This is a genomic window from Nocardiopsis listeri NBRC 13360 (genome assembly GCF_001570765.1).
Taxonomy (GTDB): domain Bacteria; phylum Actinomycetota; class Actinomycetes; order Streptosporangiales; family Streptosporangiaceae; genus Nocardiopsis; species Nocardiopsis listeri.
The window spans coordinates 1-57,329 of sequence record NZ_BCSH01000044.1 but is presented as its reverse complement, the minus strand read 5'-3'; the positions used below and the strand labels follow the sequence as shown (position 1 = coordinate 57,329).

Genomic DNA, 57,329 nt, shown 5'->3' with positions numbered 1-57,329 from the left:
TCAAGGACACCCCGCGCGCGGAACTGGCCGACTCGATTCGTTCGGCGGCCCGGGGCGAGACGGTGCTCAGTGGGCGTCTGGCCGGGAAGTTGCTCTCCCGCGTGCGACGCGATCCCGAACCGGAGAAACCGGCGGCGCTGTCGCCACGCGAGGTGGAGGTGCTCCGTCTGGCGGCGGAAGGACACACCAACGCGGCGATCGGTCGGGCCTTGCGGATCAGCACCACCACCGTCAAGACCCACTTGATGCGCGCGTACGAGAAACTGGGGGTGGGCGACCGGACCGCGGCGGTCTCCCAGGCGTTGCGTCGCGGGTTGCTCCCCGACACGTGAGATCTCAGGGCCTTCTCAGGGGCTTTCCCGGAGGCCGGATCCGCGGACCCTCGGAACAATAGAACTATGGTGGACACGATGAGCGAACTCACCCCCCACGAGGACCACAACGCACGGATGCGGGCGTCGGACGCCGACCGTGACGCCGTCGCACACCGTCTCCGGGACGCCCTGGCCGAGGGCCGCCTGGACCCCGACGAGCACGGGGAGCGTCTGGACGCGGTCTATCGCGCCAAGACCCTCGGCGAGCTCGTCCCCCTGACCCGAGACCTGCCGGACACCGGAGCCGCTCCCATGCCGGCCCCCACCGACTTCCGTTCACCCCGTCCCGTCTACGGTGCGGGCCGGATCGTGGACATGCCGCCCAGCAGCCGGACCTCCCTGGTACTCATGGGCGGCGCCGACCGTTCCGGGAACTGGGTCCTCCCGGGCACGTTCACCGCGGTGGCGGTGATGGGCGGTATCGAACTCGACCTGCGCGAGGCCAGGTTCACCCAGCGCGAGACGACCATCTGGATCGGCACGGCGATGGGCGGTATCGGGATCATCGTCCCCGACGACGTCCAGGTGCGCGTGCACGGCCTGCCGATCATGGGCGGCTTCGGGATCGAGGGGAACACCCCCAGCGTGGTGGACCCGGGCGCCCCGATCGTGCACATCCGCGGGATCGCGGTGATGGGCGGTGTGGGCGTCGAGTACCGGGCGCGCAAGCACCAGAACGAGAACGAGAGGTAGCCGCACGCCCCTGCTCCATCCCCGTGGTCGAGACGTTCCGGTCGATTTCGGCCGTCCATCCAACCACAGTGCCCACCCGTGTGTAAGGTCTGTGGCTGATTGTGGCAATGTGGTGCGCCCACCCTTGCCGCCGCCACCGAGCGGTGCGAGGCTTCAGCGGTACCTCGCCCACCCCACGAGTCCATCCCCCATTCCACGGTTCGATGGACCCCCGCATACGGGAGGAAGCATCGTGCGTCCGAACCATCCCGGGCAGCCGCCCGCGGCCCCCTCATCCCGACGGCGCAGAGCCATCACCACGGGTCTGGCCGCCCTGTGCCTCACCGCGGGCACCCTGGCGAGCGGCCCGGCCCACGCCGACGAGCTGCCGTTGTCGGAGGCCGTGACCGCCGAGGCGATCCAGGCCCACCTGACCAACCTCGACACCATCGCCGAGTACAACGGCGGCAACCGGGCCAGCGGCACCCCCGGCTACGACGTCGCGGCCCTGTACATCGAGGATCAACTCGAACGCGCCGGGTACGAGCCCTACCGTCACGAGTACGACTACGAGTCCTGGCGGGAGAACACCCCCGCGGTGCTCGCCCGGACCGCCCCGGACGAGCGCGCCTACGAGCTCGACGAGGACTACGTCACCATGAGCTACTCCAGCGCCGGTGACGTGACCGCCCCCGCCGTCGCGGTCAACGCCGAAAGCGAGGAGAGCGGTTGCTCCCCCGACGACTTCGCCGACTTCCCCGAGGGCGCGATCGCCATCACCCTCCGTGGCACCTGCCCGTTCGGTGACAAGGTGCAGAACTCCGCCGACGCCGGTGCCTCGGCCGCCGTGGTCGTCAACAACGAGGACGAGGTCTTCCTCGGCACCGTCGGCACGACCTCCGGCATCCCGGCCATCGGTGTCTCCGGCCTGGCCGGCGCGGACCTGCTCGACACCTCGGGCCTGGAACTCCAGGTCACCGTGGACTCGGAGGTCGCCCAGGAGAGCTCCTACAGCATCCTGGCCCAGACCCCCGGCGGCAAGGACGACAACGTGGTGGTCGTCGGCGGCCACCTGGACAGCGTCGAAGAGGGCCCCGGCATCAACGACAACGGCAGCGGCGCCGCCTTCGTCCTGGAGACCGCCCTGCGCATGGCCGAGAAGGAGGACCCGAACAACAAGGTCCGTTTCGCCTTCTGGGGCACCGAGGAGTCCGGCCTGGTCGGCTCCAACGAGTACGTGGCGGACCTGTCCGAGCAGGAGGTCGACGACATCGCCCTCTACCTGAACTTCGACATGATCGGATCGCACAACTACGGCCGGTTCGTCCTGGACGGCCGCATGGACCTGCCCGAGTCCGGTGGCGCCCCCGCCGGCTCCGGCGCGATCGCCAAGGTCTTCGAGGACTACTTCGAAGGTCAGGGCCAGGTCAGTGAGCCCGGCGTGCTGAGCGGGCGCAGCGACTACTCGGCCTTCATGCAGGCGGGGATCCCGTCCGGTGGCCTGTTCTCCGGTGCCGACGGCGTCAAGACCGAGGAGCAGGCCGAGTGGTACGGCGGTGAAGAGGGCGCGATGTTCGACCCCTACTACCACACGCCGGACGACACGATGGAGCACGTCAACTGGGACTCGGTGGCCGAACTGTCGGCCGCGGGCGCGCACGGCGTGGAGTTCCTCGCCGAGACCACCCTGCCGGTGAACGGTGTGGTGCCCTTCAACGCCCCGACCCCGGTGGACCTGCCGCGTCTGGGCGACGCCTGGGTGCGCTAGCAGTGTTCTTTCGTTCGGCTCCACCGGCCGGCTCTGACAGGTGAAAGGGCGGGTGGCGTGAACCCCCCGGTTCCACGCCACCCGCCCTCAGCGGTGTCTCCCCCCGCGCCATCCGCCCGGACGGTCCCCCTCTGGCCCATCCGGGGGCATCATGCGCGAACACCACCGGAAACTACTTTCCGTAGCTCCCTGATTCCACAAGGTATCAGCGAAACGCGCCACCATCACCCTCCGATATCGAACAGTTATCCTCCGTGACGTCCCGTGCTCACGAGGCCGCCGAAGATTCAGTGACGGGCGCTCCCCTAGGCTGAGACCCATGACCAAACGGGACACGGACAAGCCGGTCGTACTGTCGAAGATCTACACCCGGACCGGAGACGCCGGAAGCACGGCGCTCGGCGACATGAGCAGGACCTCCAAGAACGACACCCGACTCGTCGGGTACGCCGACGCCGAGGAGGCCAACGCCGCCATCGGGGTCGCGCTGGCCATGGGCGAGCTGCCCGAAGACGTACGGACGCTGCTGGTACGGGTGCAGAACGAGCTCTTCGACCTGGGCGCGGACCTGTCCACACCCATCGTCGACGACCCCGAGTACCCGCCCCTGCGCGTCCTTCCCGAGTACGTGGAGCGTCTGGAGGAGGCCTGCGACACCTACAACGCGGACCTGCCCACGCTGCGCAGCTTCATCCTGCCCGGCGGCTCCCCCACGGTGGCGTTGGTGCACACCGCGCGCATCGTGGTGCGACGGGCGGAACGTTCGGTGTGGGCCGCGATCGAGGAACACGGCGACAGCGTCAACCCGCTCACCGCCCAGTACCTCAACCGGCTCTCGGACCTGCTGTTCATCCTCGGCCGGTACGTGGCCGAGGAGGGCGACGAGGTCCTCTGGAAGCCCGGCGGAGAGCGCTAGGAGGAAGCGTCCAACTCGCGCTCGACGGCGTCGACCTTACTGCGCAGGCCGTCGGTGACACCTTCCCGGACGTCGACCTTGAGCGTCGCGCTCACCCGGGACGAACCCTCACCGGCGGCCGCCACCGCGCGTTTGACCACGTCCATGACTTCGTCCCACTCACCCTCGACGGTGGTGAACATAGCGGAGGTCTCGTTGGGCAGCCCACTCTCGCGTACGACCCTGACCGCGCGCGCCACCGCGGGCGCGACGGACTCACCGGTACCGAGCGGGGAAACCGAAAAAGCAACGATGGTACTCATGCGGCCATGGAAACACAGAGGCCCCGCCGGTGTGAACCATGCGGGGCCGCGCGTGGCGGGAGGGCTCAGGCCTCCCAGTGGGTGCCCGGGGGCATCGACTCGGTCCACGACAGGAAACCGGTGAGCTGACGCTCCCCCATGGCCACCTCGTAGACCGCCTTCTCCGGGTCGGCGCCGTCCTCGGCGATCCAGCCGATCTCCAGGACCGTCACGTCGGCCGGCAACGACGCGTCCACCCGCTCCGCGCCGGCGACCTCGCCCCCCGCCATGCGGGGACGACGCCCTACAACGACGAGACCGCGGCGCGACAGTCGAACTGTCGGCCGCGGTCGGAGCGAGAGGACGGGGTACCAGCCGAAGCCACCCGTGCCGTACCGGCCGAAACCGACACGCCAGGTGCCCCGGCGCCCCTTGCCCCCGCACACGCGCAGATAACACTCGATGGCGCCCCCACTACGAACCAGGACGAAACGTCTCAGCGCACCGGCGAGGAACACCACCACGATGAGGGCGACGAGGACGAGGAGCACCCACCACAGGGACTCCGACCACGGTGTTCCCGGCAGCTGCTCCACCACTCGTCACGCCTCTTTCGCTTCGCTAGGCGACTTCCTCGCCGGCGGCGCGCAGACGGCTGCGGGCACGCCCGGCGGCGACGCTGTCGCCCTCCTCGGTCGCGCTCGTCAGAGCCTGACGCGCACGGTCCACATCGATGTCCTCGGCGAGCTCGGCGCTCTCGGCGAGGATGGAAACCCGACCCTCACCCGACACCGAGACGTACCCGCCGTGGGCGGCGGCCTTGACCTCACCGGTCTCTCGGGCCCCCAGCACGCGAACGACCGCGTCATGGGCGAGCAGCGACAGCACCGGCACGTGGCCGGGCATGACACCGATCTCGCCCTCGACGGTCTTCGCGATGACCATGTCGCCCTCGCCTGCCCAAACCTCACGGTCGGGAGAGACGATCTCGACGAAAAGCTTCTTCGACACTGTCACAAACTCCTCGGCTAGCGGGTGGGTTCGGCGGGGCCGAGTACGAATCGATACTCGACCCCGCCTGGCTGGCCCCGCCCGTCGCCCCCGGGCTCACGACCGGGGGCACTGACGCGCAGTCCTAGCCTTCCTGAAGCTTCTTGGCCTTCTCCACGACCATGTCGATGTTGCCGACGTCGAGGAAGGCCTGCTCGGGAAGGTGGTCGTACTCGCCGTCGCACAGACCCTTGAAGGAGGCGATGGTCTCCTCCAGGGGCACGAACACGCCCGGGGTACCGGTGAACTTCTCCGCCACGAACATGTTCTGGGAGAGGAAGCGCTCCAGGCGACGAGCCCGGTTGACGATGATCTTGTCCTCTTCGGACAGCTCGTCCATACCGAGGATGGCGATCTGGTCCTGCAGGTCGTTGTTGCGCTGCAGGATCTCCTTGACCCGCTGGGCGACGTCGTAGTGCTCCTGACCCACGTACTGCGGGTCCAGGATGCGCGAGGACGAGGCCAGCGGGTCCACCGCCGGGTAGATGCCCTTCTGCGAGATCGGCCGGGAGAGCTCGGTCGTCGCGTCCAGGTGGGCGAAGGTCGTCGCCGGAGCCGGGTCGGTGTAGTCGTCCGCGGGAACGTAGATCGCCTGCATCGAGGTGATCGAGTGACCACGCGTCGAGGTGATCCGCTCCTGGAGCTGACCCATCTCGTCCGCCAGGTTGGGCTGGTAACCCACGGCCGAGGGCATACGGCCCAGCAGCGTGGAGACCTCCATACCCGCCTGGGTGAAACGGAAGATGTTGTCGATGAAGAGCAGAACGTCCTGGCCCTGGACGTCACGGAAGTACTCCGCCATCGTCAGAGCCGAGAGCGCCACGCGCAGACGGGTGCCCGGGGGCTCGTCCATCTGACCGAAGACGAGCGCGGTGTCCGGCAGGACTCCCATCTCGTCCATCTCCAGGAAGAGGTCCGTACCCTCACGGGTGCGCTCACCGACACCGGCGAACACGGACACACCACCGAAGTTACGGGCGATACGGGTGATCATCTCCTGGATGAGCACCGTCTTGCCCACACCCGCGCCACCGAAGAGGCCGATCTTCCCACCACGAACGTACGGGGTGAGGAGGTCGATCACCTTGATGCCCGTGACCATCATCTCGGTCTTGGACTCGAGTTGGTCGAAGGAGGGGGCCTTGCGGTGGATCGGCCAGCGCTCGGTCACGCCGAGCTCGGCCGTGGGCACGTCCATGGACTCGCCCAGGGTGTTGAACACGTGACCCTTGACGATGTCGCCGACGGGCACGCTGATGGGCGCGCCGGTGTCGCGCACCTCGGCGCCACGGACCATGCCGTCCTGCGGGGCGAGGGAGATCGCCCGGACGAGGTTGTCACCGAGGTGCTGAGCGACCTCCAGGGTGATGACCTTGTCGGTGCCGCCGATGCTCACGTCGGTGTGCAGGGCGTTGTAGATGGCAGGCAGGGAGCCGACGGGGAACTCCACGTCGACGACCGGGCCGGTGACCCGGGCGATCCGACCGGTGGCGGTGCCGGCGCCGGTCGTCTCTTCAACTGTCGTTGACACTTCTCTTACTCACTTCCCGCGCTGGACCCAGAGAGTGCATCGGCACCGCCGACAATCTCACTGATCTCATTGGTGATCTCGGCCTGACGCGCCTGGTTGGCCAGGCTGGTCAGGTTCTTGACGAGTTCTTCCGCGTTGTCGGTCGCGGCCTTCATGGCCGCACGACGGGACGCCTGCTGGGAGGCGGCCGATTCGAGGAGGGAAGCGTAGATCCGGTTGACCACGTACTGCGGCAGCAGCTGGTCCAGGACCTCCTCCGCCGAGGGCTCGAACTCGTAGAGCGGCAGCGCCTCGCCACCGTGGCTCTCCTCGAGTTCCTCCGCCTCGACCTCTTCCACCTCCAGCGGAAGAGCGCGAACCGCCCCGGCCCGCTGGGTCAGCATCGACACGAACTCCGTGGAGACCACGTGGATCTCGTCGACACCACCCTCAGCGGTGTCCAGGGAGAACCTCTCCATGAGAGCGGAGCCGATCTCCTGGGCGTGCGCGTAGGTCGGACGCTCGGTGATGCCTTCCCAGGCCCGCTCGACCTCACGGTCGCGGAACTTGTAGAAGGCCGCACCCTTGCGACCCACCATGTAGGTGAGGACCTCCTTGCCCTGCTCCCGAAGGAGCTGGGTGAGGGACTCGGCCTCCTTGATGACGTTGGTCGAGAAGGCGCCGGCCAGACCCTTGTCGCTGGTGATGACCAGGACGGCGGCACGGGTGGGGTTCTCGGCCTCGGTCAGCAGCGGGTGATCGGTCACCCGGCTGGCGAGGGCGGACACCGCCCGCGTGATCTCCCGTGCGTAGGGGCCTGCAGCCTCGGCCGCGCGCTGCGCCTTGGTGATGCGCGTGGCGGCGATCAGCTCCATCGCACGGGTGATCTTCGCCGTCGCCTTCGTCGCACGGATCCTCCGGCGATAGACGCGAAGCTGTGCACCCATGGGTTACTTCCCGCCCTTGGCGACCTTGATGGTCTCCTGGCCGACCTTCTCCTCGGAGAGCGCCTCGGCGTCGGCCTCGGTGCCCAGGAGGCTGCCCGCAGAGGTCTGGAAGCCCTGCTTGAACTTCTCGATGGCGGCCTGAAGGGTCTTCTGGCTGTCGTCCTCGAACTTGCCGGTGTCCCGGATGGTGTCGAGAACGCCCTTGTGCTCGCGGTCCAGGTAGGACAGGAAGTCCTCCTCGAAACGGCGGACGTCCTCGACCGGGACCTCGTCGATCAGGCCGGTGTTGCCCATCCAGATCGAGACGACCGTCTTCTCCATGGAGAAGGGCGAGTACTGACCCTGCTTGAGGAGCTCCATCATTCGGGCACCGCGCTCCAGCTGCTGCTTGGAGACGGCGTCCAGGTCCGAACCGAAGGCGGAGAACGCCTCCAGCTCGCGGTACTGGGCCAGGCTCAGCCGCAGGGTACCGGAGACCTTCTTGGTCGCCTTGGTCTGCGCGGCGCCACCGACACGGGAGACGGAGACACCGACGTCGATCGCCGGACGCTGGCCCTGGTTGAACAGGTCCGAGTTCAGGAAGACCTGACCGTCGGTGATCGAGATGACGTTGGTGGGGATGTACGCCGAGACGTCGCCCGCCTTGGTCTCGATGATCGGCAGGGCCGTCATCGAACCGGCGCCCAGCTCGTCGGAGAGCTTCGCGCAGCGCTCCAGCAGCCGGGAGTGGAGGTAGAAGACGTCACCCGGGTAGGCCTCACGGCCCGGCGGGCGGCGCAGCAGGAGGGAGACCGCACGGTAGGCCTCGGCCTGCTTGGTCAGGTCGTCGAAGACGATGAGGACGTGCTTGCCCTCGTACATCCAGTGCTGGCCCAGGGCCGAGCCGGTGTACGGGGAGAGGTACTTGAAGCCGGCCGGGTCGGACGCCGGGGAGGCGACGATGGTGGTGTACTCCATCGCGCCGGCCTCTTCGAGGGCGCCACGCACACTGGCGATGGTCGAGCCCTTCTGGCCGACCGCGACGTAGATGCAGCGCACCTGCTTGGAGGGGTCGCCGGTCTCCCAGTTCGCCTTCTGGTTGATGATCGCGTCGATACCGATCGCGGTCTTACCGGTCTGTCGGTCACCGATGACCAGCTGGCGCTGGCCACGGCCGACCGGGGTCATGGTGTCGATCGACTTGATACCGGTCTGGAGCGGCTCGCCGACCGGCTGGCGCTCCATCACGGTCGCGGCCTGAAGCTCGAGCTCGCGAGTCTGGGTCGTCTCGATCTCGCCCTTGCCGTCGATGGGGGCGCCCAGGGGGTCCACCACGCGGCCGAGGAAGTTGTCGCCCACCGGGACCGAGAGGAGCTTGCCGGTGCGACGCACCTTCTGCCCCTCTTCGATACCGGTGAAGTCGCCCAGCACGACGACACCGATCTCACCGATCTCGAGGTTCTGGGCCATGCCCAGGGTGCCGTCCTCGAATTCCAGCAGCTCGTTCGCCATCGCCGAGGGAAGGCCACCGACGCGGGCGATGCCGTCACCGGAGTAGGTGACGGTTCCGACCTCTTCCGCGCGGGTGGTGTCAGGCTCGTACGACTGGACGAAGCGCTGTAGCGCGTCCCGGATCTCATCCGGCCGGATCGTCAGCTCCGCCATCTCTACGTTGTCCTTGCTCTCAAATGGCGCCGGGCCGGCGCCGTGCGTGCTTGCCTTGCGTTTATTCGCGTGTGTCAGCCGGCCAGACGGCGCTGAACCTCAGCGATGCGCCCGGCGATGGTGCCGTCGATGACCTCGTCGCCGACCTGGATGGAAAGCCCACCCACGATCTCGGGGGCGACCTCGGTGTTCAGATGGATCTCACGGCCGTACCTGCGCCGCAGAAGCGTCCGGAGACGGTCCTGGTGAGCCTCGCTCAGCGGAACGGCGCTGCGCACCACCGCGATGTAGCGCTGGGCGCGCTCGGCGACCAGCTGCCCGAAGTAGTCGAGCGCCTGTTCCAGGGTACGTGCCCGAGGACGGGTGACCGCTTCGTCGACCAGAGCCAGCGTCGCGGAGTTCACCTTGCCCGAGAGCAGGTTCTCGATCAGGGTGTGCAGGTGCGAGACGTCCACGCCCTCACGGGTGAGGGCCGCACGCAGCTCCGGCTCGGCGACGACGATCCGCTCGAACCGGAACAGCTCGTCCTCGAGCTCGTCCAGGCGGGTGCCCTCCACGGAGGCGACGGTCGCGTAGACCGCCAGGCGCTCCAGAGCGTCCACCATGTCGCGGGGGCCGGCCCACGGCTGGGACACGACGTCGTTGACCACGATGACCGTGGACGGCGACACCTTGCCCTCGAGGATCTGACCGATCAGGCCGGTCTTCTTCTCCACCGGGTTGGCCTGGTCCGCGAGCCAGCGGCGTAGGGAGTGCTCGTTGCCGAGCAGGGCGACGACCTCGAAGAGCTCGCCACCGAGGGAGACCGCGTGCTGGGCGGCGTCCGCCGACGCCAGGACGTTCTCGTCCAGGCGTCGGGTCGCCTCAGCCAGGGAGTTACGGCTGATACCACGCATCAGCGCACCCCGGCTTGCTTCGTGCTCTCGTCCTGCTGCTCCAGGTCCGCGAGGAACCGGTCCACCACGCGGGTCTGCGCCGCGCCATCGCTGAGCGACTCCCCGACGATGCGGGTGGCGAGCTCAGTGGACAGGGCGCCGATCTCGCCGCGGAGCTGGGCCATGGCCTGCTGCCGGTCGGCCTCGATCTGGGCCTTGGCGGCCTCGATGATCCGCTGGGCCTCGACCTGGGCCTCTTCGCGAGCCTCGGCGATGATCGCCGTGCGCTGTTCCTTGGCCTTCTCGAGTTCCTGCGCGTACTCGCGGTGCGACTCTTCGAGCTTCTCGCGGTACTGCTGGCGGATCTCCTCGGCCTCGGCCTCGGCGCGCTTGGCCCGCTCGATGCCGCCCTCGATGGCGTCGTGACGCTCGTCGAGGACCTTCATGACCTTGGGGACCGCCTTGCGGGCCACAAAGAAGTAGACCACGGCGAGCGCGATCGCACCGAAGGTGAACTTCACCCAGTCGATCCGCAGAATGTTGTACTCGGCTGCCAACTCCACCAACATGGTCAGCCCTCCTTCGCGTCAGTTGCCATCAGAAAACGGTTGGCAAAACGCCCTAGGCGCCGGTGGGGGCGGCGAAGGCGAGGACGAAGCCCAGGATGGCGAGGGCCTCGACCAGCGCGAAGCCGAGGTAGATGTTGGTCTGCAGCGGGCCGCGGGCCTCGGGCTGGCGGGCGATGGCCTGCATGCCGAGACCGAACACGATACCGACACCGATACCGGCGCCGATGACGCTGATGCCGTAACCGATGGTGTTGATGTTGCCGGTGATCGCAGCGATGTCCATTGTGTTTCCCTTTACTCGACGTCCGGCGTTGCGGTACGCAATAGGTCAGTTCGCCGGTTTGGACGGGTCTTAAGCACTCCTCGTCCCTGTTCCGATCGGGGGACCGGGGGAACTAGGAGGGGGTCTTAGTGAGCCGCTTCGAGCGACTGGTTGAGGTACAGGCTCGCGAGCAGAGTGAACACGAAGGCCTGGATCAGCATGATCGCGATCTCGAAGACGAAGAAGGCGATGTAACCGAGCAGCGCGGCGCCGGAGTAGACCACGGAGACCGCGGCGAGGACCGGCTCGGCCGAAAGGTTCAGCATGTACCAGCCGCCGTAGGCGAACACGGCCAGCAGCAGACTGCCCGCGAACATGGTCGCGAACAGACGCAGGGCGTGCGTGACCGGGCGGATGAGGAAGACCGAGAGGATCTCGATCGGGGTGACCAGGACGTAGATCCACTTCGGCATCCCGGGCGGGAAGATCTGGTTACGGAAGTAACCCCAGCCGCCCTGGTGTTTGATACCGATCACGATGGTCATCACGTAGATGACCAGAGCGAACATCGCGGTGAAGGCGAGGTTGCTGTTGACCGGCAGCATGCCGGGGATCAACCCGGTGAAGTTCATGGCCAGGATGAGGGTGAAGATGCCCGTCATGAACGGAATGAAGTTGTCGCCCTTGGCACCCATGGTGGGACGGGTGATGTTGTCCCTGATGAACAGGACCAGCATCTCCCCGACGCTCTGCCTGCGGCCGGGGACGAGGCTCAGCTTCTTGCTGAACCACGACCACAGAAGCAGGACGGCACCGACCGCGACGAGCAACAGAACCAGGTACAGGTCGATGCCCGTGCTGCCGGGGATATTGGCGAACCACGGTTCGGGGAAGAACATCCCGATGGTGGGGGCCTCGAACCCGCACCCGTTGTCACCGAAGAGGTGGCAACCCGGTTCGGCCGCGAGAATGCGCACGTCAGCACTCACGGCGAATCCTTTCGTCGTGACGCAAGAAAGCCTCGTTGATGGTTGTTACTGCTAGCGTCGTCGCGGAACGGGCGACGCGGGACTGCGGGGTGCTCAGATGTGACGCGTCTTGGCGACGATCAGATAGATCGCACCGGCCATACCGAGAACCGCCCCGATGGGCAGGAAGAGAGCCTGGAAACCCAGGAGCCTGTCCGCACCCCAGCCGATCGCGCTCCACATGAGAACACCCGAAAGCAGAGTCGAGAAGAGCGCCCAACCATCGGCCTCGCGTGGCGCGGGTAGCGCTTCGGGACCCTTCTTCTCGGCTGGCTCGCTGCTCATCTCGCTCCGGAATATAGCATGTGGGGCGCGGCTGGAAGGTGGCCTTCCGCCTGCCGTGGAACAGGTTATAACGCCCGCTCCCACGGAACGCGGCGGGGCACCCCATCACGAGCTCTCCGAACTCTCACTGGGGTCCACGTGGAGGATCTTCGCCCGGGAGGTGGCCCAGGTCTGCCCGCCAAGCCATGCCAGCACCACGACCAGCGCGCTGTAGACGAAGGCGTTGGTGCTGAGGTCGGCGATGAGGGGGCTTCCTCCGAGGGTCACCAGCAGGATGCCCAGCAGCGCCATCTTGACCACGAAGCCGATGAGGTTCGCGGCAAGGAACAGGTCCTTGTTGCGCCGGGTGACCAGGATGACCGCCCACTGCCCCAGCCCGAAACAGGCGATGACGATGACCACCGCCAGGGCCGAACCGAGAGCTCCCGCGGTGCCTGCGAGCAGGGCCGAGATCGCAATGGCCAGGGCTCCGCACGCGGCGCTCGGAAGCGCGGCGCCGCGGAGGATCCGGGCGTCGTGTCCCTGCATGACGAAGCTCCGTGGGGTTCAGTGGATACCTGCTCGTGAAAGCTATCACAAGGTTTTCGGTACGAAATCCAGGGGCGCCTTAACGCACCCTTAACGCCCCACGAAAGGCCCGTTCTAGGGAGTCTTCGGACCTTGTGTCACCTTGAACACACTCGACTCGACCTTCACGAGCACGCACATTCGGACCACCCGAGGGGACCTCCGTCCCGAACGTGATCGGCCTTTTATCCATCGGTTGACGAATGGTGATCTGTTCGCGATCGGGAGGCCTTCCCTTGGCTCCCGGGCAACAACCCGCGACGGTGCAGACGCGGAAGGGCGATGAGACCGACGGCACAGGCGGCCACCAGCACGGTGACCGACAGGACGATGACCGCGGAGTCGAAGATCGACAGCGACACCGCGGCGAACGCGACGATGCCCGCCCACAGGTACATCAACAGCACCGCGCGGGTATGGGTGTGCCCCATGTCCAGCAGGCGGTGGTGCAGATGCCCCCTGTCCGGGGCGAAGGGGGACTTGCCCGCGAGTGTGCGCCGCACGATAGCCAACACCATGTCGGCGAGGGGCAGCGCGATCACCAACAACGGCAGCAGGATGGGCAGGAAGACGACCAGACCGGAGGAGTTGAACTCCTCCCTGGCGGTGTTGGCGTCGAACTGACCCGTCACCGTGATGGTGATCGAGGTGAGCAACAGACCCAACAGCATCGAACCGGTGTCGCCCATGAACACCCTGGCCGGGTGGAAGTTGTGGCAGAGGAATCCCAGGCAGGTGCCCGCCAGGATGATCGCGATCATCGCCGGATAGGACTGGCGCTCGAACCCTTGGTCCACCGCGACCACGTAGTAGTAGGCGAAGAACGCCAGCGAGGAGATCGCGACGATGCCGGCGGCCAGGCCGTCCAGTCCGTCCGCGAAGTTGATCGCGTTGATGGTCGCCACGATGAGCAGGATCGAGACCATCGCCCCCAGCCACGGGCCCAGGGACAGCTGGGTGCCGGGTAGCGGCAGCCACAGCAACTGCACGCCCTGCCAGACCAAGATGCCCGCGGCGGCGGTCTGGCCCGCCAGCTTGCTCAGCGCGTCCATCCCCCACCGGTCGTCGATGACGCCGATGACGGTGATGAGCCCGCCGGCCAACAGCAGGCCGATCCAGGTCTTGGCCACGAAGACGTTCTGCAGATGCGGTAGCTGCGCCGAGATGAGCAGCGCCGCGGCGAACCCGCCGTAGATGGCGAGTCCGCCCAGCCGTGGAATGGGTTCGGTGTGCACGTCACGGTCGCGCACGGGGGGTGCCGCGCCGAAGGCGATCGCCAACCGACGTACCAACGGCACGAGCAGGTAGGTCACCGCGACGGCGATGACGAAGGTGAGCGCGTACTCCCGCACGGCCGGCCCCTCTAGTTCTTGTCGATACCGGACGTGTCGGACTCGGAGCCGGTGGACGGCGAATCGGCGGTGTCCTCGGTCTTGCCGGGACCGTCTGTCCCGCCGTCGTTGTCGGCGTCGTCGAGGGCCTCGGCGGCGGCGGTCTCCGCGTCGATCTCGGCGGTGTCGTCCTTCTTGGGCTTGGCTCGACCCTTGCGCAGCTCACCGATGACGGTGCCGCACACGGCCCGCAGCTCCTCGATGGAGATGGCGCCCGACCGCAGCACACGCGGTACCGCGTAGGTCAGGTCGACGATGGTGGAGGCCACCGGGTTGTCGCTCTCACCACCGTCCAGGTAGACGGCCACGTCCTCGTCGCCGAGCTGCTCGATGGCCTCACCGGCGTTGGCGGCGGCCCGCTGCCCCGACTTGTTGGCGCTGCTGACCGCCATGGGGCCGGTCTCCTTGAGCAGCTCCAGGGCCACCGGGTCCATCGGCATGCGCACGGCCACGGTCCCCTTGGTGTCGCCCAGGTCCCAGGACAGGCTGGGGGTGGCGGTGCACACGAGGGTGAGCGGACCGGGCCAGAACTCCTCCATGAGGTCCCGGCCGTGGTTGCCCAGGTCGTCGATCAGGGCACTGGCGGCCCGGATGGAACCGACCAGCACGGGCGGCGGCATGTCCCTGCCGCGCCCCTTGGTCTCCAGCAGGCGCGCGACCGCCTTCGGACTGAAGGCGTCGGTACCGATGCCGTACACGGTGTCGGTGGGCAGTACCACCAGGTCGCCTCGGCGTACCGCGGACGCGGCGTCGGCGATGCCGTCCTTGCGGGCGGTCTCGTCCGCGCAGTCATAGATGCGGCTCACCCTGGGTTCACCTCGATCTCGAACGGGTCGACCGGACAGATGTCGGTTCGACGGTGGGGTTGGGGGGTGAGGGCGAAGGGCGGCTAAGCTGCGCTCCTTTGCGCCTCCGCTTCGCTTTGGCTTGTTCGGGCGCCTGGGAGTCAGGAATGGGTTGAAGGAAACACAGCGGTACCTACGGTGTGATGGCTCGTTCCTCGCAATCCCACCTACGGCACCTCCCCGGGTTTTCGAAGAACAGGGCCTGACGGCGCCCGAACGGCAACCCTCCGTGGTTCACGGAACAGATCCTAATCGTCCTCGTCGGCTCGGCGCATGACCACGAAGCGGTCGCGCCTTGCCATGTCCTTATGGTTGAGGACGTCACGCCAGCCCTTGTCCTCTGGGAACAGCCGGGGAATGTCGATGCCCTGACCGTCATGGTGTTCGATGGCCATGGCCCCGCCCGGACGCAACAGCCTACGGCCGACCGCCTCCAGGTCGCGGATCATGTCCAGACCGTCCTCGCCCGACCACAACGCCGGGGCCGGGTCGTAGTCGCGTACCTCCGGCGGGATGACGTGCGCCTCCCGGGTCGGGACGTAGGGCGGGTTGCTGATGAGCAGGTCCACCCCGCCGTCGAGCTCGGGCAGGGCGGTACGCATGTCACCCTCGTGGGCTCTCACCCGATCGGCGTGCCCGCTGGACTCCACGTTGCGGCGGGTCCAGCGCAGCGCCTCGGGATCGATCTCGACCGTGTGCACCCGTGAACGCGGTACCTCCTGGGCGATGGAGATGGCGATGGCCCCGGAACCGGAGCCCAGGTCCACGACCAGTGGGTCGGCCACGTCCATGGACCGCAGCGTCTCGATCGCCCAGTCCACCATGATCTCGGTCTCGGGGCGGGGCACGAAGACACCGGGCCCGACCTGGAGTTCGAGGTAGCGGAAGTAGGCGCGTCCGGTGATGTGCTGGAGGGGTTCGCGGGCCTCTCTACGGGAGACGCACTCCCAGTAACGGGCGTCGAAGTCGGCGTCGGCGACCGAGTGCAGTTCCCCTCGACGGACACCATGCACGAACGCCGCGAGTTCCTCGGCGTCGGTGCGGGGTGAGGCCACGCCCGCCTCGGCCAGCCGGAGCGTGGCGCGGGCGACCTCATCGAGTAGGAAGTTCATGATGATTGGGCGGCTTCGAGCCTCTCCTTGGTGTCCGCGTCCACCAGGGCCTTGATGACCCCGCCCAGTTCCCCGTCGAGGACCTGGTCGAGGTTGTAGGCCTTGTAACCGACCCGGTGGTCGGAGATGCGGTTCTCCGGGAAATTGTAGGTGCGCACGCGCTCGGAGCGGTCGACGGTACGGACCTGGCTCTTGCGTTCGGCGCTGGCCTCGGCGTCCGCGCTGGCCTGGGCCTCGGCGTAGATGCGGGCGCGCAGGATACGCAGGGCCTGCTCCTTGTTCTGGAGCTGGCTCTTCTCGTTCTGGCAGGAGGCGACGATGCCGGTCGGCAGGTGGGTGATGCGCACCGCGGAGTCGGTGGTGTTGACGCTCTGCCCGCCGGGGCCGGAGGAACGGTAGACGTCGACGCGAAGATCCTTCTCGTGGATCTCGATCTCGATCTCCTCGGCCTCGGGCACGACCAGGACACCGGCGGCGGAGGTGTGGATACGCCCCTGGGACTCGGTGACGGGCACGCGCTGCACCCGGTGGACACCGCCCTCGAACTTGAGCATGGGCCACACGCCCGAGCCGGGCTCGGGGTTGCCCTTGTTCTTGAAGGCGATGGTGATGTCCTTGTAACCGCCCAGGTCCGAGTGGGTGGCGTCGATGACCTCGGTCTTGAATCCCTGCCGTTCGGCGTAGCGCAGGTACATACGGACCAGGTCGCCGGCGAACAGGGCGGACTCGTCGCCGCCCTCACCGGCCTTGACCTCCATGATGAGGTTCTTGTCGTCGGCGGGGTCACGCGGGATGAGGAGGAAGCTCAGGCGCTCGGTGAGCTGCTCGGCCTCCTCGGTCAGCCGGTCGGCCTCCTCGGCGAAGGAGGAGTCCTCGGCGGCCAGCTCGCGGGCGGCCTCGATGTCGTTCTCGACCGCCTTGAGCTGCCGGTAGGCCTCGATGATCGGGGTGAGCTGGGAGTAGCGCTTGCCCAGCCTGCGCGCCTCGGCCGGGTTCGCGTGCACCTCGGGGTCGGCGAGCCGCTGTTCCAGCTCGTAGTACTCCCCGAGTAGGTCGTCCAGCTTCACTATCCCATTCCCGTCTTCTCGTCCGCCCTGGCTGTTCCCCCGGATGAGGGGGCTGCGACCGGTCCGGTGGCGCGCCCCGCGAACAGGGCGGTGCCACCGGGCCGAAGGGCAGCGCTACTTGCGCTTGCCGAAGCGCTTCTCGAAGCGGGCGACCCGACCACCGGTGTCCAGGATCTTCTGCTTGCCGGTGTAGAAGGGGTGGCACTCGGAGCACACGTCGGCGCGCAGCTTGCCCTCGGGCAGGGTGCTACGGGTGACGAAGTGGGCGCCGCAGGTGCAGGTCACCTCGGTGGCCACGTACTCCGGGTGGATGTCGGCCTGCATGTGTTCTCCTTGCTAGTGCGCGACCGCCGGACGCATGACCACGGCACCCACCTCACAGGTGGGGGCCGTGTCGAAACCATGCGCGAACCGGTGCCGCGGCGATCCAGGTGGTCGGGTGGCGTGCTCTCCCGGTGACAGGAGGACGAACCTACCCTCACTACCAGTTTGCCAGATCGACAACCATGCCGGGACCAGTACCTATTCCCGGTCCCCCTTCGAGGACTCGGCGTCGCGCATCGTGCCGGACGGTGGTTTGCTCGCGTCGGCCCGTCGCAGTAGCAGGACCAGGACGGCCAGGAGCAGGGCCAGCACGATCGTGCCCGCGTTCACTCCGAGACCGTGGATGAACACATGGCTCACCGATCCGGCCAGGACCACGTAGTAGGTCAGCGGGATGATCGTCTGGCGGATGAGGTCTCCCTCACGACCGACCAGGCCGACCACCGCGGAGGCGGCCACGATGTTGTGCACCGTGATCATGTTCCCGGCCGCGCCTCCGACGGCCTGGGTGGCCACGACGGTCTCCGGCGGGACCCCGATCTGTTCGGCGGTGGAGAACTGGAAGAGGGAGAACATCAGGTTGGAGACGGTGTTGGAGCCGGCGACGAAGGCGCCGAGTGCGCCGATCCACGGGGCGTAGAGGGGCCAGGCGGTGCCGCCTGGCTCCGCGGCGCCGGCCGCCAGGGTCAACGGCATGCTTTCCAGGGTGGTGCCCCCGAAGTCCGCTCCGGTGTTGATGAAGACCCGGACCAGCGGCACGGCGAACAGCAGGGCGACGGCCGCCCCCGCGAGCTGGGAACCCGCCATCTTCCAGGAGGCGATGATCTCCGCGCCCTTCATGCGGTGCAGTCCGTAGGTGATGAGGCAGACCAGGATGAAGGTCGCCCCGGGTGAGTAGAGGGGTTCGACGGCCTGGGCGATGGAGGTGTCGAGGATGTCGTCGGAGCCGATGGTGACGCCGGACAACCATTCCTGGACGGGAGCGATCGTGCGGCTGCCCACCAGGATGGCGGCGACCATCAGGTAGGGGGCCCAGGCCTGGAGCAGACCCATGCGGCGACCGACGACCTCGTCCCCGCTGCCGGACTCGATCCGGCCGGTCCAGCGGGCGAGCCAGTCCTGCCGCGGTGGGAAGTCCCAGATCCTCTTCGGCATCAGGAAGCCCTTACGGGCGGTGAGGACGACGATGACCAGACCGGTGAGGCCACCCAGGAGACTGGTGAACTCGACCCCGAGGAAGTAGTTGTACAGGATCGACGGGATCGTCATGGCGAAGGCGCTGAACAGGGCGAACCTCCACACGCCGAAGCCGTCGGAGAAACGCCGGTTCTCCCCGTAGAAGCCGCAGAGCATGCAACAGATGAAGAGGGGGACGAGGGTTCCGGCCACGGCGTGCAGGAGCACGGTCTGAAGGCCGATCTCGCTGACGAACTCGGGCAGGGTGAGGCCGAGGACGGAGGCGCGTTCGGCCACCTGCTCCGAGCCGTCCAGGCCACCGGCGACCCCGACGAGGATCGGGGTGCCGACCGCGCCGAAGCTGACCGGCGTGCTCTGGATCACCAGCCCCACCATGACGGCGGCCATGGCGGGGAAGCCGAGGGCGAGCATGAGGGGCGCGACCACGGCGGCGGGGGTGCCGAACCCGGAGGCGCCCTCGATGAAGCTGCCGAACAGCCACCCGATGATCACCGCTTGGATACGTCGGTCGGGGCTGATGTCGGTGAAGGTGGCCCGGATGGTGGCCACGGCGCCGCTCTTGGTGAGAGTGGAGAGCAGGAGAAGCGCGCCGAAGATGATGTAGAGCAGGCCTGCGGCGAGGATCAGGCCTTGGATGGTGGAGGCCGCGACGGCCATCCAGTCGGTCCGCCAGAACAGGACCGCGATGCCGACCACGACCACGTACCCGGCGGGCATCGCGTACATGGCGGGGAGGCGGAACCCGACGAGCAGGACGCCGACCACGAGGATCGGGGTGAGCGCGAGGAGGCTGAGCAGGGCGAGGTTGTCCATTCCAGACGGCTCCCTGATACGGGGTGTGCACTCGGCTGGCGCGACACTAGATCCGCCGGTGCGCTCCCACCATCCCCCTTGTATGATCTGAGACACAGTAGTGATATTCGGGTTCCGGATTTCGAAAGAACCCGATCGACCGCCTCCGGACACACGAAAGGCCCCCTCCCCGAACCCGGGGAAGGGGCCTGCCGTTCGGTTACGAGCGCTCGGGCCCCACCGTGGTCTTTTGGATCTGCATGAGGAACTCGGCGTTGCTCTTGGACTCCTTCATCTTGTCCAGGAGCAGCTCGATCGCCTGTTGCGTGTCCAGGGCGTGCAGCACCCGGCGGAGCTTCCACACGACGTTCAGCTCCTCGGGCGACATCAGGATCTCCTCCTTACGGGTGCTGGAGGCGTCCACGTCCACGGCCGGGAAGATCCGCTTGTCCGCCAGGGACCGGTTGAGCTTGAGCTCCATGTTGCCGGTGCCCTTGAACTCCTCGAAGATCACCTCGTCGGCGCGCGAACCCGTCTCGACCAACGCGGTGGCCAGGATGGTCAGCGAACCGCCGCCCTCGATGTTGCGGGCCGCACCGAAGAACCTCTTCGGCGGGTACAGGGCGGTGGAGTCCACACCACCGGACATGATGCGTCCGCTGGCGGGAGCGGCCAGGTTGTAGGCGCGGCCCAGGCGGGTGATGGAGTCGAGCAGGACGACCACGTCCATGCCCATCTCCACGAGGCGCTTGGCGCGCTCGATCGCCAGGTCCGCGACGACCGTGTGATCCTCGGCCGGACGGTCGAAGGTCGAGTGGATGACCTCGCCCTTGACCGTGCGCTGCATGTCGGTGACCTCCTCGGGACGTTCGTCCACGAGGATCACCATCAGGTAGCACTCCGGGTTGTTCTCGGTGATGGCGTTGGCGATCGCCTGCATCACCATCGTCTTACCGGCCTTGGGCGGAGAGACGATCAGGCCGCGCTGACCCTTGCCGATCGGGGCGACCAGGTCGATGATCCGCGTGGTCAGCACGTTCGGCTCGGTCTCCAACCGCAGACGCTCCTGCGGGTAGAGCGGGACGAGCTTGGAGAACTCCTGGCGCCCCTTGGCCTGGTCCGAGGACATGTTGTTGACCGAGTCCAGCCGCACCAGGGCGTTGAACTTCTCGCGTCGCTCACCGTCTCGGGGCTGACGGACCGCACCGATGATGTGGTCGCCCTTGCGCAGGCCGTACTTGCGGACCTGGGCCAGGGACACGTACACGTCGCTCTGACCGGGCAGGTAGCCGGTGGTACGAACGAAGGCGTAGTTGTCCAGGATGTCCAGGATGCCCGCGACCGGCAGCAGGACGTCGTCCTCACCGATGACCGGTTCGGTCTCCGGACCGCTGCTGCGCCCCCGACGATCCCGCCGGTCCCGACGCCGACCGCGCCGGCGCCCGCCACCGAAGTCGTCGTCGTTGCCGCTGTTGCTATTGCTGTTGCTGTTACCGCTGCTACTGCGACCCTGGTTCTGGCCGTCGCCGCCGCCCTGCTGACGGTCGGTGTTGTTGGTGTTCTGGTCGTCACCGCCACGGTTGCGGTTGCGACGGTTGCGCTGGCGTTCGCGACCCTGCCCGGACCTGGTGTCACGGTCCTCGGAGTCGGGGCCGTTCTTCTGGGGGGTGCTGGATGTCTTGGTCACGCTGCTCGCGGAGGTTGAGGAGTCGGTGCCGTCCACCGAACGGGGCTGGTCACCGGATTCGTCACCGCGTTTGCGGGACGAGCGGCGGTTGCGGGAGGGCTTGTCACCCCTCCCACCCTGGGACTCGGTCACGGCCTGGTCCGATGACCGATCGCCCGAACCCTTGTTCCCCACCTCGTCGGAACCCGACGAGGTGGACGAGGCGGGTTCGGTCCGGTCGTCGGTCCCTTCGACCTTACCGGCCTCAGGGGCGGCGTCGGACTTCTTTACCGACTTCGTTTTGACCGGGGCCACGGGGCCGCCCTGCTTGGCTTCGATCGCAGCGATCACGTCGCTTTTGCGCATGCGCCCCGTACCGGTGATGCCCATGCTCGACGCGAGCTTTTGGAGCTCGGGGAGCTTCTGGGCGGCGAGACCGGTGCCGCGCGAGGCCGCACGCGACCTCGACGCGCCCGTTGGCGCGGCTTCGCCGGCCTCCGTGGAGGCGTCGGCGCCGTTCTTGCTGTCGACCGCCGCGTCCGTTCGGAGTTCGGTGGTGTCGCTCACTAAGGGTCCTTCCCAAGGAGCGGGCTTCGGCCGTCAGCGTTGTGCTTGATCGGCCGGCCCGATGGTGCGAACCGGCAGGGGCCGGGTAGGGCGTGCCCCACGTGGATGTCGGAAACCGGCGTTGTCGGTCCCCTACCCGATCGCGGCGGGCTCTGGGTACAGCCAGACGTCAGGGCGGGTGGCTCGGAGGTGATGCCCGTCAACCGTCGTGGCACGCTCATCCGAGGAGGAGCGGACTTCGAAGACGTGGGCACAGTCGCGGGGAGACCGCTGACTCGACACGTTGGCCGCCGCTTCCGACTGATCGTGAGATCGGACCGCCGGAGTATGGGATGCGGAAGCCGCTGTGGCGGATGAGCACACGCCCCGTGACGGGGCATCTGGTGCTTCACCAAGCCTAACATCACCTGAGGCCACGGCTATTCCTCGACACAGATGCTACGGATGGGGAGATGGGGTCCGCACCCCCGCCGGCTCAACGTGCAGGGGGCGTATGTCCCAATCATTACCCGCCCACCGGGCGATCGAATCAATCTGTCGGGCGATTTCCGGCGAATTCACCTCGGCGCGCCCCTCGGCGGCCGTGCACAGCACCAGAGCCGTGGGGCCCGCACCGGAGACGACCGCGGCGAGTTTCTCGTGTTCTCGCAGGTCTTCGATGAGGGAGAGGGTGCGCGGCATGGCGGGTGAGCGGTAGGACTCGTGCAGCCGGTCCCGGGTGGCCGAGAACAAGGATTCCGGTTGGCCACATACGGCCGCGGTCATCAACGCGGCGCGTCCTGCGTTGAAGGCGGCGTCGGCGTGGGGCACCGTCTCCGGCAACAGTCCGCGGGCGCGTTCGGTGGACAGCTTCCATCCCGGCACGCACAGCACCGGAAGGATCCGTTCGTCCGGGGTGAGCCGGGCGACGCCCCAGGTGTCGTCGTCGCGATAGGCCACCGTGTAGCCCCCGAAGACGCAGGGGGCCACGTTGTCGGGGTGACCCTCCATGTCCGCGGCGATCTGGTAGATCCAGTCGCGGTCCGGGCCGCCGTCGGGCCCGGTCCGGCCGAGCAGCGCCGCCGCCGCCGCGACCCCGCCGACGATCGCCGAGGAGGACGAACCGAGTCCGCGCGCGTGCGGAATGTCGTTCTCGCAGCGAAGGTCCAGACCGGGGAGTTTCTCCCCGACCCGGTCGAAGGCCTCGGCCATGGCCCTGAAGACGAGGTGACGCCGGTCGAGCGGCACCTCTCGACAGCCCTCCCCCGCGGCGAAGACGTGGAGCTCGTCGTCCTCCCGCAGGGAGACGTCGAAGCGGTTGTACAACCGGACGGCCAACCCGAGACTGTCGAACCCGGGCCCGAGGTTGGCGCTGGTGGCCGGGGCGTCCACGGACACCCGGCGCGGACGTGGTGAGGTCACTTATTCTCCCTGCGGGTTCTCCGAGGCCTGGCCATGGGGGTTGTGGTTCGGGCGCCGTCAGGCCCTGTTGTCGGGAAACCCGGGGGGCACCGCAGGTGCGATGGCACGCTTTTCGCTATCACACCGAAGGTGCCGCTGTGTTTCCTTGAACCCATTCCTGACTTGGTGGGCGCCCGAAAGAAGGAGGACCGTCGGCCGTCAGGCCGTCCGTTGAGGGTGGTGGCGGGCGACGGGTGGGCCGAAGTTCTGGCGGAGGCACGAATCAAACAAGATCCAGGGCCTGGGCGGCGGCCTGGGCGTCGACGGGGACGGTGATGGCGGAGGAGGCTCCGGCCAGGGCCCAGTCGGGGTCCTTGAGGCCGTTGCCGGTGACGGTGCACACCACGCGGCTGCCCTTGGGGACCTCTCCGGCCTCGACGGCCTGCATGAGACCGGCGACGCTCGCGGCCGAGGCGAGCTCGACGAAGACGCCCTCTTGGGATGCGAGGAGCTTGTAGGCGGCCATGATCTGACGGTCGGTGACCTTGTCGATGGCGCCACCGGACTCGTCGCGCGCCTGTTCGGCGAGCTTCCAAGAGGCCGGGTTGCCGATGCGGATGGCGGTGGCGATGGTGCTGGGGTTGGTCACGGGCGCACCGTCGACGATGGGTGCGGAGCCGCTGGCCTGGAAGCCGAGCATGCGGGGGGACCTGGTGGACACCCCGTCCTTGGCGTACTCGGTGTAGCCCATCCAGTAGGCGGTGATGTTGCCGGCGTTGCCGACGGGGATGCAGTGGACGTCGGGGGCATCACCGAGGGCGTCGACGATCTCGAAGGCGGCGGTCTTCTGCCCCTGGAGACGGTAGGGGTTGACCGAGTTCACCAGGGCGACCGGGTAGTCGACGCTGAGCTTGCGGGCGAGTTCCAGGCAGTCGTCGAAGTTGCCGTCGACCTGGAGCAGACGGGCACCGTGTACGAGGGCTTGAGCGAGCTTGCCCATGGCGATCTTGCCCTGGGGCACCAGGACGGCGCAGGCCATGCCGGCGCGGATGGCGTAGGCGGCGGCGCTGGCGCTGGTGTTGCCGGTGGAAGCACAGATGACGGCCTTGGCGCCGTCCTCGGCCGCCTTGGAGATCGCCATGGTCATGCCACGGTCCTTGAAGGAGCCGGTGGGGTTGAGACCCTCGACCTTGAGGAAGACCTCACAGCCCGTGAGCTCGGACACGTGCGTGGCGGGCAACAGCGGAGTGTTGCCCTCCTGGAGGGTGACGACCGGGGTGTTCTCGTTGACGGGGAGGCGGTCGCGGTATTCCTCGACGAGGCCTCGCCAGGCCCGTGCCATGCTCACGACGGTGTCCCTTTCGGGTGGTTGCTGTTCGCTTGACGCGCGTCCTCGGCGGACGCGCGGGAAAGTCGTCTCCGTAGAGAAGACGGAGGCGGAGGTGTCGCCGCGGCGGAACGTCCCCCCTGGTGACGAGTGTACGACCCGGCCTGCGAGGTCTTGCATCGCGGCACTGTGATCTCAGTATCCGGACACCGGGGGTCGCTTTCCGCCGAGCGACCCCCGGCCCTCGATCAGTCCTGGAAGTTCTCCACGCGCATCACGCTGGCCACCTCACGGACCATCGGGTGCGAGCTGAGCCGTTCGACCGTGTTGCTGAGCGCGGAGTCGGGCGCGGGGTGGCTGACCAGCACGAGCTGGGCGTCGTCCCCGCTGCCCTCCTGTCGCACGTTCCGGATGGAGACACCGTGGTCGGCGAAGACCTCGGCGACCTGGGAGAGCACGCCCGGCCGGTCGGCCACGTCCAGCGCCACGTGGTAGCTGGTGATGGTGCGGCCCATGTCGTGCACCGGCAGGCCGGTGTCGTGCCCGCCCTCGGCCACGGACGTGCGGGCCATCCGGTTGCGGGTCACGCCCACGATGTCGCCCAGGACCGCGCCGGCGGTGGGGGTTCCTCCCGCCCCGGCGCCGTAGAACATCAGCCGACCGGCCGACTCGGCCTCCACGAACACCGCGTTGTAGGCCTCCTTGACGCTCGCCAGCGGGTGCTCCAGCGGCAGCATGACCGGGTGGACGCGTACGCCCACGGACTCGCCGTCCTCGGAGCGCTGGCAGATCGCCAGGAGCTTGACCACGCACCCCATGTCCCGGGCACTGGCGATGTCGCCGGCGGAGACCCCCGTGATGCCCTCGCGGTGTACGTCGGCGGCGGTGACGCGCTGGGTGTGGAAGGCCAGTCGGGCCAGGATGGCGGCCTTGGCGGCGGCGTCGAAGCCCTCCACGTCGGCGGTCGGGTCGGCCTCGGCGTAGCCCAGGCTCTGTGCTTCCGCCAAGGCCTCGGTGAAGGACGACCCGGCCGAGTCCATGCGATCCAGCACGTAGTTGGTCGTGCCGTTGACGATCCCCAGGACCCGGTCGACCTTGTCACCGGCCAGGGAGTCGCGCAGCGGACGCAGCAGCGGGATGGCACCGGCCACGGACGCCTCGTAGTACAGGTCGACCCCGGCCTCGCGGGCCGCGGCGTGCAGGGTCTGCCCGTCCTCGGCCAGCAGCGCCTTGTTCGCGGTCACCACGGACTTGCCGGACTTGATCGCCGAGAGGATCAGTGAACGGGCCGGCTCGATCCCGCCGATCACCTCCACCACGACGTCGATGTCCGGGCGGGTGACCAGCGCCGTGGCGTCGGTGGTCAGCAGCGCCGGATCGACCCCGCGGTCGCGGTCGAGCCTGCGTACCGCGATCCCGCCGATCTCGATCGGCGTGCCGATCCGCGCGGCCAGTTCCTCGGACTGTTCGTTGATCAGGCGGACGACTTCCGAACCCACAACGCCGCATCCGAGCAGCGCCACCTTCATCGCCATTTGGGCGTGACTCCCACTTCTCTCGTGTCCGACCCCTTCGGACGTCGGTCGACGCCCGTGTGACGAACGTTTCAGCCTACGTCGAGGCGGAGGAGGTCCTCCTCGCTCTCCCTTCGCACGATGACCCGTGCGTTCGCGTCCCGCACCGCCACCATGGCGGGGCGGGGCAGGTGGTTGTAGTTGCTCGCCATGGAGTAGCAGTAAGCGCCGGTGGCGGCGACCGCCACCAGGTCGCCCGGCCGCAGGTCGGCCGGCAGGTACAGGTCGTGCACGATGATGTCACCGCTCTCGCAGTGCTTGCCGACCAGACGGGAGAGCATGGCCTCGGCGTCGCTCTCGCGAGAGACCAACCGGCCGGTGTACTCCGACCCGTACAGGGCGGTGCGGATGTTGTCACTCATCCCACCGTCCACGCTCACGTAGGTACGGATGCCCTCCACGTCCTTGATGGTGCCGACCTCGTAGAGGGTGACGCCGGCGGGACCCGCGATGGCACGGCCGGGCTCGACAGCGATACGCGGCATGGGCAGGTCCGCCTCGGCGCACTCGCGGCGCACGATCGCGGTGAGGCTCTCGGCGATGGTCTTGGGGTCGAGGGGGTCGTCGTCGGAGGTGTAGGCGATGCCCAGTCCGCCACCGAGGTCGAGTTCGGCGAGGGTGACGTCGAGTTCCTCGTGGATCCGGGTGAGGAACCGGGTGACGCGTCGGGCCGCGACCTCGAACCCGGAGGTGTCGAAGATCTGCGAACCGATGTGCGAGTGCAGCCCGACCAGTTCCAGGTGGTCGGCGGCCAGGACCCGACGGACCGCCTCGGCGGCGGCGCCGGTGCTGAGCGCGAACCCGAACTTCTGGTCGTCGTGGGCGGTGGCCACGAACTCGTGGGTGTGCGCCTCCACGCCGGTGGTGACGCGGATCAGGACCTTGGGGTGGGCGCCGAGCTCGGCGGCGACGCCCGCCAAACGATCGATCTCGTCGAGGGAGTCGACGATGACCCGGCCGACGCCGACCTCGACGGCGCGACGCAACTCGGCCACCGACTTGTTGTTGCCGTGCATGGCGACGCGGTCGGTGGGGACGCCGGCGGCCAGGGCCACTGCCAGCTCACCGCCGGAGCACACGTCGAGCTTGAGCCCCTCCTCGATCACCCAACGGGCGACGGCCTTGGTCAACAGGGCCTTGCCGGCGTAGTACACGTCGGCGTCGGTGAAGGCGGTGGAGTAGTCGCGGGCACGGGAACGGAAGTCCTCCTCGTCCATGACGAAGAGCGGCGTCCCGTACTCGGCGGCGAGGGCGCGCACGCCGATGCCACCGATGGTCAGTTCTCCGTCCAGACGGCGCGAGGTGGCGGGCCACACGCGTTCGTCGAGGGAGTTGAGGTCCTCGGGCGGCAGCGGTGGGTTGTCCTCCGGCAGGATCTCCGCGTGACGGGATCCTGCGGGGTGGGCATAGCGGCTCATGGCGGGTCTTTCGGCTGGACCTTCGTATTGCTGTTCAGGGGGGACCCTGCCCATTGTCCATCAAGAAGATCGGAACACAGGGGTTGGGACCTCCCCCGTGACCCGCGGCGGACGAAGTGTCTACAGCCTTGTGGGCGCCGACACCCCGAGCAGGAAGAGTCCGGTGTGGAGCACACCGGCGACGGCCGCGGGCAGGGCCGGGTCCAGTGCGGCCCGCGTGGGTTCGTCCCCGCCGGCACCGACGGTGGAACCCGTCCGCCACTCATCGTAGGCACTGGTCAACGCTTCCAGGTATCTGACCAGGATATGGGGTTCCTCTCGGCGCGCGGCGGTGTCCAGGACACCGGGGCCGTCGAAGAGCAGCGCGCGCACCTTGGCGTTGGCGTCATGCAGGCATTCGGCCGCCGCGAGCCCGGTGTCGCGAGCCCACCTCAGGCTGGTCAGAGCGTGCGCGTGGGCGTAGCGCAGTCGGAAGGCCGGGTTGGCGTCGGTGAGGCGGGCCCAGGCCCCGGGGTGTTCGGCCGAGGGCAGCACCGGCAGGTCTTTGCCGGTGGACTCGTTCTCCCTGGGTCTGTCGGGCATCGAGCGACAGAACGCCACCCGGGCGCTGTCCTCGCCGATGCGTCCCAGGGTGCGGCCGGCGGGTGTGTACAGGTCGGTGCGGTCGGTGTCCAGGTAGTGGTCACGCCAGGACACCTCGCCGACCGGTGCGGGTGGTGGGTCCTCCGCCCCCACGGCCATGGCGATGCGGGAGCGGGCGTCGGCACGGGCGAAGCGTCGCGCCTGCGCCACGGGGCCGGCCTCGCGCAGTTCGGTGCGAGGCCACTCCCCCACCCCGGTCCAGGAACGTCCGGTGAGGAAGCGGGGGCCGTCGGCCGCCGCCCGCAGCAGGCTCTGGCGTTGGCGGCAGGTGAAGGTGATGTTGACGAAGCCGCGTTCGTCGCCCAGGACCTCGACGAATCCGGCCTCGGGACCTTCGTCGTCGGACAGGGATTCGACCTGCTCGGCGATGCGAGCGCAAACGGTGAGGCGGTAGGTGTCGTCACGGCCCTCGGAAAGCCGGTCGCGCACCCGACTCGCCAGGCGCGGGGCCAGGGCCACGGAGGCGTCGGCCGAACCCGCGGCCTGGTCCGCGCGCGGCCACACGAACGGGATGTCGGTTTCGTCCAGGTCGAAGGCGCGCAGCGCGGCACGGCGCACCACGGCCTCCAGGGCGCGTGGGGTCACGCGATTCCCCCCATGCCGTCGTCGCCGTCCCCGTGCAGGGCACGGATGAGGTCGACGAGCTCGTCGGGGTCGAAGGGCTTGGTGATGTAGTCGTCGACGCCGATCCGCTCGCCCCGCCTGCGATCGTCCGCCTGGGCGCGGGCGGTCACCATGACGATGCGTCGGTCGTAGCCGTCGGCCCGTAGGCGTTCGACGGTGCTCCAGCCGTCGAGACGGGGCATCATCACGTCCATGGTGATGACGGCGGGTCGGACGTGACCGACCTGGTCCAGGCAGTCCTGTCCGTCCATTGCGGTGAACACCTCGAACCCCTCCAGTTCGAGGTTGAGGCGGATGAGTTCACGGATCACTTCATCGTCCTCGACGACGAGAACCCGTACGGGAAGGGCGTTCACGATCGTGACACTACCTCCGCCGAACGCGGCCACACCACCGGATCGGAGCATTCGGACCACGCCTCGAAACGAATGGACGAACCTCCCTCAACCCCTGCTAGAGTTGTCCTCGCAACGGCGCCCCCTTAGCTCAGGGGATAGAGCACCGGCCTCCGGAGCCGGTTGCGCAGGTTCGAATCCTGCAGGGGGCACGACTCGAGAGGGAACACCACGACGGTGTTCCCTTTTTCGTTTTCGCGCTTCGGGGACGTCGCCGTTCCAAAGCACGAAGGGAATGACATGGCGGTCGGTCTTGAGCGGCCCGAGGACGTTCCGGCGGGTTTCGCCCGGGCCTGGAACCGAGGGGACGCGGAGGGCATCGCGGACCTGTTCGTGCCGGACGCGGACTTCGTCAACGTGGTCGGTCTGTGGTGGCGCGACCGCGAGAGCATCCACCGCGCCCACGACTACGGCCTGCGGGTGATCTTCCCCGGTTCGACCCTGCGCGTGTCCGGCGTACGGGTGCGCGAGCTGGGCGAGGACGCCGCGGTGGTGCACTGTCGATGGTCGATCACCGGTCAGACGGACCTGGAGGGCGAGGTCGCGGGCCGCCGGTCCGGGGTCTTCACCTTCGTCGTTCGGCGCGAGGTCGACGGCTGGCGGGCGGTGGCGGCGCACAACACCGACCGGGTCACCGGCGCCGAGACCCACGTCGCCGGTGAGAGGGGCCCGACCCCGGCCGACTACCGCGAACGGCCTTAGGTCGGCCGGGCTCGGTCAGGGAACGGGGGTGAGGGGCCAGGCGCCGTCGACGACGGCGTCGGGGTTGCGGCGACGCAGGTACTCCTGGAAGCTCGCGGCCTGCTCGGCCTTCCATTTGATCTGGGAGGAGTGCAGGTCGTCGACGGACAGCTCCGCGATCTCCGGGTACCTGGCGGCGATCTGCCAGGCCAGACGGGCCGCGGCCAAGGCGTCGGCGGCGGCCCCATGGGCCTCCTCCTGGGCGAGGGGAACCTGGTAGTGGGCGCACACGTCGACGAGCTTGCGCGAACCCCGTCGGAAGGTGTCGACCCGTTTGTCCAGCACCAGTGGGTCCACCACCAGCGGCGGCGCGGCCAGGGGTGGCCGGTGGCGGGCGATCTCGCGGTCGAGCAGGGTGAGGTCGTAGGGGGCGTTGTAGACCACCAGGGGCAGGCCCTCGGCGACGACGGCCTCCATAGCGGCGGCGATCTCGGTGACCACCTCCGCGGCCGGGCGGCCCTCGACCCGAGCCCGTTCGGTGGTGATGCCGTGGATCTCGGCGGCCTCCGCTGGGATCTCGATCCCCGGGTCGGCGAGCCAGGCGGTGACCTCCTTGGTGCCGCGCGCGGGATCGATCCGCCACAGGGCGGCGGTGACGATCCGCTCGTTCTCGACGTCCAGGCCGGTGCTCTCGATGTCGAAGGCGGCCATGGGCTGGGTATGCCAGGAGGTGTGCACGTGGTTCCTCACGGTTCCGGTCGTCCGATTCCGAACACGCTAGTGACATTACAGATCACCGGTGACAAGTGACGCCGATCCCCGCCAATGGGCCCTCTTCGGTCACCCGTCGGGCCATCGACCTGCGCGTCTGGTCGGCGGGGGCACGGTGCAATAACGTCATCGCATGAAGTTTCTGGTACGTGAACGCGTTTTCGACATCGGTGATGATTTCTGGGTGACGGACGAGGAGGGGAACAAGGTTTTCTGGGTCGACGGCAAGGCCCTGAAGATCCGCACCACCTTCGAGCTCAAGGACCCCCAGGGCAACGAGCTCATGGTGATCCGCAAGAAGCTCTTCAAGGTTCGGGACCAGATGCGGATCGAACACGACGGCAAGACCGTGGCGACCGTCCGCAAGCGCCTGTTCAACCCCATCCGCGACAAGCTCAACGTCGAGGTCGAGGGTGCCCCGGACTGGGAGGTCGTGGGGAGCTTCCTGGACAAGGAGTACTCCATCAGCGACAAGGAGGGCACCGTCGCCGTGGTCTCCCGCAAGTGGTTCCGCCTTCGGGACACCTACGCGATCGACGTCAACACCCACCGCCGTGACGTCGCGGGGGACCCGGCACTGGTGATCAGCGTCGCCGTCGCCGTGGACTCCCTGACCACCGACGACGACAACGACTGACCGGTCCCCGGCCCGGTGGCCGCCACCACCCTCCGGATCGGGTGGCGGGCTGTAGTGACCGGCCACTCGGTCTGCCGCCAGACTGTCGGTGGCAACGGCGGAGTCGAGCGGCGAGGAGCCGAAGATGAGGGACGTGTGGCGGGGGCCGCTCAGAGCGTGCGGGTACCTGTTACTGAGCGGGGCGGCCGGTCTGGCGGGTCTGGTCCTGATGCCGCTGAGCCTGGTGGTGGTGACGCTGATCGCCGTGGCCGGGCTCGGGTTGTTGCTGCTCCCTCCTTGGGCGGGCTTCCTCGTCAGGTGGGCCGACCTGCATCGCCACCGTGCCGCCCGTCTGCTCGGCGAGGAGGTCCCCGTCCTGTCGACGCCCGCCTCCGGGGGGTTGCGGGTGACACTGCGCGACCCCGTCGTCAGGCGCGTCCTGGTGTGGGTACCCGTGTTCACCCTGGTGAGTCTGGGGAGCGGGCTGGTGGGTCTGCTCCTGCCCGGTCTGGTGCTCAACACGTGCCAGGCCCTGCTGTGGTGGGCCTTTCCCGCCGGCGTGGAATCGACCATGTACTGGTACCGCGTCGACGGGTGGGCGATCGCGTCGGCCACGGTGGTCGGGCAGACGATCCTGTTCGTGGTGCTCGCCCGGTGGGTGGTCCCGCCACTGGCCCGGGCGCACGCCCGGCTGTGCCTGCGGATGCTGGCTCCCTCCGAGACCGAGGTGCTGACGGAGCGGGTGGACCGGCTGAACCGCACCCGCGCGGACGTGGTGGACACCCACGGGGCCGAACTGCGCCGCATCGAACGCGACCTGCACGACGGCACCCAGGCCCGGCTCGTGGCCATCGCCATGCAGTTGGGCGTGGCCAGGGAGGCGGTGTCCGATCCCGCCGTCGCGACCCTGCTGGAACGGGCCCACGAAGGCACCGAGGAGGCGATGGCGGAGCTGCGGGAGGTGATCCGGCACGTGTATCCGCCGATCCTCGCCGACCGTGGACTCCCGGGGGCGTTGACCGCCCTGGCGGCGCGCACCTCCGTTCCGGTGCGCCTGGACGTGACCGACCCCGGTGAGCTTCCGGTGGCCGTGGAGACCGCCGCCTACTACGTGGTCACCGAAGCGGTCGCCAACGCGGTGCGGCACGGCGCACCGACGTCGATCTCGATCCGGCTGGCCAGGGAGTCCGGCCTGCTCCGGGTGGAGGTGCGCGACGATGGCCGCGGTGGGGTCGACGAGACCGCCGGCAGCGGGGTGAGCGGGCTGCGGCGCAGGGTCGCCGCGTTGGACGGACGTGTGACCGTGGACGGCCCCCTGGGCGGTCCCACCGTGATCGGGGCGGAGCTGCCGTGCGGATCGTGATCGTCGAGGACAACGTACTGCTGTCCGAAGGACTGAAGCTGCTGCTGGGCACACGCGGCCACGAGGTGGTGGCGGTGGCCGAGGACGCGGAGGGCTTCGCCGCCGCGCTGCGGGAGCACTCTCCCGATCTCGCGATCGTGGACGTGCGGCTTCCACCGGGCTTTCGCGACGAGGGCGTCCACGCCGCCATCGCCGCGCGAGCCGAATACCCGGGTCTGCCGGTCCTGGTGCTGTCGCAGTACGTGGAACAGGACTACGCCGGTGAGCTGCTCTCCGACGGTCGCGGCGGGGTGGGCTACCTGCTCAAGGACCGGGTGGGGCGGGTGAGCGAGTTCGTCGAGGCCCTGGACCGGGTGGTCGAGGGCGGGACCGTGATGGACCCGGAGGTGGTGCGCCAGCTGCTCACCCGGCGCACCGGGGACACCCTGGAGTCGCTGACCTCGCGGGAGCTGGAGGTACTGGCCCTGATGGCGGAGGGGCGCGGCAACGGCGAGATCGCCGAGCTGTTGTTCGTGACCCCCAACGCCGTGCACAAGCACATCGGCAACATCTTCGCCAAGCTCGGGTTGGCCCCGACGGACAGCGGCCACCGGCGGGTGCGCGCGGTTCTGGCCTACCTCGAACACAGGTGAGGGACGAGTCCATGAGGGACCCCTTGGGGGATGGGACGGCGACGCGGCCGAGCCGTCGGAGCGCGGGGGCACCGGGACGCGCCGCACGCCACAAACCAACCGCAGGTAGGAGTAGTGGCATGGGTCACGTGCCCTGGCAAGGGTCGTGCGAGCTCGGCGGCGAGGCCTTCGGGGACGGCCCCTCCGCGGGTTCAGGCCGCGGGCCAGGAACTTCCCGTGAGGTCGTAGGCCAGGTGGAACCACACCTTGCGAATGCTCGGGTGGCCGTTGTCGCCCCAGGTGGTGGCGAAGCTGTCGATCAGGGCCAGCCCGCGACCGTCCTCCGCGGTGAGCCGGTCCTCCGGCGAGGCGGCGATCAGCAGCCCGCCCTGGCCCTCCACCGCGCTGGTGGGCATCCCGTTGTCGCGACAGGTCACGGTCATCCCGTTCGGACCCCGATCCACTCGGATCACGAAGGTCTCGTCCGGCTCACCGGACCGGCTGTGCCGGATCGCGTTGGTGGCCAGCTCCGCGCCCAACAGGGTGAGCACGTACCGGTAGTCGGAGTCGCGGCCGGCGGCGCAGGTCTCCAGGAAGGCCCTGACCAGGGGCACGCTCACCGGCTCGCCGGCGAACTCCCAGTGGCGTTTGGTGAACGGTACCGGTACCCGACCGTTGAAGTAGTGCCGGTACTCGTCCGGGACCCCCGCGAAGACGTCTTCCTCGGTGTCGGTGGGGGTCGGCACGGCGACGAGCGTGGGCATGAATGACTCCTAGGGCGGGACGGCTCAACGGGCGTGCGCACCATAGCGGGGGTGGTCGCGGAGGCTTCGAGGGGGGAGGGGGCTCGAACCGGTATGACCATACGCGATCACATCGTCGCGGACCAGAGGCCCCCGGTGTGGTGAGTCCCCGAATTCCTCGGCCCCATCGGGCCACCGCGACGGCTTCGGCCGGTTCGTCCCTCGCTCCCCTACCCCACCGAAAGCAGGGCCTCCTTGGCCGCGGCCTCGGCACGAGCACGGTCGTCGTCCACCAGGGCGATACGGGTGCGCCGCTCCAACAGGTCGGCCTCGTCCATGGCCCCCTCGTGGCGCACCCCGAACCGCAGTTCGGCCGGGGTGACCCCGCAGGCCACCGGAACCAGCAGTCCGGGATCGCCCTTCGCCTCGGCCACCACGGCCGGTGCCTCCGTTCCGTACCGGGAGACCAGGTGTCGCGGGGCGTCGAGGTCGTCGAGCTCCTCGTGGGAGGCCGCGCCCACCAGCGGCAGTTCCCGGGTGCGGCAGGGGCCCGCCTGGATCCGGTGTTCGGCGACGGCCGCGTCCACGGCCTCCTCCGCCATCGCCCGGTAGGTGGTGAGTTTACCTCCGGCCACGGTGACGGAACCGTTGGGCGCCACCGAAACCAGGTGCTCACGGGACAGTTCCGCGCTGGAGCCGTCCCCGTGCAGCAGCGGACGCAGCCCGGCGAACGAGCCGATGACGTCGTCCCGCGTCAGCTTGGTGGACAGGGCCCGGTTGAACTGGTCGAGGAGGAAGTCCACGTCCGAATCGGGCACCTCTGGCACCCGGGGGACGGGGCCCTCGAGGGGTTCGTCTGTGAGCCCGGCGTAGATCCGACCGTCGGGTTGGGGCAGCGCGAACACGAACCGGCTGACGCTGCCGGGCAACGGCACGGTCAACGCGGCACGGGGGCCGCCCATCACCGCGCCGTCCAGGACCAGGTGGGTGCCGCGGCTGGGGCTCAGTCGGATCCGCGGGTCGAGGTCGTCGGCGTGCACGCCGGTGGCGTTGACGACCGCACGCGGACGCACCGGGATGAGCCGCCCGTCGGTCTCGTCGCGCAGGACGACGCCGTCGGCGGTGATGCTCTCGGCGGAGCAGCGAGTGATGACACGGGCGCCCTCGCCCGCGGCGGTGCGCGCGATCGCGATCACCAACCGTGCGTCGTCGACGAGCTGGCCGTCGAAGGAGACGATCCCGCCGAGCAGACCGTCGGGGTCGACCGCGGGGAGCAGGCGACGGGTCTGGCGGGCGTTGAGCACCCGGGGGCCGGGCAGGACGGAGGAGGGAGTGCCGGAGAGCACGCGCAGCAGGTCTCCGCCGCCCATTCCGGCGCGGACGGCGAAGGTCCGGGCCAGGCCTGTGTCCCGGTGCACCGGGATCACCATCGGCAGGGAACGGACCAGGTGGGGCGCGGTGACGCGCATGAGGACGTCGCGTTCGCGGGCGCTCTCGTAGGCGATGCCGACCTGCCCCTTGGCGAGGTAGCGCAGACCGCCGTGGACGAGTTTGGAACTCCACCTGCTGGTACCGAATGCGAGGTCCTCGCGTTCGACGAGGACCGTGGACAGTCCCCGGGAAGCGGCGTCCAGGGCCACTCCTGCTCCGGTGACGCCTCCGCCGACCACCAGTAGGTCCACGTCGGGACGGGCCTCCAGGTCGGCGAGGTCGGTGGTGCGGCGGGTCGCGTTCAGGGATGTGGACCGGCTCATGGGCCTTCCTTCCGTTCTCGGGGTCGCAGGTAGCCGTCCAACAGGGCGGACAGTTCGGCGACCAGCCCGTCGATGTCGAGGACCTCGGCGAACAGGCGATGGGAGGTGACGGTGTTCTGCACGGTCACCATGACCAGGTGGGCCAGGACCGCGGGGTCGCCGTCCCGGATGGAGCCATCGTCCTGGCCGTCCGCGATGGCGGGTGCGACCAGTTCGAGGGCGGCTTTGTGGCTACTACCGAGCCGGTGGAAGGTGTAGGTGGCCAGGAGTTCGGGTTCGGTGTCGATGATCCGACCGACGAGGGGGTGGGCGAGCATCGCCCGGGCGACGCCGGTGGCGTGTCGCACCAGGCCCGAGCGGACGCTCTCCTCGGAGTCCTCGTTCCCGGCCGCCATCTCCTCTGCGATGAGGATGCGGCGGAGTTCGCGGGTGAGCAGGTCCGCGACGAGTGCGGTGACGTCGGGCCAGCGACGGTACACGGTGGGTCGACTGACCCCGGCGCGGCGGGCCACGTCGGTCAGGGTGGTGCGTCGTACACCGAACGACTCGACGCAGGCGCGGGCCGCGTCCAGGATCTCGTCCTCTACGTTACGTTTTGACGCCATGTGTAAAACTGTAGAGCATGACCCACGATGCGCAAGACTCCCCCGCCGGAACGACCGACGCCGCCGGGAGCACAGACACCGCACCTGAGATGAGCTGGTTCGCCTGGGGCGACCCCGAACGGGCCACCCGGTTGGACCCCGGAACGCGCGACCTCATCACCCAGGTCCTGCGCACCCGCCCCGAGGACATGTCCCCGGTCGCGGAGGCGGACGTCGTCCTGCCCCCGACCCGCCTGGACGAACGTCTCCGTGACGCGTTCGCCGAGGTCGTCGGTGCCGAACACGTGCGGACCGACGGCCCCACCCGACTGCGTCGCAGCGGCGGCAAGAGCACGCCCGACCTGCTCGCCCGCCGTTCCGGTCGGACCGACCTCGCGCCCGACGCGGTGCTGTCGCCCGCCGACCACGAACAGGTGGAACGACTCCTGGCGCTGTGCTCGGCCGAGCGTGTGGCGGTGGTCCCCTTCGGCGGTGGCACCAGCGTGGTCGGCGGCCTCACCCCGATCCGCGGTGACTTCCGGACGGTCGTCTCCCTGGACCTGCGACGGCTCGACCGGTTGGTGTCCCTGGACACCACCTCCCTGACCGCCGTGCTGGGTGCCGGTGTGCGCACCCCGCACGCCGAGGCGATGCTGGCCGAACACGGCCTGACCCTGGGACACATGCCACAGAGCTACGAGTACGCCACCATCGGCGGGTACGCCGCGACCCGCTCCAGCGGCCAGGCCTCCTCCGGTTACGGCCGATTCGAGGACATGGTCGTGGGCATGCGGGTGGCCACACCGCGCGGCACCCTGGAGTTGGGCGGGCCGCCCGCCTCCGCCGCCGGCCCCGACCTGCGTCGGCTCATGGTGGGTTCGGAGGGCACCCTGGGCGTGATCACGGAGGTCGCCGTGCGCGTGCGGCCCCGACCCGAGCGCGTCTTGGACGAGGCCTGGTCCTTCCCCGATTACACGACCGGTGTGGCGGCACTGCGCACGCTCGCCCAGTCGGACGTGCGCCCCACGATGGCGCGCCTGTCCGACGAGACCGAGACGTTCGTGAACGCCGCCCTGGGCGGCCGTGAGGCCACGCCCGGCTGCCAGGCGGTGTTGGGCTTCGAGGGCACCGACTCCGACGTGAGGGCGCGCGCGGCCGCCGTGCGCGAGGTCATGGTGGCGGCCGGTGGCACCCCCTTGGGGTCGGACCCGGTGGCGCACTGGCGCGAGACCCGGTTCACCGCCCCGTACCTGCGCGACTCCCTGCTGTCCGCGGGCATCCTCGCCGAGACCCTGGAGACCGCGGCGACCTGGAGCGACCTGGAGACGCTCTACCGGGCCGTGCTGGACGCCCTGACGGGCGCGCTGGACGACGACGTGAGCGGCGTGGTGGTGCTGTGCCACGTCTCGCACACCTACCCGACCGGGGCGTCCCTGTACTTCACGGTGGCCACGGGCGCCGGCGAGGACCCGTCGGCGCGCTGGGCCCAGGCCAAGCGCGCGGCCTCGGACGCGATCGTCACCAACGGCGGCACCATCACCCACCACCACGCGGTGGGCACCGACCACCGGCCCTGGATGACGGACGAGTTGGGCCCGCTCGGCGCCGACGTGCTCCGCGCGGTGAAGTCCGCGCTGGACCCGGAGGGCGTGCTCAACCCCGGCAAGCTCATCCCCGACGTCTGACCCCGCTCCCGCGGGACCGGTGAACCCGGGGCGGGTAGGGACCCGCGAGCCCCTACCCGCCCAGCCGTTCGGTGACCTCGACGGCCAGGTCCTCCAGGGCGTCCAGGTCCTCCACGGGATCCACCCGACCATCCGTACGGTGGAAAAGGCTCACCCGCGCGTTGTCGAACGAGTACTCCAGGGAGGACCACAGCTCGTCGCTCCCTTCCTCGTCCACCGGTCCGGACGCCGTGGCGTATCCCCCGTCGCCCACCGACAGCGGACGCCACTCCACCGCGCGCATCGGCGGGTCGCCGTACTCCGACTCGAAGTCGTCGTCCTCACGGGCCAGTCGTCCTTGGGCGACGGACTCCCGCATACGGCGCACGCTCTCCTCCTCGGCGGGGTCGTACAGCACCACCTGGAGGCTGAAGTGGGCGGTGTCGCCGTCGACGTCCTCGGCCGCCTCGCAATGGGCGACCTCGAGCACGTCCTCTTCCTCCACCGTGTCCCGGATCTCGCCGCGCAACTCGATCTCCTCGGCCCCGGGCAGACGTTCGGCCAGATCCACCGGGAGCAGGTCGGCGCAGTCCCGAGGCAGGGAAACGCCTTCGTCCCGGGTGTCGTCCGGCCACAGGTAGAGCCCGCCCAGGACCAGCACGGCCGCCGCGCCGACGCCGGCCAGGGCGAACGGAAGGCGTCGGCGGCTCCGCTCGGGTGAGCGGCCGGGTTCCGGAAGGGGCGTGTTCACGGGTGGGTTCCGTCCGTCTCGGTGGTCGGTCGGGATACTCGTTCGGTGGGACCGGAGCCCGAAGACCCTCGGACCCGCCGAACGAAAGGGGTCACTTCTCGGCGACCCTCGAAATACGGCTTTGCAGGTCGGATGCGCTGCTCTCGATCGTGGCGTACACGGTCTCGATGTCGACGCCACCACCGTTCTCGGCGATCATGACCGCGCCGACCGCGTTGCCCGACAGGAACACGCTCGCGCCGAAGCTGCCGCTATCGCCGAACTCACTGCTGTCCATGGTCGAGACCATGGTCGTGCCGCGTTCACCGATGCTGCTCTCGTCCCACAGGACCTGCCCCTGGGGGCCGTAGTCCAGGTCGAGGTCGCTGACCACACCCGGTTCGGTGGCGTCCGCCCCGAACTCCTCCACCGGGTCGAACTCCTCCTCCAGGATCTCCTGGAGCTGTTCCTCGGTGTCGGGGTGCTCCATGTCGAAGAGCTCGACGTGGAAGGAGACCATCAGGTCGCCGGAGTCGCCCTCACACGACATCTCCCCGTAGGAGCCGTCGGAGGAGCCACCGTCCGGGTCGAAGCCACCATCGAAGGAGGGCATCGGACCGAAGTCGGAGCCCTCCAGCGAGTTGCCCTCGAACACGAGTGCGCAGTCGTCGGGCATGGAGACGTACTCACCGCCGGAGGCCGCCCACGCCGCGATCCCGCCGATCGCCGCGATCAGTACGACCGCGCCGATGGCACCGCCGACGATCAGACCGGTCTTCTTCTTGGGCCGCTCCGGGCCGCCGGGCCCCTGCGGCCCGTACCCGGGCGGCGGACTCTGCGGCGGGTACTGCCCGTACCCGGGCGGCGGGCCTTGTGGGGGCTGCGGCCCGTACCCGGACGGCGGTCCCTGCGGCGGATACTGCCCGTACCCGGGCGGAGGACCCTGCGGCGGCTGTCCGGGCTGTCCGGGGAATGGTCCCTGCGGACCGGGCGGGGGCTGACCCATGGGGGAACCTCGTCGTCCTCGTGTCGGCTGTTGTGATCCGGAATGTTCCGGGGAACTCCAGTCTTATCCGACACGGGAGACACCCGGGCCCACACTCACGGCCATCACCGTCATTGGCCGGAACAGGCCGATGTCCCGACCGAGCAGGCGCGTTCACCCTCCAGGGCGAGCCGCCCGCCGTGGGCTCCCCGCGCGCGGATCATGGCCGTTCCCGCACCCCGCGCCCCCGAAGCCGTCGACAATGGGGGCGTGAAAGGACGACTCCGCATCCACCTGGGTTCGGCACCCGGGGTGGGCACCACCCACCACGCCCTGACCGAAGCCCGTCGCCGGGCCGAACACGGCACCGACATCGTGATCGGCGCGGTGCACACCCACCGCAGGGTCCACACGTCGGCCCTGCTGCGTGGGCTCGAAACCGTTCCCGAGCACAGCTCTGGGGCCATGGACACCGCCGCCGTCATCACCCGCTCCCCCGAACTCGTCGTCGTCGACGACCTGGCAAGGCCCAACCCACCGGGGGCGCCCAACCCGACCCGCTGGCAGGACGTGGAGGAGCTGCTCGCCGCCGGGATCGACGTTCTCTCCACCGTGGGCATCCACCACCTGGAGTCGCTGTACGACGTCGTCCACCAGATCACCGGGGTGCGTCCCGAGCACACCGTGCCCGACCGGGTGGTGCGTTCGGCGGAGGAGATCGAACTGGTCGACGTCACCCCGCAGGAACTGCGCCGACGCATGGCCCGCGGCGACCTGCACCCCGCCGAACGGGTGGACGCCGCCCTCGCCGACTTCTACCGCGAGGGCAACCTGGCGGCGCTGCGGGAACTGGCGCTGTTGTGGACCGCTGACCGGGTGGAGGAAGGACTCTCCCGGTACCGGGGCGAGCACGAGATCCGGGACACCTGGGAGGCCAGGGAACGGGTCGTCGTGGCGCTGACCGGCGGACCCGAGGGCGAGACGCTGATCCGACGGGCGGCACGGGTCGCCGACCGTTCCCGCGGTGGTCGTCCGCAACCCAGCGACCTGATCGCGGTGCACGTGATCCCGCCCAGCGGTCTGGGAGAACGACCCACCGGAGAACTCCTGCGCCAACGTCGGCTGCTCGCGGAACTGGGCGGCACCTACCACCAGGTGGTGGGGACGGACGTGCCGTCGGCGCTGCTGGAGTTCGCCCGGGGCGCGCACGCCACCCAGATCGTCCTGGGCTCCTCGCGCAGGCGCGCCTGGCAGTACGTGTTCGGTCCGGGCGTGGGCGCGATAGTGGCCCGCGACTCCGGCGACATCGACGTGCACATCGTCACACACGAGGAGGTGGGCGGCGGACGGTGGTTGCTGCCCGCCCCGGGACGAGGGCTGAACGAACACCGCCGCGTGTGGGGGTGGACGCTTTCGTTGATGGCTCCGCCGCTGGTCACCCTCGTCCTGGCGCTGCCGGTCTTCTCGGAGGTCGGCCCGGCCTCCGACCCGCTGTTCCTGCTGCTCATCACGATGGTGACCGCCGCGGTGGGCGGTCTGCGTCCTGCGATCGCCTCCGCGTTGTGGAGCGCGGTGCTGCTCACCGTGCTGTTGTCGCCGTTGCACGACAGACCCTCGGTGTCGGTCGACAACTTCCTGGCGATGACCGCGCTGCTCCTGGTCGGCTCCCTGGTGGCGGTGATGGTGGAGATGGCCGCCCGCCGCTCGGCCCAGGCGGTGCGCGCCCGCGCCGAGGCCGACGCCGTCGCGGTGCTGGCCGCGAGCGTGCTGGCCGGTAACGAGCCCCTACAGGCGCTGCTGCGGCGGATCCGGGAGACCTTCGGACAACGTTCGGCGACCCTTCTGGAACGGTTGGACGACGACCGTTGGCATCCGGTGCACAGCGTGGGCGCCCCGGCGTGCGACTCACCGGAGGACTCGGACGCGCTGGTGCCGGTGTCCGACAGCATCGTCCTGGCGTTGCGGGGCCGGGTCCTGCCCGCCGCCGACCGCGGGGTGCTCGGCGCGTTCGCCACCCACGTGGGCATCGCCCTGGAACACCAGCGTCTGGCCTGGGACGCGGCGGAGGCCCGTGCCCAGGCGGCCGGAAACCGGATGCGCACCGCACTGCTCGCGGCGGTCTCGCACGACCTGCGCACCCCGTTGACCTCGATCAAGGCGAGTGTGTCGAGCCTGCGCGCCACCGACATCGAGTTGTCCGCCGAGGATCGGGCCGAGCTGCTCGAAACCGTGGAGGAATCGGCGGACCGGCTGAACCGGCTCATCGGGAACCTGCTGGACATGAGCCGGGTGCAGACCGAGAGTGTGGTTCCGCGCCTGCGGCCGGAGAACCTGGACGACGTGTTGTCGGCGACCCTACTGGGGATTCCGGGCGATTCGGTGGTGGTCGACGTGCCGCACGATCTGCCTCGGGTGCGGGTGGACGCGGGACTGTTGGAGCGTGCGATGGCCAACGTGGTGACCAACGCGGTGCGCTACAACCCGGTCCCCGGCTCACCGGTACTGGTCTCGGCCAGCGCGCACGAGGGGTACGTGCAGCTGCGGGTGGTGGACCGGGGCCCGGGGGTGTCGGACGAGGCCAAGCAGCGGATGTTCGAGGCGTTCCAGCGGTTGGGCGACGCACCCCAGGGCACAGGCGTGGGGCTGGGGTTGGCCGTCGCCCGTGGTTTCGTTGAGGCGATGCACGGCACCCTGGCCCCCGAGGACACGCCGGGCGGCGGTTTGACGATGGTGATCACATTGTGTGCGGTGACGCCGGTTGACGAGGAAGACGAGAGGCGGGCCGATGCGGGTCCTGGTCGTTGACGACGACGTGCAGATCATCCGCGCGATGCGGATCAATCTGCGAGCCCGGGGTTATGCCGTGGACACCGCCGGAGACGGGGCGAGTGCGCTTCGTCTGGTGGAGGAGCACCTGCCCACGCTGGTGTTGCTGGACCTGGGACTACCGGACATGGAGGGTGTGGAGGTCATCCAACGGCTGCGCGGGTGGACACAGGTGCCGATCATCGTGCTGTCGGCCCGCCATTCGGCCGGTGAGAAGGTGCGCTGCCTGGACCTGGGCGCGGACGACTACGTGACCAAGCCGTTCGGGATGGACGAGCTGCTGGCCCGGATGCGTGCCGCCGAACGTCGCGCGGTCCAGGTGGAGGAGGCCCCGGTAGTGCGGACCGAGGCCTTCGAGGTGGACCTGGGCGCCAAGCGGGTGCTGCGCGACGGCGAGGAGGTGCGCTTGACCCCCACGGAGTGGCACATCCTGGAGATCCTGGCCCGCAACGTCGGTCGTCTGGTGAGCCAGCGCCGCCTGCTGCACGACGTGTGGGGTCCCGCCTACCAGAACGAGACCAACTACCTGCGGGTATACCTGGCCCAGCTGCGGCGCAAGCTCGAACCGGACCCCTCCCGCCCCCGGCACCTGATCACCGAGGCCGGCCGCGGCTACCGCTTCGAACGCGACACCTGACCGTTCCCTGGACGCATCCCTCACTCCGGCGTCGCGGGTGTGTCAGGCGGGCACCCGGCACAGGTTCAGGAGCAGGTCGAACTCGGGGGAGCCGACCTGGCCACGGTTGGCCCTGGCGACCGCCATGCACGGAGCGAACGCGCGCGCCCACTCCAGCAACCGGTCTCCGTCCACCGCCATGGCCTGGGAGAGCACGCCCACGCGACGCTCCACCTCGGTGAGGTCGGTGGCCTTCCACAGGACCCAGTCGACCGCGTCCACGGCACCGTCACCGAGGCAGGCCTGCGGGTCCAGGACCACCAGTCCCCGTGGGCCGCCGTCGATGACGTTGCCCGGGTGCAGGTCACCGTGGAGGGGGACGACGTCGACCTCCCCGTTGGCCAGGTCACGGGCCCGGGCACTGCCACGGTGCATCAGGGCGGCGGGGACGATCTCGGCCGCCGGGCCCTCCGAACGCTCTCGGCTCCACCGGTCGAAGAGGAACTGCACGCGCGCGGTGACCGGTCGCAGCTCCGCGCGCTGGGCCGGGCTCACCTCCACTCCGTGCAGCCGGGCGATGAGGCCGCCGATGGTCTCCATGGGCGGGACCACGCCGCCGGCGGCGACCGTGTCGCCCTCGACGCGTTCCATCAGGATGGCGCCATGACCGGCGTCGAGCGCCCACACGTCGGGCACCCTCCGGGAACCACCCCACATGCGCAGCAGACCCGCCTCGGCCACGGCCAGGCCACCGTCCGGGGAGAGCTTCAGGACGCCTTCGGTGTCGTCGGCGCGGCGAACGTAGAGGACGACGGAGGTACGGCCGTGCGGGGCCGGGCCCTCCACCGTGAGTCGCCACTGCGCGGCCAGCTTCTCGACGACCGAGGGCAGCCCGGCCAACCAGTCGACGACGTGGTCGCCGAAGCGTCGCACCAGCCGACGGCGTTGCCGTTCGTCGACGAACCGCGCTGTGACGTCGTTCATGGATCCACCTTAGATTCGGCCCCTCGAAACTCGTCGAGGTCCGGGCGCCGAGCCGTCGCGTCCGCCCCGCTTCGGGAAGGGAGCCGCCCGGACCGTCGCCGCACCGCGTGGGTGTCGACACGGCGGCGAAGGGCATGCCGCGGATACGGGAAGTTCCCGCCCCTGAGGCATATACCCATCTCGACGGTCCGGGTAACGGAAACCTCGACGCTTCGTATTCTTTCCGTCATCGAGGGTGTCCGTTCGTACACGTCAGGTGAGACGCCTCTTGGCGGCCCGATGCTGGGCGAGCAGGGTGTCCACGACCAGGTCGGACGGCCACAGCGGTGCGGTGAGGGCGGTGACGTCGAGCTCGCGGAGCAGGTCGAAGTCCGGACCCTCCACCAGGTGCCAGGCGGCGACGGCGACGCGCTCGCGCCCGTCGCGACGCAGCCGGTCGACGGCGTCGTGGACCGACGGCGCCCAGGTGCGCAGATAGCCGACCTGGACCGGAGAATCGAGGCGCCGGCTCAGCATCCGGGCCACGTCCATGACCACCTGGCGTTCCTCGGTGCCGGTGGTGCCGTCCGCGGCCAGGAGCACACCGTCCTCGTCGCGCCACCCGGACTCGGCGAGGCGGCCGGCCAGGTCGGCGACGATCGAAGGAACCGCCCCGAGCGGCGTGGTCCGGCAGGAGTCCTCCATCCGGGTGAGGTCGAGCCGGGAGAACATGTGGGAACTGGCGACGTCCCCACCTGCGACGAAGGCGGGAACCACCACCTTGGGCCCGCTCACGGAGCGGATCCTCTTGTCGACCTCGGCGGGACTTCCGAAGGCCGCCGTGACGGGTACCTCACCTCTTTCGGCGACCGCTTCGGCCAGCCCGCGCAGGGCCTCCCGGCGCTGCGCGTCACGCGAATCATCGGCTACGAGGACCATCGTGGGGACCATCCATGGCTCCTTGGAATCGCTTCATGAACCGCCGTTGCCCACCGAACGTAATGAGGTGCGGTTTCGGGGAGGTTCTCCGGTGTTACGTGACGAAGAACAGTGAGCAATGGCTGCTATGGTTATCACCAGGGGATTCATTGGTGAACCATAACAATCCTCCAAAACCGACGCCCTGTCCACTTTCGGGAAAGTGGCGCCGGTCGCCCTCTCCCGCTCGGGCGCCTCACGAAGCACCCACCCGAAACCCTGACAACAGGGTTGATCTGCGACAACCTCCTTTTTCTGGGAGAAACCCGCCAGGCCTCCAATCGCCGAAAGTTGTCGAACACCACACTCCCCTCACCCAGAGGCGAGGTCGCGCACAACTTCAGCGCGACTTCTCCAGAGAAATCACTCCATGTCTGCGCGAATGCAAATGCACGAGACATTTGCACGTGCCAGGGAATGCTCAGGACATTTCCATCGGCCCGGGGACCTGCGGTCACGCTCGGTGCGCGCGCCACCGGCACCCCTCGCGCACCCCCGGAAAACCGCTACGCGCCCGCCCGAGGCAGGCCGACTTCGGCTACCACGGGCCAAGGCTCCGCGTCAAGGGTGCGAACTCCCCCATGCCCCCGTACCCGCACACCACTTGACGTGGGGAGACAGGGTGCGAGTCCGGTGTCATCACTTGCCAACCCGCCCCGACGCCGACCACACTTGAACTCGACGGGGTGACTCCGTCGGGCCTCCATCGCCCGGTCCACCTCCGTCACTGCGAGCCGGCGCCGCCGACAGGTGTACCGTCGCATCCCCCACATCCGTGAGCACTCGCGACCTCAGAGCCGTCCAGAGAGCCGTCCAGACTGGAGTGAGCATGGCCGTCCACCCTCGGGTGCAGACGCTGACCCAGGCCTTTCTCGCCAATGCCGACCATGAGGCCCCCGGCCTGGTCCAGGGCCTGTACCTGACCGGCTCGGTCGCTCTCGGCGATTTCCGTCCGCACACCAGCGACGTCGACTTCGTCATCGTCACCGAGCGCCATCCGGTGGAGGAGGAACTCGACGCCCTGCGCCGCATCCACCACCGGACCAGACACCAGGTGCCCGCTCCGCAGTTCAACGGAATCCACGTCACCTGGGCCGAACTGGGACGCGATCCCTCCGCGTGCGACCCCGTCCCCTCCGTCATCAACGGTCGTTTCCGCACCCGCGCGAGCGCCGACGTCAACCCGGTGACCTGGCACGTTCTGGCCGAACTCGGTGTCACCGTCCGCGGCCCCCACCCGGCCGAACTGGACGTTTGGGACGAACCCGAGAGCCTGCGCACCTGGTCGCTGGGGTCGTTGGACGAGCAGTGGCGTCGCTGGCGGGAGAAGGCCGGACGCCTGGTCACACCACGCGGACTTGCCGTACTCGGCTCCCTCGCCCCTTCCTGGAGCGTGCTCAGCGTGAGCCGCCTGCACTTCACCCTCAAGACCGGTGAGATCACCTCCAAGTCCGGCGCGGGCGCCTACGCGCTGCACGCCTTCCCCGAGCGCTGGCAGCGCATCGTCAACGAGTGCCTGCGGGTGCGTCGCGGCGCCCGGTCGCCCTCCCTGTACGAGAGCGCGCTGGCCCGTCGTCGCGCCGCCCTGGACTACATCGAGATGGTTCTGGACGAGTCCTTGCGCCCCGGTCTGGCCACCTGAGCCAGGGCCCCCTTTGGGCGCCTTCCACGCCGCGGCCGTCTCCCTCGGTATCCCTCGGTCATGCCCCACGACTATTCTGGGTCGTATGACCATGCGCCCCATCGTCCGATTCGGCGATCCAGTCCTCGTCACCAAGACCACCCCCGTCACCACGTTCGACCAGCGCACGGAGAAGCTGGTGCGGGACCTGCTCGACACCGTCGACGCTCCCGGGCGGGCCGGCGTGGCCGCCACCCAGATCGGCGTGGGCTCACGGGTGTTCAGCTACGCCGTCGAGGATCGCATCGGGTACGTGATCAACCCCGAGATCGTGGAGCTGTCCGAGGAACTCCAGGACTGCGACGAGGGCTGCCTGTCCATCCCCCGCCTCTGGTACCACACCGAGCGCGCGCAGAGGGCCGTGGTCAAGGGCGTCGACCTGCGCAACGAGCCGATCACCGTGGAGGGCACCGGGCTCATGGCGCAGTGCCTACAGCACGAGACCGACCACTTGGACGGCATGCTCTACATCGACCGGCTCTCCCCCGAGGACCGCAAGCGGGCGCTGCGCGACATCCGTCATTCGGATTGGTTCCTGCCCGCGGAGAAGCCCGCGCCGACCACCACGGTGCGGTTGCCCAGCGCCTTCGGCGGCAACGCTTGATCCTCGCTCGACCCACCTCTGGGCCACTCCGGCCCCGAGGCCCCCTCCCCGACCGGCCGGTACGTGCCGTTGTGGTCGTACTCTCCGGGTATCTTCGGACAGACCCCGCTCTCTCCTCCTCATCATCACGAGTCAACTCACAGTGCACATAACACCACGATCTCGTATGGTCGGCTGAGGTACCTCCGCCCCTCCCGTGACGGCAGACGGACCGTCCCCGGGCATGGCCGACACACTCAGACCATCGCCGGAGCCCACATGACTTCCACTCCCCGCACCGCCTCACGACGTGTCCTGTCACTGGCCGCCGCCACCGTCGGTGCCGCGACCCTCCTGAGCCTGTCCGGGGTGGCCCACGCCGACCCGGACGACGTGGACATCGACGAACTGACCGAGCGCGCCGAGGAGCTCGAGGAGTCCTACGACGGCGAACTGCTCCAGTTCACCGAGATCAAGGAGCGGGTGGACGAGGCCGAGGAGACCCTCGAAGAACTCGAGGAGCGCCTGGAGAGCTCGCGAACCGGGGTGTCCGCCATCGCCGCCGCCCGATACAAGAGCGACGGCTTCGACCCGACCCTGCAGATCGTTTTCTCCAGTGAACCGGAGGAGATGTTCGTCGACGCCGCGACCGTCGACTACCTGGGCGAGAGCCAGGCCGAGGAGATCACCGACCTCATCGACCTGCGCGACGATCAGGCCACGGTCACCGAGGAACTCCAGGGCGAGCTGTCGGAGGCCTCCGACCTCATCGACACCCTCGAGGAGGAGCGCGAGGAGGTCACCGAGCGCATCGCCGAGTACGAGGCCGAGCAGGTCCCCGAGACCCCCGGCGACGGCTCCATCCCCGACAGCGCCCGCGGCGGTGGCTGGGAGCAGACCCAGCCCCGGATGGCGGCCATTCGCGACGAGATCATCATGGAGTTCGGCGCGCCCTTCCCCGTGGGCTGCTACCGGCCCAGCGCCGACGACCACGGTGACGGCCGGGCCTGCGACTTCATGATGAGCGCCAACGGTGCCTCCCCCACCGAGGCCAACCGTCAGCTGGGCACCCAGATCGCCGACTACGGCATCGCCAACGCCGACCGGATGGGCATCAAGTACATCATCTGGGAACAGCAGATCTGGCAGTCGACCTCACGCCAGTGGACGTTCATGAACGACCGCGGCGACCTGACCCAGAACCACTACGACCACGTGCACATCAGCTCCTACTGATCGGGGCGTTCCCCCACCCCACACCGGTCAGCGGGATCGGCGCAGGGCCAAGGGGACGACCGCGGCGAGGGCGACGGTGACCACCGCGAACGCCGGCCCGTAGCCGAGCAGCTGGATCACCAGGCCCAATCCGACGGAGCCCGCGCCGGTGCCGGCGTCGTAGCCGATGTTCCACACCGCGCTGGCCCGCCCGTGTCCGGTCGGACCGGCCCGCTCCAGCATCACGGTGACGGTCTCGTTCTGTACCGCGCCGAAGCCCAGACCGAACAGGGCGGCGCCCGAGAGCACCAGCGCGGCCGTCGTCGCGCCGGGGGCGGCGTCGCCGTTGCTCCACAGGCCCGTCGCGAGCAGTCCCATGCCCGACACCGCGACGATCGCTCCGGGCAGCAGCAGGATCGTACGGCCGTGCCGGTCGAACAGCACCCCGGCGGTCCAACGCCCGGTCACCAACAACAGCGCGTATCCGGCCAGCAGGGCGCTGACCAGCCAGGCCGACTCTTCCAAGGGGATGGCGAGGAAGGTGACGATCCCGCTGGCGGCCGAGGACAGCACCAGCATCAGGACCAACGGCGCGGCCAAGGCGGCGAACAGGGGCAGGCCACGAGGTGCCGGTCGCGCGTCCTCGGAGGCCTCTCCCCCGTAGCGGAGCACGGCCCGGTTGCGGCCACCGTCGGCGAACAGGATCCCAGAGGACAGCGCGGCGGCCACCACACCACAGATCCCGGTGAGCCAGAACGCGGTGTCGAAGCCGAACTGCAGGGCGAGCGCCACCCCGCCGGGCAGGATGACGACCTGTGGCAGCCCCACGGCCAGCCCGTAGTAGCCGGTGGCCCTGCCGACCTGGGCCGGGGGCACCAGGCGGGCGGCCAACGCGGTGCCGGCCACGGTCACCATGCCGAACCCGATACCCCGCACCGCCGACACGGCGATGAGCGGGCCGAGGTCGGTGGTGAGGGCGAACAACGGTGTCGGCAGGCCCATGATGAGCGCGCCGACCGGGAACGCCCACTGGTAACCGGCGGCCCGGTCCAGCAGCCAGGGCATGCCCAACTGGGTCAGGACCGTGGTGAGCATGAACACGGCCGTGGTGGCCCCGGCACCGAACTCGCCGGCACCACCGCGGGAGGCCCACAGGGGTACCAGCGGCAGCACCGCCGCGAAGCCGCACAGGCCCACCGCCGTGGCCAGGATGAGGAGCGTGAATCCGCGTCCCCTCAGCCCAGGGAGGTCAGCGGGGGAGGTACCGCTCCCAGAGGAAGAACCTGATCGGATCATCCCCCCTTTGTACCGGGGTTGACACGCACTGTCTAAACACCCTCTTCGTCCCGGTTCGTTCCGGCGCTCCGTTCGTGGAGCCGTTCGTCGAGCCATTCGCGCAGACGGGACACGAGGGCGGGGTCGAACGCTCGTTCGGCGTGCCCCATGCCGGGGATGATCCACAGGTCCTTGGGGTGACGCGCCGCGTCATAGATGGCCGTGGCGTGGGTGACGGGGAAGTAGGCGTCGGAGTCGCCGTGCACCACCAGCAGGGGCGCGGGCGCGATCTGGCCGGCGATCTCTCGCGGTTCGGCCGGGACCGGGTTCCAGTGCCGGTCGGTCACCCTGACCTTGCGCAAGCGTCGGAGGATGGCCCTGCCCAGCGTCCTCTCGATGCCCAGGTGCAGCAGGCGCATGGCCCGGGTGCCCCGGTAGTACCAACGGCTGGGGCCGCTGACCGAGACCACCGCGGTGCTTCCGCCGTAGATGGCGGCGTGGCGAATGGCCACGGCCGCACCCATGGAGAACCCGACGGTGGCGATCCGGTGGTAACCGAGCTCTCGTAGTCGGCCCACGACGGCCTCCAGGTCGTGGATCTCGGCGTTGCCGACGGTGCTGTGCCCACCGGAGCCGTGATGCCCTCGAAAGTCGAAGGTCATGACGTCGCCGACGGACATCAGTCCCTCTGCGATACCCCGGGTGGGCGGGCTCTGATGGCTACCGGTGAAGCCGTTGGCCAGGACGACGGCGGTGGTGCGGGGTTCGATGCCGCGCAGCAGCACGGCGTCGATCCCCACCCCGTCGGAGGTGGTGAGTCGGTAACGGTGCTCCCGCGAACGCGCGGTGTGATGGTCGGTGGTGTCGGACACCGTTCCATCGTGCCCGATCAGCCCCGACCGGTCGGCTCCGACCCCGGTGTGTCGTTCCCGGGCCGGTAGCGTCGGTCGATCCACTCGTCCGGGTGGGGTCGGCGCCCGTCCTGGTCACGGCCGGTCCCCGGATAGGGATTCGGGTCGTGGGAGAGGAAGTCGCCGGGGGCGTGCCCGGGCGGGGGCGGCGGGGCGCCGTAGGGGGTGTTCGGGGGCGGAGCCTGCCGATAGGGCTGTTGGGGTGGTTGTGGCTGTTGTGGTGGCGGGGGCGGCTGTGTGGACCCGTGCCTCTGGGGCCGAGGCTCCTGATAGGACGGAGCACCATAGGGGTTCCCTGGAGCACCTGGAGGCGGGCCCTGCGCCGGCATCACCCCGGTGGTCTCCCGGGGTTCCGGTGCGCCTTCGACCGCATCGAACTCGCCGGTGTACCCCTCCTCGTACGCGTCGTCGTACTCGTCGTCGTACTCGTCGTCGTAGTAGTCGTCCTCGTAGTCGACGTACTCGTCGGCCTTGGCCAACTCCGAGGCCGGCGGGAAGACGATCGAGCGCAGGTTGAGGGCGACGTGCACGAGGATGGGCACGACCAGGCTGCCCGTGCCCAGGTACAGGATGGTGAAGAGCGTGCCGGAGAGACCGGCGCTGAGCAGCCCCCACCAGCCCTGGTAGAGATGGGCCAGGGAGAACAGCGCCACCGACAGGACCGCGGCGATCCACAGCGGCACGTCCATGGTCGCCACCAGGACGATGAACAGTCCGCGGTAGAGCAGTTCGGCGAACACACCGCCGGTGACCGCCATACCCGCGGCCAGCACGCGTTCCTTGGTGGTGCGCGGCAGCAGCAGGTACTGGCGACGGCCCGGATCGGGCAACGTCATGGGCTTGGCGGGCGCCCGGCGACCGCGATGACCACGGTGGCCCCTGCGCTCGCGCGACTCCTCCGACGCGTCGCCGTCGCTCCCCTTCTCCCCTTTCCCCTTGCCGAGCTCGGGCAGCTTTCCCAGGACCGGGTAACGATCCTTGGTGGGCATGCCGTTGACCAGCAACCAGAAGACGACCAACGCAACCAGACCGCCGAGGGCACCACCCACGATCGGTCCCCACGTGTCGGGGAAGCGCAGACCGAGGTCCACCGCGTGCAGGTCCGGCGAGGTGAGTACCACCGCCAGCACGAGCACGCCCCACAGGATGTGGACGCCCATCGTGACGGCGTACAGCAGTTCCAGGGCACGCCCGTCGCCCTCGCGTCGGGACAGCCACGAGAACGCGCGTCTCCCGAGGAGCGGCTCACCGACCGCCGCGAAGAACAGGAGCAGGACCGTCAACAAGGTCCCGGTGAGACTGAACTGGGGAAGAATCTCCGACCAAGGCACGAGGCACAGCCTAGAAGAACATCTCGGGTCATAGCGCCTCGAAGCATCCTTCCGTGGATGATCACCGATCCTTCTCCTGTGCTCAGGCCGATGAACCGCGCCCACGGAGGATGACACGGGTCACACTTTCGGTGGTGGCCCTGGAGGCCACCCCCCGGATCCCGAAGGGCCGGGTGGCAGGGACGGTCGATCGAGCCTTAACAACACCGGGCGCCGACCGGGACCGGCGAGTTCACCCGTGACCACCCGCGCCAGAAGGCCTCAAAGGACGCGACCGGGTCGGGCACGGTCCGCCAGGGCGTCGAAGCGGAACGTGTTGACCGGGTGGCTGGAGAGCAGGTTGACCAGCATGACGAAGAACCCGGTGTCGGTGTGCGCGCGTGCGGCGATGTCGTCGAAGTCCACGTCCCGATACAGGTACTTGCCCGCGGCCAGGATCCGCATCCCCTGGACCCCTTCGGGGCAGTACTCGTAGGCGTGGTTGTCGGCGGTGTACTCCTGCGCGCGTCCCAGAGTGCTGCCCACCCCGGGGATGACGTTGGCGACCGACACCCCGAACTGTCGCCAGAACGACGTGTGCCCGGCGGCGATGTGGCCGACCTCGTGGCCGATCACGAAGCGCAGCGCGTCCGGGTCACGGGCTCCCACCTCGAACAGGTCGCTGTTGACGGCGACGTAGCGGCGGAACCCGTGCCCGGACGCGAACGCGTTGATGACCCCGTTGCCGAGCACCACGTAGGCGTCGGGCACCTGGCGCATGCCGAAGCGTTCGGCGGCCTCGACCACCATCCGGTACGCCTCGGGGAACTGTTCCTCGGTGATGCGCACCCCGTTGACCCGCTGGCGGGCGTAGAGCTGGCCCCGCACGAAGTACACCAGTGCGGGGATGCTCAGCAGCAGCAACGGCTCGTTGGGGTCACCGGACAGGGCACGACTGACCGCGCCCGCGATGGTGAACAGCGTGACCAGGACACACCCCACCAGAATGGGTGTTTCCCGGTGATGCCGCAGGGACCGGCGCACACGGGGGTCACCCCATCGCCACGGGATGGCCCCCACGCGCGGTCAGTACCGGTACTGGGAGTCGGGTCCGTCGTCGTCGGCCCCGGGGGGCGGGGGCGCGTCGTGCGCTCCACCCACCGGCGGCGGGCCACCGTAGGCCGGACCGGCCGGAGGACCGGAGGGCGGCGGAGGCGCGCCCTCCTCGTCCATGAGGGCGGCCATGTCCGCGGACAGGGTCGACTCCCCTCCCCTGCCACCGCGCCACTCGTCGTGTAGCTCCCGATCCTGTTCGCCCATGACCGCGCCCATGTCGGCGTCGGCTGTGGACTCCACGGCGGGCTCGTCGGGAGCCGGCCAGGACGAGGCGAGGAACGCGCTGTCGTAGGCATCGTTGCTCTCACCGAACGGCGACCCCGTGGGGGGCGGCCCGGCGAGCGGGTTCGACCCGCTCTCGGAGGGCGGAGGGAAGCCCGGGTAGGCGTCCTGCGGCCCCGAGGGCACGCCCATGTACCCGTCCGACACTGGGTCCGGGGCTGCGTAGCCCCCGGAGGAGGCCATGCTCTCGCCACCGCCGGTGGTGGCGCGCGGGTCCGCGGTCTCGGTGGGGGCGGGCCCGGCGAAGGCCGGTCCGGCCGGAACCTCGGTCGGCGGCAGACTCGGCGTCGACGGGTTCCGGTTGTCACTGCCCAGGTAGGACAGGGCGGCCACCGTCATCGCGGCGAGCCCGGCCCGCAGCGTGGGTTCGCGGGCCGGCGAGAAGAACGGCGAGTGGTTGCTCGGGACGTTGCCCATCTTCTCGTAGGGCGTGTCACCGGGGGCCGCCTCCCACACGTCGTGCGGGGTGGCTCCCACGAACCAGAACACGTACGGGATGGGCTGCGGGTCCTCGGGCAGACCGAAGCGGCAGAAGTCCTCGGTGGAGGGGGAGGGGTCCGGCAGGTGGATGACGTACTCCTCACCGAAGTAGGCGAGGTGCGCGGAGGCGACGTCGGAGGTGCTCGTCGGGTCGTTGTGGGTGACCCCACTGCCCTGGAAGCGCTCGACCCGGGGTTCGCGACCGGCACCGGAGGCCGCGGCCTCGGCGCGCACGATCCGCTCGATCGCCCGTTCCAACTGCTCGGTGACGTTCTCGTTCAGCGCCCGGGTGCTGATCTCCAGGTACGCCTCGTCGGGAATGATGTTGGCCTTGGTGCCGGCCTGGATCTTGCCGACGGTCAGAACCGCCATCTCGCTGGGGCTGATCTCTCGGGAGACCACGCCTTGGAGGCGGCTGACGATGTTGGCCGCGATGAGCACCGGGTCGACGGTGGTGTGCGGCTGGGAGGCGTGTCCTCCCTCGCCGAAAACGCGCACCCGGTAGGCGTTGGCGGCGCCGAGGATGATGCCGGCGCGGTGGGAGATGAGTCCGGCGGGCTGTGGGCCGAGGTGTTGGCCGAGGATGACGTCGGGGCGTCCGAACCGGTCGTACAGACCGTCGTCGATCATGCCCTGTGCGCCGTCGAGGGTCTCCTCACCCGGCTGTGCCACGATCATGAGGGTGCCGGCCCACTCCTGACGGGTCTCCGACAGCAGGTCCGCGACACCGACCAGGCAGGCGGTGTGCGCGTCGTGGCCGCAGGCGTGCATGACGGGCACCTCGGTGCCCTCGTCGTCCACCGCCTTGGCCGTGCTGGCGTAGGGCAGCCCGGTCTTCTCCTCCAAGGGAAGCGCGTCCATGTCGGCCCGCAGCATCACCGTGGGCCCGGGGCCGTTGCGCAGGATCCCGACCACACCGGTTCCGCCGACGCCCTTGTGGACCTCGTAGCCGGTTCGGGACAGCCATTCCGCGACGACACTGGCGGTGCGCTGTTCGGAGTGCGAGAGCTCCGGGTTCTTGTGCAGATCGACGTAGACCCCCTCCACGAGCGGGAAGATCTCGTCGAGGAGCCTCATGACCACGCTTCCGTGCTGAGCGGCACGGTTGGGGTCCACCGCGTGCGGCACGGTTTCCACCGCCTTCTTCGTTCTCGTCCTGGCAGAGGCTGCAAGGGGAACAGCCGCCTTCCTGCACCTTATCTTTGGGAAGGTCGCGGATTCACACCGGCGCGTCCCGTTCATAGGTCCCATGATGGGTACCTCGGGCGCACCGGTAAGTGCCATGGGTTAGGGTCTGCACACGGTAAGCCATCTCCCGCGCGGGCCCGCCGGAGCCCGCTCCGCACCGTTTTCGGGGGATGCGACCGATTCTGTGAACTTTTGCCGGATTCGTGCAAACCACTGGCGGACACGTTCATGTCTCAGTAAGGTAACGGATCATGTTCGCCGACACTCCCTCGGCGCCCCCGACGCGCGCCACACGGCACCGGACCGGCCGGTCTCCCGCAACACCTGGCAGGTCGGCGCCGTCCCCCCGACCGACGAGTCCAGGACGGCGAAGAACAAACCCCACATCCCCGTACGACGGAGTCCCTGGTGGCCTCATCCTTGACCAGTCCGACAACCCCGCGAGCGAAAGGGGACCGGCGCGGCGTGAGCCCTGGTTCACCGAACGCCCGCCCACCGGAGAACGCACCCGGTCGTGACGCCCGTCTGGACAACGCCAAGTTCATCCTGATCGCCCTGGTCGTCATCGGCCACGCGATCGAACCGCTCACCGACTACGGGCCCTCCAGTGCCCTCTACTACTGGATCTACTTCTTCCACATGCCCGCGTTCATCATGATCAGCGGCTACCTCTCGCGGTCCTTCGACGCGTCGTCGAAGCGAGTGGAGAAGCTGTTCCTGTCGTTGGCGGTGCCCTACCTCATCTTCTGGACCCTGCACCAGACGTTCTACGCGATCGAGCGCGGTGGTCTTCCCGACACCCTGTCGATCCTCAAGCCCACCTGGACCCTCTGGTTCCTGGTGGCGCTCTTCGTGTGGCGGCTGACCGTTCCGGTGTGGCAGCGCTTGCGTTGGCCCGTGGCCATCTCCCTGACCATCTCGCTCTTCGCCACGACGACGGACCTGGGCACCACCCTGTCCGTGGGTCGTGTGCTCAGCCTGCTGCCCTTCTTCGTGCTGGGGCTCAGCCTGCGCCGTGAGCACTTCGCCTACCTGGACCGGCTCTGGGTGCGGATCTGCTCCGTGGTGGTCATGTTGGCGACGGCCGTCCTCGCCGCGCCGGTCTCCGACCGCTTCAGCAGGGACTGGCTGTTCTGGCGAGACAGCCTCACCGACCGCGACATCGACCCCCTCATGCCGAGTATCTTCATCCGGATGCTCTTCATGGCCATCGCACTGGCCATGACGTTCGCGATGCTCGCGCTCACCCCCAAGCGGCGCACCTGGTTCACGTCGCTGGGCACCTACACCCTGTTCGTGTACCTGGGTCACTCCGTGATCCTGCTCGTGCTCAAGGCCTCCCCCTGGCACGACGTGATGTCCGGGCCCGTGGGGCTGGCCACCACCGTCGCGCTCGGCGCCGGGCTCACCCTGCTGTTGTGCACCCCTTGGGTACGCAAGGCCTTGGGGTGGGCGGTGGAGCCCCGACTCACCTGGCTGCTCCGTCAGGACGACAAAGGGCTCGCCGGAGCGAAGGCCGACGCCACCGGCCCGGCACCGGAACCCGGACCAGAATCCGGATCGGGACCCGGATCCGAGGGGAAGGACCCGGCCACCAAGGCCTCGGTCTAGAGGAAAATTCCAAGGGGCCAGTGCTCGTAGGCGGTCAGGGAACGTAGGACCGCGCCGGCCGGCCGGCGCGGTCGCTGTGCCAAATGGCCGCGATCGGCGCCAGGACCCGCTGGAACACCCGGACGATCGCCCCGCCCGAAGTGCGACCCCCGTGCCGTTCCAGACCCGGTTGGCCCTTGAAGGTCTGATGAAGGTCTGACGAAGATCTGCTTGATCAACGCGATCACCGTGCCGCACGGTCGGTAGAACTCCGCTCCGGCCCGTGAGGACTCTCCCTCACGGGCCGGAGCGGAGCAAGCACGGCCCCGCCCGGGCCGGCGGCTGCTCGAATACCCGCCCATAGTGGTTCTTGTCCGCGCTCAGTTCCGCACTCAGTACCTGTCCTGGGCGCTGAGCACGAAGACCAGGATCCTTCTCGAACATCCCGATCAGGATGGTGCGTTCGTCGGCTTTGGTGCCGATCGAGGCGGAGGCCACCGGCAGAGTGCTCGGGGTGCGGACCAGGTGGAGACGCAGGCCCCGGATGTTGTCGGTCCAGGCGCTGATGTCGGTGGCCAGGTAGCGGATGAGGGCGCGGTCAGGTGAGTGCGGGTGTGAGCGCGGGTACGGGTGTGAGCGCAGCCATCGGGTTCCGTTGGTGTGGCTGAGCATGGCTTGGATGAGAGCAAGGGCGATCAGGCCTGCATCGGACAGACGGAGTCGGAAGGCAACGGTGGGGCGCCT

General features: G+C 69.0%; 53 protein-coding genes, 1 tRNA gene and 1 pseudogene (1 of these 55 running past the window's edge). 16 read left to right on the top strand and 39 right to left on the bottom strand.

Features of this window, described 5'->3' with window-relative positions:
* The 4 genes from NLI01S_RS14725 to NLI01S_RS14710 form a co-directional block, all read left to right on the top strand.
* Window positions 1-332: the 3' portion of a response regulator gene (locus NLI01S_RS14725; RefSeq protein ID WP_067604717.1), read on the top strand. Its footprint begins 307 nt before the window's first position; only the last 332 of its 639 coding nucleotides appear in the window; its start codon lies off the left edge, out of view; it ends in the stop codon at window positions 330-332.
* Window positions 333-398: 66 nt separating this feature from the next.
* Window positions 399-1,067 carry a DUF1707 SHOCT-like domain-containing protein gene (locus NLI01S_RS14720; RefSeq protein ID WP_067604713.1) on the top strand — a complete coding sequence of 223 codons (669 nt, stop codon included), beginning with the start codon at window positions 399-401 and terminating at the stop codon, window positions 1,065-1,067.
* A 232-nt stretch (window positions 1,068-1,299) separates the two neighbouring features.
* Window positions 1,300-2,814, top strand: a complete 1,515-nt coding sequence (locus tag NLI01S_RS14715; RefSeq protein ID WP_067604709.1) for a M20/M25/M40 family metallo-hydrolase — start codon at window positions 1,300-1,302, stop codon at window positions 2,812-2,814.
* Between the two features lie 319 nt (window positions 2,815-3,133).
* Entirely contained in the window at window positions 3,134-3,730 is a 597-nt protein-coding gene (locus NLI01S_RS14710; RefSeq protein ID WP_067604707.1) for a cob(I)yrinic acid a,c-diamide adenosyltransferase, read from the top strand.
* Here NLI01S_RS14710 and NLI01S_RS14705 read toward each other — a convergent pair.
* From NLI01S_RS14705 to NLI01S_RS14585, 25 genes are all read right to left on the bottom strand, one after another.
* Window positions 3,727-4,032, bottom strand: a complete 306-nt coding sequence (locus tag NLI01S_RS14705) for an MTH1187 family thiamine-binding protein (protein WP_067604705.1) — start codon at window positions 4,030-4,032, stop codon at window positions 3,727-3,729. The genes NLI01S_RS14710 and NLI01S_RS14705 overlap by 4 nt on opposite strands.
* A gap of 65 nt (window positions 4,033-4,097) precedes the next feature.
* Complete coding sequence (locus tag NLI01S_RS14700; protein WP_084392601.1) at window positions 4,098-4,610, bottom strand: DUF2550 domain-containing protein; 513 nt, start codon at window positions 4,608-4,610, stop codon at window positions 4,098-4,100.
* Between the two features lie 22 nt (window positions 4,611-4,632).
* Window positions 4,633-5,022, bottom strand: coding sequence for a F0F1 ATP synthase subunit epsilon (locus NLI01S_RS14695; RefSeq protein ID WP_067604703.1), 390 nt, complete (start codon window positions 5,020-5,022; stop codon window positions 4,633-4,635).
* Between the two features lie 124 nt (window positions 5,023-5,146).
* Window positions 5,147-6,592: a F0F1 ATP synthase subunit beta gene (gene atpD / locus NLI01S_RS14690; RefSeq protein WP_067604701.1), complete on the bottom strand. Its 1,446-nt coding sequence runs from the start codon at window positions 6,590-6,592 to the stop codon at window positions 5,147-5,149.
* Window positions 6,593-6,597: 5 nt separating this feature from the next.
* Window positions 6,598-7,518, bottom strand: a complete 921-nt coding sequence (locus NLI01S_RS14685; RefSeq protein WP_067604700.1) for a F0F1 ATP synthase subunit gamma — start codon at window positions 7,516-7,518, stop codon at window positions 6,598-6,600.
* A gap of 3 nt (window positions 7,519-7,521) precedes the next feature.
* Window positions 7,522-9,162: a F0F1 ATP synthase subunit alpha gene (gene atpA / locus NLI01S_RS14680; protein WP_067604699.1), complete on the bottom strand. Its 1,641-nt coding sequence runs from the start codon at window positions 9,160-9,162 to the stop codon at window positions 7,522-7,524.
* 74 nt (window positions 9,163-9,236) lie between these two features.
* Window positions 9,237-10,058, bottom strand: a complete 822-nt coding sequence (locus NLI01S_RS14675) for a F0F1 ATP synthase subunit delta (RefSeq protein WP_067604695.1) — start codon at window positions 10,056-10,058, stop codon at window positions 9,237-9,239.
* The gene (gene atpF / locus NLI01S_RS14670) at window positions 10,058-10,603 is read right to left on the bottom strand and encodes a F0F1 ATP synthase subunit B (RefSeq protein ID WP_190318474.1); all 546 of its coding nucleotides are present in this window, start codon (window positions 10,601-10,603) and stop codon (window positions 10,058-10,060) included. The genes NLI01S_RS14675 and atpF overlap by 1 nt, the downstream gene beginning before the upstream one ends.
* Before the next feature lie 55 nt (window positions 10,604-10,658).
* On the bottom strand, window positions 10,659-10,889 hold the full coding sequence (gene atpE / locus NLI01S_RS14665; RefSeq protein WP_067604691.1) for an ATP synthase F0 subunit C: 231 nt from the start codon (window positions 10,887-10,889) through the stop codon (window positions 10,659-10,661).
* A gap of 125 nt (window positions 10,890-11,014) precedes the next feature.
* Window positions 11,015-11,845 (bottom strand): F0F1 ATP synthase subunit A, encoded by an 831-nt coding sequence (gene atpB / locus NLI01S_RS14660; protein WP_067604690.1) that lies wholly within the window; start codon window positions 11,843-11,845, stop codon window positions 11,015-11,017.
* Between the two features lie 105 nt (window positions 11,846-11,950).
* On the bottom strand, window positions 11,951-12,181 hold the full coding sequence (locus tag NLI01S_RS26050) for an AtpZ/AtpI family protein (RefSeq protein ID WP_067604688.1): 231 nt from the start codon (window positions 12,179-12,181) through the stop codon (window positions 11,951-11,953).
* A 105-nt stretch (window positions 12,182-12,286) separates the two neighbouring features.
* Window positions 12,287-12,709: a hypothetical protein gene (locus NLI01S_RS14650; RefSeq protein WP_067604686.1), complete on the bottom strand. Its 423-nt coding sequence runs from the start codon at window positions 12,707-12,709 to the stop codon at window positions 12,287-12,289.
* Between the two features lie 224 nt (window positions 12,710-12,933).
* Window positions 12,934-14,100, bottom strand: coding sequence for an MraY family glycosyltransferase (locus tag NLI01S_RS14645; RefSeq protein ID WP_067604685.1), 1,167 nt, complete (start codon window positions 14,098-14,100; stop codon window positions 12,934-12,936).
* Between the two features lie 11 nt (window positions 14,101-14,111).
* Window positions 14,112-14,945: an L-threonylcarbamoyladenylate synthase gene (locus tag NLI01S_RS14640; RefSeq protein WP_067604683.1), complete on the bottom strand. Its 834-nt coding sequence runs from the start codon at window positions 14,943-14,945 to the stop codon at window positions 14,112-14,114.
* A gap of 287 nt (window positions 14,946-15,232) precedes the next feature.
* A complete protein-coding gene (gene prmC, locus NLI01S_RS14635) occupies window positions 15,233-16,096 on the bottom strand; it encodes a peptide chain release factor N(5)-glutamine methyltransferase (RefSeq protein WP_067604681.1) in 864 nt (287 codons plus the stop codon).
* Window positions 16,093-17,163 (bottom strand): peptide chain release factor 1, encoded by a 1,071-nt coding sequence (prfA, locus tag NLI01S_RS14630; protein WP_067604679.1) that lies wholly within the window; start codon window positions 17,161-17,163, stop codon window positions 16,093-16,095. Before prfA ends, prmC begins: the two co-directional genes overlap by 4 nt.
* 114 nt (window positions 17,164-17,277) lie before the next feature.
* On the bottom strand, window positions 17,278-17,487 hold the full coding sequence (gene rpmE / locus NLI01S_RS14625) for a 50S ribosomal protein L31 (RefSeq protein ID WP_067604677.1): 210 nt from the start codon (window positions 17,485-17,487) through the stop codon (window positions 17,278-17,280).
* Window positions 17,488-17,685: 198 nt separating this feature from the next.
* A complete protein-coding gene (locus NLI01S_RS14620; RefSeq protein ID WP_067604676.1) occupies window positions 17,686-19,497 on the bottom strand; it encodes an L-lactate permease in 1,812 nt (603 codons plus the stop codon).
* 199 nt (window positions 19,498-19,696) lie between these two features.
* A complete protein-coding gene (gene rho, locus NLI01S_RS14615; RefSeq protein WP_067604675.1) occupies window positions 19,697-21,709 on the bottom strand; it encodes a transcription termination factor Rho in 2,013 nt (670 codons plus the stop codon).
* A 438-nt stretch (window positions 21,710-22,147) separates the two neighbouring features.
* Window positions 22,148-23,086 carry a homoserine kinase gene (thrB, locus tag NLI01S_RS14610; RefSeq protein WP_067604674.1) on the bottom strand — a complete coding sequence of 313 codons (939 nt, stop codon included), beginning with the start codon at window positions 23,084-23,086 and terminating at the stop codon, window positions 22,148-22,150.
* Window positions 23,087-23,372: 286 nt separating this feature from the next.
* Window positions 23,373-24,431: a threonine synthase gene (gene thrC, locus NLI01S_RS14605; RefSeq protein WP_190318473.1), complete on the bottom strand. Its 1,059-nt coding sequence runs from the start codon at window positions 24,429-24,431 to the stop codon at window positions 23,373-23,375.
* A gap of 233 nt (window positions 24,432-24,664) precedes the next feature.
* On the bottom strand, window positions 24,665-25,951 hold the full coding sequence (locus NLI01S_RS14600) for a homoserine dehydrogenase (protein ID WP_067604670.1): 1,287 nt from the start codon (window positions 25,949-25,951) through the stop codon (window positions 24,665-24,667).
* A 71-nt stretch (window positions 25,952-26,022) separates the two neighbouring features.
* Window positions 26,023-27,408 (bottom strand): diaminopimelate decarboxylase, encoded by a 1,386-nt coding sequence (lysA, locus tag NLI01S_RS14595; protein WP_067604667.1) that lies wholly within the window; start codon window positions 27,406-27,408, stop codon window positions 26,023-26,025.
* Window positions 27,409-27,528: 120 nt separating this feature from the next.
* On the bottom strand, window positions 27,529-28,635 hold the full coding sequence (locus NLI01S_RS14590) for a DALR anticodon-binding domain-containing protein (RefSeq protein ID WP_067604665.1): 1,107 nt from the start codon (window positions 28,633-28,635) through the stop codon (window positions 27,529-27,531).
* The gene (locus NLI01S_RS14585) at window positions 28,632-29,030 is read right to left on the bottom strand and encodes a response regulator transcription factor (RefSeq protein ID WP_067604746.1); all 399 of its coding nucleotides are present in this window, start codon (window positions 29,028-29,030) and stop codon (window positions 28,632-28,634) included. The genes NLI01S_RS14590 and NLI01S_RS14585 overlap by 4 nt, the downstream gene beginning before the upstream one ends.
* A 119-nt stretch (window positions 29,031-29,149) precedes the next feature.
* Between NLI01S_RS14585 and NLI01S_RS14580 the strand changes: the two genes are divergently transcribed.
* A tRNA-Arg gene (locus NLI01S_RS14580) sits at window positions 29,150-29,221 on the top strand.
* Between the two features lie 88 nt (window positions 29,222-29,309).
* A complete protein-coding gene (locus NLI01S_RS14575) occupies window positions 29,310-29,771 on the top strand; it encodes an SgcJ/EcaC family oxidoreductase (protein WP_067604664.1) in 462 nt (153 codons plus the stop codon).
* 15 nt (window positions 29,772-29,786) lie between these two features.
* Here the strand turns inward: NLI01S_RS14575 and NLI01S_RS14570 are convergent, their stop codons facing one another.
* On the bottom strand, window positions 29,787-30,488 hold the full coding sequence (locus NLI01S_RS14570) for an exonuclease domain-containing protein (RefSeq protein ID WP_084392599.1): 702 nt from the start codon (window positions 30,486-30,488) through the stop codon (window positions 29,787-29,789).
* A gap of 166 nt (window positions 30,489-30,654) precedes the next feature.
* Between NLI01S_RS14570 and NLI01S_RS14565 the strand changes: the two genes are divergently transcribed.
* The 3 genes from NLI01S_RS14565 (at window position 30,655) to NLI01S_RS14555 (ending at window position 33,132) form a co-directional block, all read left to right on the top strand.
* Window positions 30,655-31,158: an LURP-one-related/scramblase family protein gene (locus NLI01S_RS14565; RefSeq protein ID WP_067604659.1), complete on the top strand. Its 504-nt coding sequence runs from the start codon at window positions 30,655-30,657 to the stop codon at window positions 31,156-31,158.
* A gap of 124 nt (window positions 31,159-31,282) precedes the next feature.
* A complete protein-coding gene (locus NLI01S_RS14560) occupies window positions 31,283-32,500 on the top strand; it encodes a sensor histidine kinase (RefSeq protein ID WP_067604657.1) in 1,218 nt (405 codons plus the stop codon).
* Window positions 32,488-33,132: a response regulator gene (locus NLI01S_RS14555; RefSeq protein WP_067604655.1), complete on the top strand. Its 645-nt coding sequence runs from the start codon at window positions 32,488-32,490 to the stop codon at window positions 33,130-33,132. The genes NLI01S_RS14560 and NLI01S_RS14555 overlap by 13 nt, the downstream gene beginning before the upstream one ends.
* A 191-nt stretch (window positions 33,133-33,323) precedes the next feature.
* On the opposite strand, the gene NLI01S_RS14550 is transcribed toward NLI01S_RS14555, so the two are convergent.
* The 3 genes from NLI01S_RS14550 to NLI01S_RS14540 all read right to left on the bottom strand — a co-directional run bounded on the left by NLI01S_RS14550 (window position 33,324) and on the right by NLI01S_RS14540 (window position 36,213).
* Entirely contained in the window at window positions 33,324-33,875 is a 552-nt protein-coding gene (locus NLI01S_RS14550) for an ATP-binding protein (RefSeq protein ID WP_067604654.1), read from the bottom strand.
* 209 nt (window positions 33,876-34,084) lie between these two features.
* On the bottom strand, window positions 34,085-35,608 hold the full coding sequence (locus tag NLI01S_RS14545) for a glycerol-3-phosphate dehydrogenase/oxidase (RefSeq protein WP_067604653.1): 1,524 nt from the start codon (window positions 35,606-35,608) through the stop codon (window positions 34,085-34,087).
* Window positions 35,605-36,213 carry a TetR/AcrR family transcriptional regulator gene (locus NLI01S_RS14540; protein WP_067604652.1) on the bottom strand — a complete coding sequence of 203 codons (609 nt, stop codon included), beginning with the start codon at window positions 36,211-36,213 and terminating at the stop codon, window positions 35,605-35,607. Before NLI01S_RS14540 ends, NLI01S_RS14545 begins: the two co-directional genes overlap by 4 nt.
* A 17-nt stretch (window positions 36,214-36,230) precedes the next feature.
* On the opposite strand from NLI01S_RS14540, the gene NLI01S_RS14535 reads away from it, so the two are divergent.
* Window positions 36,231-37,877, top strand: coding sequence for an FAD-binding oxidoreductase (locus NLI01S_RS14535; protein ID WP_067604651.1), 1,647 nt, complete (start codon window positions 36,231-36,233; stop codon window positions 37,875-37,877).
* 52 nt (window positions 37,878-37,929) lie between these two features.
* Here the strand turns inward: NLI01S_RS14535 and NLI01S_RS14530 are convergent, their stop codons facing one another.
* Window positions 37,930-38,607: a hypothetical protein gene (locus tag NLI01S_RS14530; RefSeq protein ID WP_067604650.1), complete on the bottom strand. Its 678-nt coding sequence runs from the start codon at window positions 38,605-38,607 to the stop codon at window positions 37,930-37,932.
* Window positions 38,608-38,698: 91 nt separating this feature from the next.
* Window positions 38,699-39,592, bottom strand: a complete 894-nt coding sequence (locus NLI01S_RS14525; protein WP_223809249.1) for a hypothetical protein — start codon at window positions 39,590-39,592, stop codon at window positions 38,699-38,701.
* A 201-nt stretch (window positions 39,593-39,793) separates the two neighbouring features.
* Here NLI01S_RS14525 and NLI01S_RS14520 point away from each other — a divergent pair, with 201 nt between their 5' ends.
* Window positions 39,794-42,376 carry an ATP-binding protein gene (locus NLI01S_RS14520; RefSeq protein WP_067604649.1) on the top strand — a complete coding sequence of 861 codons (2,583 nt, stop codon included), beginning with the start codon at window positions 39,794-39,796 and terminating at the stop codon, window positions 42,374-42,376.
* Entirely contained in the window at window positions 42,357-43,034 is a 678-nt protein-coding gene (locus tag NLI01S_RS14515; protein ID WP_067604648.1) for a response regulator, read from the top strand. The genes NLI01S_RS14520 and NLI01S_RS14515 overlap by 20 nt, the downstream gene beginning before the upstream one ends.
* Before the next feature lie 42 nt (window positions 43,035-43,076).
* Here NLI01S_RS14515 and NLI01S_RS14510 read toward each other — a convergent pair whose 3' ends face one another.
* Window positions 43,077-43,997 carry an aminoglycoside phosphotransferase family protein gene (locus NLI01S_RS14510; RefSeq protein WP_067604647.1) on the bottom strand — a complete coding sequence of 307 codons (921 nt, stop codon included), beginning with the start codon at window positions 43,995-43,997 and terminating at the stop codon, window positions 43,077-43,079.
* 252 nt (window positions 43,998-44,249) lie between these two features.
* Window positions 44,250-44,927: a sirohydrochlorin chelatase gene (locus NLI01S_RS14505; protein ID WP_067604646.1), complete on the bottom strand. Its 678-nt coding sequence runs from the start codon at window positions 44,925-44,927 to the stop codon at window positions 44,250-44,252.
* An 856-nt stretch (window positions 44,928-45,783) separates the two neighbouring features.
* On the opposite strand from NLI01S_RS14505, the gene NLI01S_RS14500 reads away from it, so the two are divergent.
* The 3 genes from NLI01S_RS14500 (at window position 45,784) to NLI01S_RS14490 (ending at window position 48,454) form a co-directional block, all read left to right on the top strand.
* Window positions 45,784-46,596, top strand: a complete 813-nt coding sequence (locus NLI01S_RS14500; protein WP_067604645.1) for an aminoglycoside adenylyltransferase domain-containing protein — start codon at window positions 45,784-45,786, stop codon at window positions 46,594-46,596.
* Window positions 46,597-46,681: 85 nt separating this feature from the next.
* The gene (def, locus tag NLI01S_RS14495; protein WP_067604644.1) at window positions 46,682-47,239 is read left to right on the top strand and encodes a peptide deformylase; all 558 of its coding nucleotides are present in this window, start codon (window positions 46,682-46,684) and stop codon (window positions 47,237-47,239) included.
* A gap of 258 nt (window positions 47,240-47,497) precedes the next feature.
* Window positions 47,498-48,454 carry a coiled-coil domain-containing protein gene (locus NLI01S_RS14490; protein WP_067604643.1) on the top strand — a complete coding sequence of 319 codons (957 nt, stop codon included), beginning with the start codon at window positions 47,498-47,500 and terminating at the stop codon, window positions 48,452-48,454.
* Window positions 48,455-48,481: 27 nt separating this feature from the next.
* On the opposite strand, the gene NLI01S_RS14485 is transcribed toward NLI01S_RS14490, so the two are convergent.
* The 5 genes from NLI01S_RS14485 to NLI01S_RS14465 all read right to left on the bottom strand — a co-directional run bounded on the left by NLI01S_RS14485 (window position 48,482) and on the right by NLI01S_RS14465 (window position 54,944).
* Window positions 48,482-49,729, bottom strand: a complete 1,248-nt coding sequence (locus NLI01S_RS14485) for an MFS transporter (protein ID WP_067604642.1) — start codon at window positions 49,727-49,729, stop codon at window positions 48,482-48,484.
* Between the two features lie 32 nt (window positions 49,730-49,761).
* On the bottom strand, window positions 49,762-50,580 hold the full coding sequence (locus NLI01S_RS14480; RefSeq protein ID WP_067604742.1) for an alpha/beta hydrolase: 819 nt from the start codon (window positions 50,578-50,580) through the stop codon (window positions 49,762-49,764).
* A 17-nt stretch (window positions 50,581-50,597) separates the two neighbouring features.
* Window positions 50,598-51,950 (bottom strand): CPBP family intramembrane glutamic endopeptidase, encoded by a 1,353-nt coding sequence (locus NLI01S_RS14475; RefSeq protein WP_067604641.1) that lies wholly within the window; start codon window positions 51,948-51,950, stop codon window positions 50,598-50,600.
* Window positions 51,951-52,211: 261 nt separating this feature from the next.
* Window positions 52,212-52,973 (bottom strand): M48 family metallopeptidase, encoded by a 762-nt coding sequence (locus NLI01S_RS14470; RefSeq protein WP_067604740.1) that lies wholly within the window; start codon window positions 52,971-52,973, stop codon window positions 52,212-52,214.
* Window positions 52,974-53,015: 42 nt separating this feature from the next.
* A complete protein-coding gene (locus tag NLI01S_RS14465; protein WP_067604640.1) occupies window positions 53,016-54,944 on the bottom strand; it encodes an amidohydrolase in 1,929 nt (642 codons plus the stop codon).
* Window positions 54,945-55,460: 516 nt separating this feature from the next.
* Between NLI01S_RS14465 and NLI01S_RS14460 the strand changes: the two genes are divergently transcribed.
* A complete protein-coding gene (locus NLI01S_RS14460; RefSeq protein ID WP_223809247.1) occupies window positions 55,461-56,606 on the top strand; it encodes an acyltransferase family protein in 1,146 nt (381 codons plus the stop codon).
* A 276-nt stretch (window positions 56,607-56,882) separates the two neighbouring features.
* Here the strand turns inward: NLI01S_RS14460 and NLI01S_RS14455 are convergent.
* Window positions 56,883-57,329, bottom strand: a pseudogene (locus NLI01S_RS14455) (IS982 family transposase); the annotation flags it as partial.

Excerpts from the sequence above, each read along its gene's own strand:
- NLI01S_RS14720 (WP_067604713.1), top strand. The coding sequence starts at position 399 with ATGGTGGACACGATGAGCGAACTCACCCCCCACGAGGACCACAACGCA.
- NLI01S_RS14710 (WP_067604707.1), top strand. The coding sequence starts at position 3,134 with ATGACCAAACGGGACACGGACAAGCCGGTCGTACTGTCGAAGATCTAC.
- NLI01S_RS14705 (WP_067604705.1), bottom strand. The coding sequence starts at position 4,032 with ATGAGTACCATCGTTGCTTTTTCGGTTTCCCCGCTCGGTACCGGTGAG.
- NLI01S_RS14685 (WP_067604700.1), bottom strand. The coding sequence starts at position 7,518 with ATGGGTGCACAGCTTCGCGTCTATCGCCGGAGGATCCGTGCGACGAAG.
- atpA (WP_067604699.1), bottom strand. The coding sequence starts at position 9,162 with ATGGCGGAGCTGACGATCCGGCCGGATGAGATCCGGGACGCGCTACAG.
- NLI01S_RS14675 (WP_067604695.1), bottom strand. The coding sequence starts at position 10,058 with ATGCGTGGTATCAGCCGTAACTCCCTGGCTGAGGCGACCCGACGCCTG.
- atpE (WP_067604691.1), bottom strand. The coding sequence starts at position 10,889 with ATGGACATCGCTGCGATCACCGGCAACATCAACACCATCGGTTACGGC.
- NLI01S_RS26050 (WP_067604688.1), bottom strand. The coding sequence starts at position 12,181 with ATGAGCAGCGAGCCAGCCGAGAAGAAGGGTCCCGAAGCGCTACCCGCG.
- NLI01S_RS14650 (WP_067604686.1), bottom strand. The coding sequence starts at position 12,709 with ATGCAGGGACACGACGCCCGGATCCTCCGCGGCGCCGCGCTTCCGAGC.
- prmC (WP_067604681.1), bottom strand. The coding sequence starts at position 16,096 with ATGAACTTCCTACTCGATGAGGTCGCCCGCGCCACGCTCCGGCTGGCC.
- rpmE (WP_067604677.1), bottom strand. The coding sequence starts at position 17,487 with ATGCAGGCCGACATCCACCCGGAGTACGTGGCCACCGAGGTGACCTGC.
- NLI01S_RS14620 (WP_067604676.1), bottom strand. The coding sequence starts at position 19,497 with ATGGACAACCTCGCCCTGCTCAGCCTCCTCGCGCTCACCCCGATCCTC.
- thrC (WP_190318473.1), bottom strand. The coding sequence starts at position 24,431 with ATGGCACGGGCCTGGCGAGGCCTCGTCGAGGAATACCGCGACCGCCTC.
- NLI01S_RS14600 (WP_067604670.1), bottom strand. The coding sequence starts at position 25,951 with ATGGCGATGAAGGTGGCGCTGCTCGGATGCGGCGTTGTGGGTTCGGAA.
- lysA (WP_067604667.1), bottom strand. The coding sequence starts at position 27,408 with ATGAGCCGCTATGCCCACCCCGCAGGATCCCGTCACGCGGAGATCCTG.
- NLI01S_RS14575 (WP_067604664.1), top strand. The coding sequence starts at position 29,310 with ATGGCGGTCGGTCTTGAGCGGCCCGAGGACGTTCCGGCGGGTTTCGCC.
- NLI01S_RS14565 (WP_067604659.1), top strand. The coding sequence starts at position 30,655 with ATGAAGTTTCTGGTACGTGAACGCGTTTTCGACATCGGTGATGATTTC.
- NLI01S_RS14560 (WP_067604657.1), top strand. The coding sequence starts at position 31,283 with ATGAGGGACGTGTGGCGGGGGCCGCTCAGAGCGTGCGGGTACCTGTTA.
- NLI01S_RS14550 (WP_067604654.1), bottom strand. The coding sequence starts at position 33,875 with ATGCCCACGCTCGTCGCCGTGCCGACCCCCACCGACACCGAGGAAGAC.
- NLI01S_RS14545 (WP_067604653.1), bottom strand. The coding sequence starts at position 35,608 with ATGAGCCGGTCCACATCCCTGAACGCGACCCGCCGCACCACCGACCTC.
- NLI01S_RS14540 (WP_067604652.1), bottom strand. The coding sequence starts at position 36,213 with ATGGCGTCAAAACGTAACGTAGAGGACGAGATCCTGGACGCGGCCCGC.
- NLI01S_RS14535 (WP_067604651.1), top strand. The coding sequence starts at position 36,231 with ATGACCCACGATGCGCAAGACTCCCCCGCCGGAACGACCGACGCCGCC.
- NLI01S_RS14525 (WP_223809249.1), bottom strand. The coding sequence starts at position 39,592 with ATGGGTCAGCCCCCGCCCGGTCCGCAGGGACCATTCCCCGGACAGCCC.
- NLI01S_RS14520 (WP_067604649.1), top strand. The coding sequence starts at position 39,794 with ATGGCCGTTCCCGCACCCCGCGCCCCCGAAGCCGTCGACAATGGGGGC.
- NLI01S_RS14515 (WP_067604648.1), top strand. The coding sequence starts at position 42,357 with ATGCGGGTCCTGGTCGTTGACGACGACGTGCAGATCATCCGCGCGATG.
- NLI01S_RS14510 (WP_067604647.1), bottom strand. The coding sequence starts at position 43,997 with ATGAACGACGTCACAGCGCGGTTCGTCGACGAACGGCAACGCCGTCGG.
- NLI01S_RS14505 (WP_067604646.1), bottom strand. The coding sequence starts at position 44,927 with ATGGTCCCCACGATGGTCCTCGTAGCCGATGATTCGCGTGACGCGCAG.
- NLI01S_RS14500 (WP_067604645.1), top strand. The coding sequence starts at position 45,784 with ATGGCCGTCCACCCTCGGGTGCAGACGCTGACCCAGGCCTTTCTCGCC.
- def (WP_067604644.1), top strand. The coding sequence starts at position 46,682 with ATGACCATGCGCCCCATCGTCCGATTCGGCGATCCAGTCCTCGTCACC.
- NLI01S_RS14490 (WP_067604643.1), top strand. The coding sequence starts at position 47,498 with ATGACTTCCACTCCCCGCACCGCCTCACGACGTGTCCTGTCACTGGCC.
- NLI01S_RS14485 (WP_067604642.1), bottom strand. The coding sequence starts at position 49,729 with ATGATCCGATCAGGTTCTTCCTCTGGGAGCGGTACCTCCCCCGCTGAC.